This is a genomic window from Diaphorobacter sp. LI3, assembly GCF_022807955.1.
GTDB lineage: Bacteria > Pseudomonadota > Gammaproteobacteria > Burkholderiales > Burkholderiaceae_C > Diaphorobacter > Diaphorobacter nitroreducens.
This window is the reverse complement of sequence record NZ_CP094346.1, coordinates 3,825,156-3,877,500: the sequence shown is the minus strand read 5'-3', so window position 1 is coordinate 3,877,500 and position 52,345 is coordinate 3,825,156. Positions and strand designations below refer to the sequence as shown.

Sequence of the window (52,345 nt, the reverse complement as noted above, 5' to 3'; positions counted from 1 at the left end):
TGGCGAGCGAAATCGGAGGAGCCTTCTAGTGATAGCACGACTGTTAGCAAAGCGGCATGGAAAGGCCGGCCATAGTGGGTGATAGCCCCGTATGCGAAAACAGACGTGTGGTACTGAGCTAGAGAAAAGTAGGGCGGGGCACGAGAAACCCTGTCTGAACATGGGGGGACCATCCTCCAAGGCTAAATACTCATCATCGACCGATAGTGAACCAGTACCGTGAGGGAAAGGCGAAAAGAACCCCGGGAGGGGAGTGAAATAGATCCTGAAACCGCATGCTTACAAAAAGTCGGAGCCCTTAGGGGTGACGGCGTACCTTTTGTATAATGGGTCAGCGACTTACATTCAGTGGCGAGCTTAACCGAATAGGGGAGGCGTAGAGAAATCGAGTCCGAATAGGGCGTTCAGTCGCTGGGTGTAGACCCGAAACCAAGTGATCTATCCATGGCCAGGATGAAGGTGCCGTAACAGGTACTGGAGGTCCGAACCGACTAGTGTTGCAAAACTAGCGGATGAGCTGTGGATAGGGGTGAAAGGCTAAACAAACTTGGAAATAGCTGGTTCTCTCCGAAAACTATTTAGGTAGTGCCTCAAGTATTACCTGCGGGGGTAGAGCACTGTTTTGGCTAGGGGGTCATGGCGACTTACCAAACCAAGGCAAACTCCGAATACTGCAGAGTACAGCTTGGGAGACAGAGCACCGGGTGCTAACGTCCGGACTCAAGAGGGAAACAACCCAGACCGCCAGCTAAGGTCCCTAAAATTGGCTAAGTGGGAAACGAAGTGGGAAGGCTAAAACAGTCAGGATGTTGGCTTAGAAGCAGCCATCATTTAAAGAAAGCGTAATAGCTCACTGATCGAGTCGTCCTGCGCGGAAGATGTAACGGGGCTAAGCCAGTTACCGAAGCTGCGGATGTGCAATTTATTGCACGTGGTAGGAGAGCGTTCTGTAAGCCTGTGAAGGTGTCTGGTAACGGATGCTGGAGGTATCAGAAGTGCGAATGCTGACATGAGTAGCGTTAAAGCGGGTGAAAAGCCCGCTCGCCGTAAGCGCAAGGTTTCCTACGCAACGTTCATCGGCGTAGGGTGAGTCGGCCCCTAAGGCGAGGCAGAGATGCGTAGCTGATGGGAAACAGGTCAATATTCCTGTACCGATCAATAGTGCGATGTGGGGACGGAGAAGGTTAGCTCAGCCAACTGTTGGATATGTTGGTTCAAGCCTGTAGTCGTGCCTGGTAGGCAAATCCGCCGGGCTTAGATGAGGGGTGATAACGAGTCTGCTTGCAGACGAAGTGAGTGATACCCTGCTTCCAGGAAAAGCCACTAAGCTTCAGCTATTGACGACCGTACCGCAAACCGACACTGGTGCGCGAGATGAGTATTCTAAGGCGCTTGAGAGAACTCAGGAGAAGGAACTCGGCAAATTGATACCGTAACTTCGGGAGAAGGTATGCCGCAAGTAGGTGAACTTGTACAAAGGGAGCCCAAAGCGGTTGCAAAAAATCGGTGGCTGCGACTGTTTAATAAAAACACAGCACTCTGCAAACACGAAAGTGGACGTATAGGGTGTGACGCCTGCCCGGTGCTGGAAGATTAAATGATGGGGTGCAAGCTCTTGATTGAAGTCCCAGTAAACGGCGGCCGTAACTATAACGGTCCTAAGGTAGCGAAATTCCTTGTCGGGTAAGTTCCGACCTGCACGAATGGCGTAACGATGGCCACACTGTCTCCTCCTGAGACTCAGCGAAGTTGAAATGTTTGTGATGATGCAATCTCCCCGCGGAAAGACGGAAAGACCCCATGAACCTTTACTGTAGCTTTGTATTGGACTTTGAACGGATCTGTGTAGGATAGGTGGGAGGCTTTGAAGTGAGGTCGCTAGATCTCATGGAGCCAACGTTGAAATACCACCCTGGTGCGTTTGAGGTTCTAACCTAGGTCCATTAGCTGGATCGGGGACAGTGCATGGTAGGCAGTTTGACTGGGGCGGTCTCCTCCCAAAGCGTAACGGAGGAGTTCGAAGGTACGCTAGTTACGGTCGGACATCGTGACGATAGTGCAATGGCATAAGCGTGCTTAACTGCGAGACTGACAAGTCGAGCAGATGCGAAAGCAGGACATAGTGATCCGGTGGTTCTGTATGGAAGGGCCATCGCTCAACGGATAAAAGGTACTCTGGGGATAACAGGCTGATACCGCCCAAGAGTTCATATCGACGGCGGTGTTTGGCACCTCGATGTCGGCTCATCTCATCCTGGGGCTGTAGTCGGTCCCAAGGGTATGGCTGTTCGCCATTTAAAGAGGTACGTGAGCTGGGTTTAAAACGTCGTGAGACAGTTTGGTCCCTATCTTCCGTGGGCGCTGCAGATTTGAGGAAGCCTGCTCCTAGTACGAGAGGACCGGAGTGGACACACCTCTGGTGTATCGGTTGTCACGCCAGTGGCATTGCCGAGTAGCTAAGTGTGGAAGAGATAACCGCTGAAAGCATCTAAGCGGGAAACTCGTTTCAAGATGAGATCTGCCGGGGTCTTGAGCCCCCTGAAGGGTCGTTGTAGACCACGACGTTGATAGGCTGGGTGTGGAAGTGCAGCAATGCATTAAGCTAACCAGTACTAATTGCCCGTGCGGCTTGACCCTATAACTTTGACTGCCAATCGCAGCTCAAGACTGTTATGCCAAGTACGCAATCAAATCCACGCTGATTCACAGACTCTATGAATTCGCTGTGCAGTCCTCACTGCTCAGCAACCCTTTATGCCTGATGACCATAGCAAGTTGGTCCCACTCCTTCCCATCCCGAACAGGACAGTGAAACGACTTCGCGCCGATGATAGTGCGGGTTCCCGTGTGAAAGTAGGTCATCGTCAGGCTCTTACAGCCCAAACCGCCCTCCCACTAACACAGTGGGAGGGCGTTTTGCTTTAGGCTTGAGCGGTCAACATCGGCTGGCGCACAGCATTCACAACTCCCAGTTGCCCTGTAGATCTGCAGCCAATTCGACCTGCCCGTTTAGACGTGCTAGTTGAAGAGTTGACGGTTTGGGCTGCTGCCGGTTTCAAAGACACCTTGTTAAGGTAGAAGTGAAACCGGAGGTGGTTCATGGAGAGAAGAAGGACATTCAGCCGAGAGTTCAAGCTCAAGCGGTCAAGCTGGTCACCGAGCGTGGTGTGGTTGTGGCCCAGGTGACCTGCCCCCCATCAGCCGTACCAAGCTGAAGTTAGTGAAGTCCGTTAACCACCAAGAGAATGACGGACATGAAGAAGAACAGATTCACCGACGAGCAGATCATCGGATTCCTCAAGCAGGCTGAAGCCGGCATGCCGGTCAAGGAACTGTGCCGACTGGGCGGCTTCAGCGATGCGACCTTCTACAAGTGGCGCGCCAAGTTCGGCGGCATGCAGGCCAGGCGCGAAGCGGTCGCCAGGATGGTCGAGTAACTGGCCATCAGCGAACGCCGCGCCTGTCGCTATGTGGGGTTGTCACGAACGAGCTACCGGGAGCCTCCCAGGATGAATGCCGCCACGGCCAAGCTGAGTACGTGCATCGTCGAGCTGGCCCATGAGCGCCGACGCTTCGACTACAGGCGTATTCACGATCTGCTGACCTTGGAGGGATGGCACGTGAACAACAAACGCGTGTGGCGCCTGTACAAGCTGGCCAACCTGTCGGTGCGCAAGTGCCGCAAGATCAAACACCCCATCGGCGGGCGCCAACCCTTGGCAGCCAGCCAATATGTCAACGACACCTGGAGCATGGACTTCGTGATGGATGCGCTGGCCAATGGGCGGCGGATAAAGTGCCTGACGGTGGTGGATGACTTCAGCCGCGAGTGTGTGGACATCGCCGTGGATCACGGCATGGGCGGGCAATACGTGGTGCGGCTGCTGGATCAGGCTGCGCAGTTCTGGGGCTATCCGCGAGCGATCCGCACGGACTAAGGGCCGGAGTTCACCAGTCGGGCGTTCCTGGCCTGGACGGCCGCAAGAGGCGTTCGGCGTTTGCGCAAGTTTAGGGACGAGTGTATGAACGGGCAGTGGATTGAGTCCCTGACGCAGGCCATACAGGAGATCACCCGATGGCGGTGGGACCACAACGAGGTTCGCCCGCACAGTTCGCTGGGGCGCATACCGCCAGCCAGCTTCGCCGCACGACATCGCCAGCGCGCTGGCGATGTCGTGCAATCACCGGAGATCAAATAATCTCCAAAAACTTGGACTCGCTACTTAACACTGGCACGTCTGAAGGGGGCAGGTCACAGGCTGCCAAAGACCTGGACAGTCACGAAAACGTGATGCGCAAGTGGGTTCGTGAGCTGCGAGACGAACCCCCCAGGAGGCCTGCCCTGGCAACGGCAAGCAAAAGGCCCAGGACGCGGAAATAGCGCAGCTACGCAAGGAGGTGGCTGAGCTCAAGATGGAGCGCGACATCCTAAAAAAACCGTGGCCTACTTCGCGAAGGAGTCGATGTGAAGTTCGGCTTCGTGGCGAAACACCGAGGGGCCTTGCCGGTCTATCTGATGTGCGAGGCGCTCGGTGTCTCGTGGGGTGGCTTCTACGCGTGGCTCACACGGCCCAGGGGTCGGCGCAGCCTCAGCAGCGGTGCTGGACCTGTACTCGCGGCGCATTATGGGTTGGTCTATGCGGGAAAGCATGACCTTGCAGCTCGTGGTGGACGCGCTGATGATGGCCGTGTGGCGTCGGGCAAGCCGGTGGCCTTGCTGCATCACTTGGACCAGGGTAGCCAGTACACCAGGGAGCACTTCCAGAGGCTGCTGGATGAACAGGGCATCACTTGCAGCATGAGCCGGGCCGGCGAGGTCTGGGACAACTCGGCCATGGAGAGCTTCTTCAGTTCTCTCAAGACCGAACGCATCGCCAGGAAGGTGTCCTGAACACGAAGGCGGGTCCGTTCAGATGTATTCGATTTCATCGAGTGCTTCTACAACCCAACGCGCCGGCATTCGACGCTCGGCTATCTCAGTCCGTACAGTACGAGCAAACTCAAAAGGCTTAGGTTGGTGTCAACGGAACAGGCAGCAGCCCACTCAACCAACAGCCGCCCATGAACAACCTCTTGGAACTCAACGGCTAGCTCGCCAAACTGACGCCACCGACTACAAAGATCCGCCTCACCTAAAACAAAAAATAGTGATATCGGCGCAAGGATCAAAAAGGCTGTATACTTCTAAGTTCTTCGGAGGGGTGCCCGAGTGGCTAAAGGGGGCAGACTGTAAATCTGTTGGCTTACGCCTACACTGGTTCGAATCCAGTCCCCTCCACCAGATTGTGGTTTGAAGGCGTTGGACCGTACTTGCGCGAAATTCGGTCTTGCGGGAGTAGTTCAATGGTAGAACCCTAGCCTTCCAAGCTAATGACGCGGGTTCGATTCCCGTCTCCCGCTCCACGGTTTGGATAGGTTGGTTGAGAGGAGTTTGACTCCTTGTTGCCCATGTGGCTCAGTGGTAGAGCACTCCCTTGGTAAGGGAGAGGTCGCGGGTCCGATTCCCGCCATGGGCACCACAGTTTCAGGTGCGTCTCCGTTTGGGGTGCATCAATATTTGTCGTGTTGGTGTAGATTTTTTCGGAGTCGAAAAGATGGCAAAAGGTAAGTTTGAACGTACCAAGCCCCACGTGAACGTGGGCACGATCGGCCACGTGGACCATGGCAAGACGACGCTGACGGCGGCCATCGCCACGGTGCTGTCCAAGAAGTTCGGCGGCGAAGCCAAGGGCTACGACCAGATCGACAACGCCCCTGAAGAAAAGGCGCGCGGCATCACGATCAACACCTCGCACGTGGAATACGAAACGGCCACCCGCCACTACGCCCACGTCGACTGCCCCGGCCACGCCGACTACGTCAAGAACATGATCACCGGCGCCGCTCAGATGGACGGCGCCATCCTGGTGTGCTCGGCCGCTGACGGCCCGATGCCCCAGACGCGCGAGCACATCCTGCTGGCCCGTCAGGTGGGCGTGCCCTACATCATCGTGTTCCTGAACAAGTGCGACATGGTCGACGACGAGGAACTGCTCGAGCTGGTCGAGATGGAAGTTCGCGAGCTGCTGGACAAGTACGACTTCCCCGGCGACGACACCCCCATCATCCGCGGCTCCGCCAAGCTGGCCCTGGAAGGCGACCAGTCCGACAAGGGCGAGCCCGCCATCTTGCGCCTGGCCGAAGCTCTGGACACCTACATCCCCACGCCTGAGCGCGCTGTGGACGGTGCCTTCCTGATGCCCGTGGAAGACGTGTTCTCCATCTCCGGCCGCGGCACCGTGGTGACCGGCCGTGTCGAGCGCGGCATCATCAAGGTCGGCGAAGAAATCGAAATCGTGGGTATCCGCGACACGCAGAAGACCACCGTCACCGGCGTGGAAATGTTCCGCAAGCTGCTGGACCAGGGCCAGGCTGGCGACAACGTGGGCCTGCTGCTGCGCGGCACCAAGCGCGAAGACGTCGAGCGCGGCCAAGTGCTGTGCAAGCCCGGCTCCATCAAGCCCCACACCCACTTCACGGCTGAGGTGTACGTGCTGAGCAAGGACGAAGGCGGCCGTCATACGCCCTTCTTCAACAACTACCGTCCCCAGTTCTACTTCCGCACCACCGACGTGACCGGCTCCATCGAGCTGCCGGCCGACAAGGAAATGGTGATGCCCGGCGACAACGTGTCGATCACTGTGAAGCTGATCAACCCCATCGCCATGGAAGAAGGCCTGCGCTTCGCTATCCGCGAAGGCGGCCGTACCGTGGGCGCCGGCGTCGTTGCCAAGATCATTGCGTAATCTAGTGGGGATCGAAGGGGTATAGCTCAATTGGCAGAGCGTCGGTCTCCAAAACCGAAGGTTGTAGGTTCGATTCCTACTGCCCCTGCCACTTCAAGGTGGTAACAAAACAAGCCCGCCAGCCCCTGGCGGGCTTCGGCGTCTTGTAAGGCGCGATCAAATAGGCGAATTTATCTATGGCCACATCCCAGGTTGAGACGGTCACGACTGGTGCGGACAAGGCAAAGTTGTTCGCGGCAGTGGCGATTGTTCTTGCGTCCATTGCCGGTTTCTATGTGCTGGGTAAGCAAGGGCCCCTGATTCAATGGGGTGTGTTGCTGTTGGGTCTAGTGCTGGCTGTGGCGGTTTTTCTCGTTTCCGAGCATGGACGCCAGTTCGTCGGGTTTGCAAGCGATGCGTGGCGTGAGGTTAAGAAGGTTGTCTGGCCCACGCGCAAGGAAACGCTGCAAATGACGGGCTATGTGTTCGCTTTTGTGGTGGTGATGGCGCTGTTCCTTTGGTTCACGGACAAGACCTTGGAATGGGTTCTGTACGACTTGATCTTGGGCTGGAGGAAGTGATGGTGGATGCCGTGGACACGAATGGTGTGCAGCCTCCGGTGGATGTTCCGGTGAATCCAGATCTGCGCTGGTACATCGTTCATGCCTATTCTGGTATGGAGAAGGCGGTGGAGCGCAACATCCAGGAACGCATTGCGCGCGCCGGTATGCAGCAAAAGTTCGGCCGCATTCTGGTGCCCACTGAAGAAGTGGTGGAAATGAAGAATGGCCAGCGCAAGACTACCGAGCGTCGCCTTTTCCCTGGTTATGTGTTCGTCGAAATGGTGATGGACGATGACACCTGGCACTTGGTGAAGCACACCAGCAAAGTGACAGGATTCGTGGGCGGGGTGAAGAACCGCCCTGCGCCTATTTCCGAAGAAGAGGTGCAGAAGATTGTCAGCCAGATGCAGCAGGGAACGGACAAGCCGCGCCACAAGATCGAATTCATGGTGGGCGAGTTGGTGCGGGTCAAGGAAGGTCCGTTCACCGATTTCAACGGCTCCGTAGAAGAAGTGAATTACGAGAAGAACCGCTTGCGCGTTTCTGTGATGATCTTTGGCCGCTCCACCCCGGTGGAACTGGAATTTGCCCAGGTCGAAAAGACCTGAGCGTCAGTGAAGTATTCGCGCTTTTCGACTCGGTGCGATGAGAGAAGAGAGTCGGTAACCCCGGGGAGCCTGGTGAACGATCAGGCGTTAATACCCGCAAGGAGCAAACATGGCGAAAAAAATCGTCGGCTTCATCAAGCTGCAAGTGCCAGCTGGTAAGGCCAATCCCTCCCCTCCGATTGGTCCCGCGCTGGGCCAACGCGGTCTCAACATCATGGAGTTCTGCAAGGCGTTCAACGCGCAGACCCAAGGTGTCGAGCCTGGTCTGCCGCTGCCCGTGGTGATCACGGCTTTTGCAGACAAGAGCTTTACTTTCGTCATCAAGACGCCGCCCGCAACGGTGCTGATCAAGAAGGCGATCAAGCTGGACAAGGGCTCCTCCAATGCCTTGAGCACCAAGGTGGGCAAGATCACCCGTGCACAGCTCGAAGAGATCGCTAAGACCAAGCTCAAGGACATGAATGCTGCTAGCGTTGACGCGGCAGTGCGCACGCTGGCTGGTTCTGCTCGCTCGATGGGCGTGACGGTGGAGGGTCTGTAAATGGCAAAGCTGACCAAGAAGCAAAAGGCCCTGCAGGGCAAGGTGGACTCTACCAAGCTGTACGCTTTCGCTGAGGCGGTGGCTCTGGTGAAGGAAGCCGCTACTGCTAAGTTCGACGAATCCATCGATGTTGCTGTGCAACTCGGCGTGGATGCCAAGAAGTCGGACCAAGTGGTGCGTGGTGCCGTGGTGCTGCCGAATGGCACGGGCAAAACGACGCGCGTTGCCGTGTTCGCCCAAGGCGCCAAGGCAGAAGAAGCCAAGGCCGCAGGTGCCGACATCGTGGGCATGGACGACCTGGCCGCTCAGGTCAAGGCTGGAGATATGCCGTTCGACGTGGTGATCGCTGCTCCCGATGCCATGCGCGTCGTGGGTACGCTGGGCCAGATCCTGGGCCCCCGCGGTCTGATGCCGAACCCCAAGGTAGGCACGGTGACGCCGGATGTGGCGACGGCCGTGAAGAACGCCAAGGCGGGTCAGGTGCAGTTCCGTGTCGACAAGGCCGGTATCGTGCACAGCACCATTGGCCGTCGGTCGTTCGACAACGACAAGTTGCAGGGCAACCTGGCAGCTCTGATCGAAGCGCTGAACAAGGCCAAGCCTGCGACCAGCAAGGGCGTGTACCTGCGCAAGGTAGCCGTGTCGTCCACGATGGGCGTCGGCGTCCGCGTGGATACGCAGACCATCGCAGCGTAATTGCGAAATCTTCAGGCGTGGTGCCCATGAGGGCGGCAGGTCTGATGTGGTGGGCTGACAGCTCCTTTGAGGGCTGGCAGGCCATCCAAGACCGTTGGTGTGCAAGGTGCACTTAAACCTTTCGAGGCCAACGCAGATGGCGATCCCGCTGCAGATGGAATGCATGTTCCAAAACAGTTGGTCGCTGCAACAAGAGCGCGCACGGAGGCTTGTCCGAAGTGCGCATATGAAGGAGTAGACCTTGAGTCTTAATCGCAGTGAGAAAGAAGCGGTCATCAATGAAGTGACCAGCCTCGCCGCTAAAGCTCAAACGCTCGTGATCGCGGAATACCGTGGCATCACGGTGGCCGACATGACCAAACTGCGCGTGGAAGCTCGCAGCAAGGGTGTGAGCCTGAGTGTTCTGAAGAACACCCTGGCCCGCCGTGCTGTGGCTGGCAGCCAGTTTGACGTGGTGGCCGACCAGATGACCGGTCCTCTGATCTATGGCTTCTCCGAAGACGCTGTGGCCGCCGCCAAGGTGGTGGCCGATTTCGCGAAAACCAACGACAAGCTGGTGATTCGCGGCGGCGCTTTCGCGGGCAAGGCCCTGGACGTGAACGGCGTGAAGCAACTGGCCAACATTCCTACCAAGGAAGTGCTGCTGGCCCAGCTGTGTGGCTTGCTGATGTCGCCGATCTCCCGCACCGCCGTGGTGCTGGGTGCCCTGGCGGCCAAAAAAGGCGAAGGCGAGCCTGCTGCTGCCTGAGGCAGCGTGGCAATCGTCCCCCCTCTCAACCAATTGTTAGGAAATCAAAATGGCATTCGATAAAGACGCATTCTTGACCGCGCTGGACAGCATGACGGTCCTGGAACTCAATGACCTGGTGAAGGCCATTGAAGAGAAGTTCGGCGTGAGCGCTGCCGCTATGGCTGCTCCCGCTGCTGGCGGCGCTGCCGGCGGCGGTGCTGCAGCTGCTGAAGAAAAGACCGAGTTCAACGTGGTGCTGGCTGACGCCGGCGCCAACAAGGTGGCGGTCATCAAGGCAGTGCGCGAAATCACCGGTCTGGGCCTCAAGGAAGCCAAGGACCTGGTGGACGGCGCTCCCAAGAACGTCAAGGAAGGCATTGCCAAGGCTGACGCCGAAGCTGCCGTCAAGAAGCTGGTGGAAGCCGGCGCCAAGGCCGAACTCAAGTAATCGACCTTGTCTCCTGGGCTGGGGGTCTTGCGAAAGGCCTCCAGCCTTTGGTGCTTATGGGACGCACTTTAGAGCGCACCAGAAAGCGGCCCCCGTGGACTGTTTTCTAGTGTCTTCTGAACCATCCGACAGCAGAAGACGCCTTGGTTCGGGCGATGTGCAACGCATCGCCGTCCGCCATGGTTGGTAGTGGCCAACCGCCAAGCCTGCAAGGTGGCCGCCTTGCAGGGCAGTCGTCGAAGATCCCATTCCATGTCCTTGCCCGGAGATCTCATGGCCCAAACATCCACGTACAGTTATACCGAACGCAAGCGCATTCGCAAGAGCTTCGGTAGCCGCGACAGTGTGCTCAAGGTCCCGTACCTGCTGCAGATGCAGCGGGATGCCTACACCGCGTTTCTGCAGGCCGACACGGCCCCGCAAAAACGCAGCATCGAAGGCCTGCAGGCCGCTTTCAACTCCGCGTTTCCCATCGTTTCCCACAACGGCTTCGTGGAGATGAAGTTCGTTGAATACAACCTGGCCAAGCCGGCGTTCGACGTGCGCGAATGCCAGACCCGCGGCTTGACTTTTGCATCGGCCGTGCGTGCCAAGGTGCAGTTGATCATCTACGACCGCGAGTCCTCGACCTCGCAGTCCAAGGTGGTCAAGGAAGTGAAGGAGCAGGAGGTCTACATGGGCGAAGTGCCCCTGATGACTGACAAGGGCTCCTTCATCATCAACGGCACCGAGCGCGTGATCGTCTCCCAGCTGCACCGCTCGCCCGGCGTGTTCTTCGAGCACGACAAGGGCAAGACCCACAGCTCGGGCAAGTTGCTGTTCTCTGCGCGCATCATCCCCTACCGCGGCTCCTGGCTGGACTTCGAATTTGATCCGAAGGACATCCTGTACTTCCGCGTGGACCGTCGCCGCAAGATGCCGGTCACGATCCTGCTCAAGGCCATCGGCCTGAACCCCGAGTCCATCCTGGCGAACTTCTTCGTCAACGACAACTTCCGCCTGATGGACAGCGGTGCTCAGCTGGAGTTCGTGCCCGAGCGTCTGCGGGGCGAGGTGGCGCGCTTCGACATCACCGACAAGGCCGGCAAGGTGATTGTGGCCAAGGACAAGCGCGTGACGGCGCGCCACACGCGTGAGCTTGAGCAGTCCGGCACCACCCACATCAGCGTGCCTGAGGATTTCCTCATCGGCCGCGTGGTGGCGCGCAACATCGTGGACGGCGACACCGGCGAGATCCTGGCCAAGGCCAACGAAGAGCTGACCGAGGCGTTGCTCAAGAAGCTGCGCGCTGCTGGCGTGCAGGACCTGCAGGTCATCTACACCAACGAACTCGACCAGGGCGCCTACATTTCGCAGACGCTGCGCATCGACGAAACCGTGGATGAATTCGCCGCGCGCGTGGCCATCTACCGCATGATGCGCCCCGGCGAGCCGCCGACCGAGGATGCCGTGCAGGCCCTGTTCCAGCGCCTGTTCTACAACCCCGACACGTACGACCTGTCGCGCGTGGGCCGCATGAAGTTCAACGCCAAGATCGGCCGCGACGAAGCCACCGGCCCGATGGTGCTGTCCAACGACGACATCCTGGCCGTGGTCAAGATCCTGGTGGACCTGCGCAACGGCAAGGGCGAGGTGGACGACATTGACCACCTGGGCAACCGCCGCGTGCGCTGCGTGGGCGAGCTGGCCGAAAACCAGTACCGCACGGGCCTGGCACGTATCGAGAAGGCCGTGAAGGAACGCCTGGGCCAGGCCGAGCAAGAGCCGCTGATGCCCCACGACCTGATCAACTCCAAGCCGATTTCCGCGGCGCTCAAGGAGTTCTTCGGTGCGTCCCAGCTGTCGCAGTTCATGGACCAGACCAACCCGCTGGCCGAGATCACGCACAAGCGCCGTGTTTCGGCCCTGGGCCCGGGCGGTCTGACCCGCGAGCGCGCCGGCTTCGAGGTGCGCGACGTGCACGTGACCCACTACGGCCGCGTGTGCCCGATCGAGACGCCTGAAGGTCCGAACATCGGTCTGATCAACTCGCTGGCCCTGTACGCGCGCCTGAACGAGTACGGCTTCATCGAGACTCCGTACCGTCGCGTGGTGGACGGCAAGGTCACGATGGAAATCGACTACCTGTCGGCCATCGAAGAAGGCAAGTACATCATCGCCCAGGCCAACGCCACGCTGGATGCCGAAGGGCGTCTGACGGGCGACCTGGTGTCGGCGCGCGAGAAGGGTGAATCGACCCTGGTGTCCGCCGACCGCGTGCAGTACATGGACGTGTCGCCTGCGCAGATCGTGTCGGTGGCGGCTTCGCTCGTTCCGTTCCTGGAGCACGACGACGCGAACCGCGCGCTGATGGGCGCCAACATGTCGCGCCAGGCCGTGCCCGTGCTGCGTCCCGAAAAGCCCATGGTGGGCACGGGTATCGAGCGCGTGGCGGCCGTGGACTCCGGCACCGTGGTGACGGCCAACCGTGGCGGTGTGGTGGACTATGTGGACGCCACCCGTATCGTGGTGCGTGTGAACGACGACGAAGCCGTGGCCGGTGAAGTCGGCGTGGACATCTACAACCTCATCAAGTACCAGCGCTCCAACCAGAACACGAACATCCACCAGCGCCCCATCGTCAAGAAGGGCGACAAGCTGGCCAAGGGTGACGTGATTGCCGACGGCGCTTCGACCGACCTGGGCGAGATCGCCATCGGCCAGAACATGCTGATCGCGTTCATGCCCTGGAACGGCTACAACTTCGAGGACTCGATCCTGATCAGTGAGCGCGTGGTGGCCGAAGACCGCTACACCTCGATCCACATCGAGGAGTTGGTGGTGATGGCCCGCGACACGAAGCTGGGCGCGGAAGAAATCACCCGCGACATCCCGAACCTGTCGGAGCAGCAGCTGAACCGTCTGGACGAGTCCGGCATCATCTACGTGGGCGCCGAAGTGCAGCCCGGCGACACGCTGGTCGGCAAGGTCACGCCCAAGGGCGAAACCACCCTCACGCCTGAAGAGAAACTGCTGCGCGCCATCTTCGGCGAGAAGGCGTCCGATGTGAAGGACACCTCGCTGCGCGTGGACCGGGGCTCGCAGGGCACGGTGATCGACGTGCAGGTGTTCACCCGTGAAGGCATCCAGCGCGACAAGCGTGCCCAGCAGATCATCGACGATGAACTCAAGCGCTTCCGCCTGGACCTGAACGACCAGTTGCGCATCGTGGAGGCCGACGCGTTCGACCGTATCGAGAAGCTGCTGACCGGCCGCGTGGCCAACGGCGGCCCGCAAAAACTCGCCAAGGGTACGAAGATCGACAAGGCCTACCTGGCCTCGGTGGAGAAGTTCCACTGGTTCGACATCCGCCCCGCCGAGGAAGAGGTCGCCACGCAGCTGGAGTCCATCAAGAACGCGCTGGAGCAGACCCGCCACAGCTTCGACCTGGCCTTTGAAGAAAAGCGCAAGAAGCTCACCCAAGGCGACGAACTGCCCGCGGGCGTGCTGAAGATGGTCAAGGTGTACCTGGCCGTCAAGCGCCGCCTGCAGCCTGGCGATAAGATGGCCGGCCGCCACGGCAACAAGGGTGTGGTGTCCAAGATCGTTCCGGTCGAGGACATGCCCTACATGGCCGACGGCACGCCCGCCGACATCGTGCTCAACCCGCTGGGCGTGCCTTCGCGCATGAACATCGGCCAGGTGCTGGAAGTTCACCTGGGCTGGGCCGGCAAGGGCATGGGCCAGCGCATCGGCGACATGCTGCAGCGCGAGGCCAAGACGGCTGAGCTGCGCAAGTTCCTGGAAGAGATCTACAACTCGCGCGGCCGCAAGGAAGACCTGTCGCAGCTGAGCGACGACGAAATCCTGGCCATGGCGCGCGAGCTGACCTCGGGCGTTCCCTTCGCATCGCCCGTGTTCGACGGCGCGTCCGAAGAGGAAATCAAGGACATGCTCAAGTTGGCCTACCCGGACGACCTCGCCCAGGCCAAGGGCCTGACCGAGACGCGCACGCAGGCGTACCTGTACGACGGCCGCACGGGCGAGCGTTTCGAGCGCCCGACGACCGTGGGCTACATGCACTACCTGAAGCTGCACCACTTGGTGGACGACAAGATGCACGCCCGCTCGACCGGTCCGTACTCGCTCGTCACGCAGCAACCGCTGGGCGGCAAGGCGCAGTTCGGTGGCCAGCGCTTCGGGGAGATGGAAGTGTGGGCGCTGGAAGCCTACGGCGCCGCCTACGTGCTGCAGGAAATGCTGACGGTGAAGTCCGACGACGTGCAGGGCCGTACCAAGGTGTACGAGAACATCGTCAAGGGCGAACACGCGATCGAAGCCGGCATGCCGGAGTCGTTCAACGTGCTGGTCAAGGAAATCCGTTCGCTGGGCCTGGACATCGAGTTGGAACGTTCCTGAGCAGGATCGAGTTTTTAAAAAAGTGAGCGGCTGGCGCTCACTCCTTCTGGGTTTGCAGGTGTTTTGTCTTGTAAATCCTTATGCAGCAAGCGCCAGCAGCTATGTTTTTAGGTGAAAAGGAAAGAGTCACATGAAATCGCTACTCGACCTGTTCAAGCAATTCACGCCCGATGAGCATTTCGATGCCATCAAGATCGGCATGGCTTCGCCCGAGAAGATCCGTTCGTGGTCTTTCGGCGAAGTGAAGAAGCCCGAAACCATCAACTACCGCACGTTCAAGCCCGAGCGCGACGGCCTGTTCTGCGCCAAGATTTTCGGGCCCATCAAGGACTACGAATGCCTGTGCGGCAAGTACAAGCGCCTGAAGCACCGCGGCGTGATCTGCGAAAAGTGCGGCGTTGAAGTCACGCAGACCAAGGTGCGCCGCGAGCGCATGGGCCACATCGACCTGGCCGCGCCCTGCGCCCACATCTGGTTCCTGAAGTCGCTGCCTTCGCGCCTGGGCCTGGTGCTGGACATGACGCTGCGCGACATCGAGCGCGTGCTGTACTTCGAAGCCTACGTGGTCACCGACCCCGGCATGACCCCGCTGAAGAAGTTCGGCATCATGTCCGAGGACGACTACGACGCCAAGCGCAAGGAATACGGCGACGAGTTCGTCGCCAAGATGGGCGCCGAGGGCATCAAGGAGCTGCTGGAAGGCATCGACATCGAGATCGAGATCGAGAAGCTGCGCGGCGACCTGACGGGCTCCGAAGTCAAGGTCAAGAAGAACGCCAAGCGCCTGAAGGTGCTGGAGGCCTTCAAGAAGTCCGGCATCAAGCCCGAGTGGATGATCCTGGAAGTGCTGCCCGTGCTGCCGCCGGACCTGCGTCCGCTGGTGCCGCTGGACGGTGGCCGCTTCGCCACGTCGGACCTGAACGACCTGTACCGCCGCGTCATCAACCGCAACTCGCGCCTGCGCCGCCTGCTGGAGCTGAAGGCGCCCGAGATCATTGCGCGCAACGAAAAGCGCATGCTGCAGGAAGCCGTGGACAGCCTGCTGGACAACGGCCGCCGCGGCAAGGCGATGACGGGCGCCAACAAGCGCGCGCTGAAGTCCCTGGCCGACATGATCAAGGGCAAGTCGGGCCGCTTCCGCCAGAACCTGCTGGGCAAGCGCGTGGACTACTCGGGCCGTTCCGTGATCACCGTGGGTCCGACCCTCAAGCTGCACCAGTGCGGCCTGCCCAAGCTGATGGCCCTGGAGCTGTTCAAGCCCTTCATCTTCTCGCGCCTGGAGGCCATGGGCATTGCCACGACCATCAAGGCTGCCAAGAAGGAAGTGGAAGCCGGCACGCCCGTGGTGTGGGACATCCTGGAAGAGGTCATCAAGGAACACCCGGTGATGCTCAACCGTGCGCCCACGCTGCACCGCCTGGGCATCCAGGCGTTCGAGCCCATCCTGATCGAAGGCAAGGCCATCCAGCTGCACCCGCTGGTCTGCGCCGCGTTCAACGCCGACTTCGACGGTGACCAGATGGCCGTGCACGTGCCGCTGTCGGTGGAAGCGCAGCTGGAAGCCCGCACGCTGATGCTGGCCTCCAACAACGTGCTGTTCCCCGCGTCCGGCGAGCCCTCCATCGTGCCCTCGCAGGACGTGGTGCTGGGCCTGTACCACGCCACCCGCGAGAAGATCAACGGCAAGGGCGAAGGCCTGGTGTTCGCCGACACCGGCGAAGTCCAGCGCGCGCTGGATGCCGGCGAGGCCGAGCTGCACGCCAAGATCAGCGTGCGCCTGACCGAGTGGACCAAGGACAAGGCGACGGGTGAGTTCGTGCCCGAGACCAAGCTCGTGGACACCACCGTGGGCCGTGCGCTGCTGTCGGAAATCCTGCCCAAGGGCCTGCCCTTCAGCAACCTGAACAAGGCGCTGAAGAAGAAGGAAATCTCCAAGCTCATCAACGCGTCGTTCCGCAAGTGCGGCCTGAAGGACACCGTGGTGTTCGCCGACAAGCTGCTGCAAAACGGCTTCCGCCTGGCCACGCACGCGGGCTTCTCCGTGGCGATCGACGACATGCTGGTGCCGCCGCAGAAGGCCGAGATCCTGGCCCGCGCCGAAGCCGAGGTGAAGGAGATCGAGCAGCAGTACGTCTCCGGTCTGGTGACGGCCGGCGAGCGCTACAACAAGGTGGTGGACATCTGGGGCAAGGCCGGCGACGACGTGTCCAAGGTGATGATGGATCAGCTCAAGGTCCAGAAGACCATCGACCGCAACGGCAAGGAAGTGAACGAGGAATCGTTCAACGCCATCTACATGATGGCCGACTCCGGCGCCCGCGGCTCGGCGGCCCAGATCCGTCAGCTGGCCGGTATGCGCGGCCTGATGGCCAAGCCCGACGGCTCGATCATCGAGACGCCTATCACCGCGAACTTCCGCGAAGGCCTGAACGTGTTGCAGTACTTCATCTCCACCCACGGTGCCCGTAAGGGCCTGGCGGATACGGCGCTGAAGACCGCGAACTCGGGCTACCTGACCCGTCGCCTGGTGGACGTGACGCAGGACCTGGTGGTGACCGAGGACGACTGCGGCACCTCGAATGGTTCGCTGATGCGCGCCATCGTCGAGGGCGGTGAAGTCATCGAGTCCCTGCGCGACCGTATCCTGGGCCGTACCGCGGCCGAGGAAGTGCTGCACCCCGAAACGCGTGCCGTGCTGGCGCAGCCGGGCCGGATGCTCGATGAAGACCTGATCGAAGAGCTCGAAGCCGCAGGCGTGGACGAAGTGAAGGTGCGTACCGCGCTGACCTGCGAAACCCGCTACGGCCTGTGCGCCAAGTGCTACGGCCGCGACCTGGGCCGCGGCGGCCTGATCAACCTCGGCGAAGCCGTGGGCGTGATCGCCGCGCAGTCCATCGGCGAGCCCGGCACGCAGCTGACCATGCGTACGTTCCACATCGGTGGTGCGGCATCGCGTGCGGCGGTGGCGTCCAGTGTGGAAGCCAAGTCCAACGGCATCATCGGCTTCAACGCCACGATGCGCTACGTGACCAACACCAAGGGCGAGCTGGTGGTGATTGCGCGCTCGGGTGAAATCATCATCCAAGACGAGCACGGCCGCGAGCGCGAGCGCCACAAGGTGCCGTACGGCGCGACGCTGACGGTGAAGGCCGACCAGACCATCAAGGCCGGCACCATCCTCGCCAACTGGGACCCGCTGACGCGCCCGATCATCACCGAGTACGCAGGTACGGTGAAGTTCGAGAACGTCGAGGAAGGCCTCACTGTGGCCAAGCAGGTGGACGAGGTCACGGGCCTGTCCACGCTGGTGGTGATCGACCCCAAGCGCCGCGGCTCTGCCAAGGTGGTGCGTCCGCAGGTGAAGCTGGTGGATGCCGATGGCAAGGAGGTGAAGATCCCCGGTACCGACCACTCGGTGACGATCGGCTTCCAGGTCGGTGCGCTGATCCAGGTGCGCGACGGCCAGGAAGTGGGCCCCGGCGAAGTGCTGGCCCGCATCCCGATGGAAGGCCAGAAGACCCGCGACATTACCGGCGGTCTGCCCCGCGTGGCCGAGCTCTTTGAAGCCCGCAGCCCCAAGGACAAGGGCATGCTGGCCGAGATGACCGGCACGATCTCCTTCGGCAAGGAAACCAAGGGCAAGGTGCGCCTGCAGATCACCGATCCGGACGGCAAGGTCTGGGACGAGCTGGTGCCCAAGGAAAAGAACGTGCTGGTCCACGAAGGCCAGGTGGTCAACAAGGGCGAGCTGATCGTCGACGGCCCGGCCGATCCGCAGGACATCCTGCGCCTGCTGGGCATCGAGGAGCTGTCGCGCTACATCGTTGACGAAGTGCAGGACGTGTACCGCTTGCAGGGTGTGAAGATCAACGACAAGCACATCGAGGTGATCGTGCGCCAGATGCTGCGCCGCGTCGTGGTCGAGAACCCGGGCGAGTCCACCTACATCGCCGGCGAGCAGGTGGAGCGTTCCGAGATCCTCAACACCAACGAGGCGCTGCAGGCCGAAGGCAAGCTCCCTGCCACGTACTCCAACGTGCTGCTGGGCATCACCAAGGCGTCGCTGTCCACCGACTCGTTCATCTCCGCCGCGTCGTTCCAGGAAACGACCCGCGTGCTCACCGAGGCTGCCATCATGGGCAAGCGCGACGAGCTGCGCGGCCTGAAGGAGAACGTGATCGTGGGCCGTCTGATCCCCGCTGGCACGGGCTTGGCTTACCACCAGGCGCGCAAGGCCAAGGACGCCATGGACGAGGCCGAGTGCCGCGCCATCGCGGATGCCGAAGCCGCCGAGCTGGCCTCTGCCGGCACCGACGACGCAGCCGCCGAGATCGACGGCAGCGCCGACACGGCTGATTAAGCCGTTGCCAGTCCCGCCTCTCGCATGCGGGTACTGAACGCTCCCGGCTTGCCCATCCGGCAGGCCGGGAGTTTCTTTTTTGTCGTGTTACCAATCCCTCGGTTGGCAGGGGCCGTGCCCGCTGGCGCGAAGCCCCGGCTGTGAACATGTTGACCACCTGGATACTTCTCGCCCTGTTCCTGTTCTGGGCCGTGGGCGCCTACAACCGGCTCATCCGCCTGCGATCCGCGGCGCTGCAGGCCTTTGGCGGGCTGGACACCCACATGGTGCGCTGGATTGCCCTGCTGGGTGAGTACGAGGCTGCGCACGGTGCGCCTGGCGCGGTCCAGGCCATCGTGGGCGACGAACCGGCGCCGGCGGCGGGCGCGCACGACGCCCATGCCGCCCTTTGGGCCGCGGCCACGCAACTCGGCGCCTCGCTGGCAGTAGCGCGCGCGCGCCCGCTGGACAGCGGCGCCGCCGCCGCCCTGGCGGCCGCATCGCAGGTGCTGGAGAACGCCTGGCAGACCGTTGTGCGCGAAGCCGCGCAGGTGAGCGAAGGTGTGGCACCCCCTGCACTCGCCCCATGGGTGGTGCGGCGCGAACAGGTGGCGCTGCACAGCGACGAGGCGCGCCGCCTGTTCAACGATGCCGTGGCTCAGTACAACCATGCCATCGCCCAGTTTCCCGCCAGCCTGCTGGCGTGGCTGTTCGGCTTCAAGAAGGCGCAGACGCTGTGAACAAGCCTACTTCCATCCCGACGCAGGGGGCTCCCGCGGTTGCGTTGAGCCAGTTGCTGGACGCCACCGCCTTGGCGCTGCAGGCGGTGCGCGCAGGACAGTCGGGCACCGTGGCGCTGGAGACCACGGCTGCCGCGCTGCGCCCCGGCGTGCAGGCGCTGCTGTTCCAGGTGCTGCGCCACCTGGGGCGCGCGCAGGCCTTGCGCCGCCAGCTGGCACCCCGCAACCCACCGCCGCGGGTGGATGCGCTGCTGTGCACCGCCCTGGCACTGGCCTGGGACCCGCAGACTGCTCCCTACGCGCCGTTCACCCTGGTCAACCAGGCGGTCGAGGCCGCCAAGCGCCACCCCGCGACGCGGGCGCAGGCGTCTTTCGTCAACGCCTGCCTGCGGCGCTTCCTGCGTGAGCGCGACACGCTGGTGGCCGCCACGCAGGGCGACGAGGTCGCCGTGTGGAACCACCCCGCATGGTGGATCCAGCGCCTGCGCCGAGACCACCCCGATCAGTGGCAGCAGATCCTGCAGGCGAACAATGCGCCCGCGCCCATGGTGCTGCGGATTTCTAAGTCAAAAAGCACTCCAGCGCTTTACCAGCAAGCGTTAGAAGCTATCAATATTGAAGCGGTGGCGGTAGGCCCCGAAGGGCTGGCGCTGGCACGCCCCGTGCCGGTGCAGCAACTGCCTGGCTTTGCAGAGGGTGTTGTCTCGGTGCAGGATGCCGCCGCGCAGATGGCAGCGCCGCTGCTGCTCAACGGGCTGGACGCCGCGCAGCCGCTGCGCGTGCTGGATGCCTGCGCCGCCCCTGGCGGCAAGACCGCCCATTTGCTGGAATGGGCCGCCGCACTGCGGGCCCCTTGGCGGGTCACCGCGTTGGAGGTGGATGCGGCACGCGCCGAGCGCATCCATGACAACCTGCATCGCCTGGGACTGAGTGCCCAGGTGCTGGTGGCCGATGCCGCCGTGCCCGCCGACTGGTGGCAGCAGGCCAGCGGTGGTGAGCCGTTCGACGCGATCTTGCTCGACGCGCCCTGTACCGCCTCGGGCATCGTGCGCCGCCATCCCGACGTGCGCTGGCTGCGGCGCGAGAGCGACGTGGCCCAGCTGGCCGCGCAGCAGTCGCGTCTGCTGGCGGCGCTGTGGCCGCTGCTGCGCCCTGGCGGGCGGCTGCTGTATTGCACCTGTTCGGTGTTCCGGGCCGAGGGCGACGTGCAGATCTCAGCGTTTCTTGCGCACAACACTGACGCACGCCTGCTGCCGTCGCCGGGCCATTTATTCCCCGGCAGCCCAGACAAGCGCGACGGGCTCCGTGACAATGGGCCGGGTGAACACGACGGTTTCTTTTACGCCCTGTTGCACAAGGCCCCCGCCTGAACGTGCCGGTCTGCGCAGGCCGGGCTGGCTGTGGGCCGCGCTGGTTTGTCTGCTGGCGCTGTGGATCGCGGCCATTCCCGCCGCCCACGCCCAACAGCACGGCGAGATTGTTGAACTGCAACTCGACCCGCTGCCCGAGGGACTGTATCTGTCGGCCACGCTGCAGCTGGAACTCCCCGAACTCGTCAAGGATGCGCTCTACAAGGGCATTTCCGTGTTCTTCATCACCGAGGCCGAGGTGGTGCGCCAGCGCTGGTACTGGTCCGACAAAGTGGTGGCGCAGGCCAGCCGTTTTCTGCGGTTGAGCTACCAGCCCCTTACGCGGCGCTGGCGTGTGGTGCAGTCGTCCACGCCCTTTGCACCGTCGGGCCTGGGCGTGTCGCTGGGCCAGAATTTCGACACGCTGCAGGATGCGCTGGCATCGATGCAGCGCATCGCGCGCTGGAAGATCGCCGACGAGGGGCAGGTCGATGAAGGCGTGACCTACGTCATGAACTTCCAGTTCCGGCTGGATACCTCGCAGTTGCCCCGGCCCTTGCAGATCGGTGCGGTGGGCCGCTCGGGCTGGAACATGGTGCTTGCGCGCAGCGTGCCGCTGAGCGTGGTGGAGGCTGCGCGGTGAAAGCGGGCGATCCGCGCCCCGCGGGTTCGGCCCGCCGCGCAGAGACACGCGCACGCGCCGTGCGATGGGCGCTGGGCCTCGGCACGGGGCTGATGTGCGCCATCGCATTGGTACTGCTGTTCCTGCTGACGCTGGCCACCAACAACCGTGACCTGTACGAACGCAACTTCGCCTGGCTGCTGGGCGTGAACGTACTGGTGGCGCTGGTGCTGCTGGCCGTGTTGGTCTGGGGCGCCCTGCGCCTGGTGGTGCGCCTGAGGCGGGGGCGCTTCGGCAGCCGGCTGCTGCTCAAGCTCGCGGGCATCTTCGGGCTGGTGGGCGTGATCCCCGGGCTGCTGATCTACGTGGTGTCCTACCAGTTCGTCTCGCGCTCCATCGAGAGCTGGTTCGACGTCAAGGTCGAGGGCGCGTTGACCGCCGGTGTGAGCCTGGCGCGCGTCACGCTCGACACCATTGCCAGCGACCTGGCCTCCAAGACGCGCACCGCCAGCAGCCAGTTGGCCCAGGTGCCCGATGCGGCCGCGGGCCTGGTGCTGGAGCGCATGCGGGACCAGTTGGGGGCCACCGACCTCGTGCTGTGGAACGCCGCGGGCCAGCCCGTCGCCGGCACCGGGCAGTCGCGCTACATGCTCAACCCCGAGCGCCCGAGCGCGCAGCAGTTCCGCATGGCGCGGCAAGACCGCGTCACCTTCCAGATCGAGGGCCTGGACGACATCACCGACCCGCTGGCCGGGGAGAACGCGCGCGTGCGCGCGCTGGTGCTGGTGGCCAACCCCGGCGTGGGTCTGCTGGCCGAGCCGCGCTTCGTGCAGGCCACCGTGCCCTTGCCCCAGGCGCTGGTCGCCAACGCCATTGCGGTGCAGGAAGCGAACCGCGAATACCAGGAACGCGCGCTGGCGCGCGGCGGGCTGCGGCGCATGTACATCGGCACGCTGACGCTGAGCCTGTTCCTTGCCGTCTTTGGCGCGGTGCTGCTCGCCGTGGTGCTGGGCAACCAGCTTGCGCGGCCCCTGCTGGTGCTGGCCGACGGCGTGCGCGAGGTGGCGGCAGGCAACCTGTCGCCCAAGGCCGCGCTGCAGACCAAGGACGAGTTGGGCGGGCTGACGCGCTCTTTTGCCCTGATGACGCAGCAGCTTGCGGACGCCCGCGGCACGGTCGAGCAAAGCCTGAACGCGCTGGACGCCGCGCGCGGGCACCTGCAGACCATCCTGGACAACCTCACGTCGGGAGTCATCGTGCTGGATGAAAAAGGCATCGTCCAGTCGTCCAACCCCGGTGCCACCCGCGTCCTGCGCGCGCCACTGGCGGCCTATGAAGGACGGCCGCTGGCTGAGGTGCCGGGGCTGGCGGATTTCGCGGCGGCCGTGCAGCGGCACTTCGATACCTTTTTGCTGGATCGTGACCACCACGGTCTGGACCACTGGCAGCAGACCTTTGAGCTGCACGCGGCGGGCGGTGGCGTCACCACGCAAGGCACCAGCCTGGTGGCGCGCGGCGCGCAACTACCCAACGAGGCGCGGCTGCTGGTGTTCGACGACATCTCCGAAATCGTCTCCGCGCAGCGCGCCCAGGCGTGGGGCGAGGTCGCCAGGCGTTTGGCGCACGAGATCAAGAACCCGCTGACGCCGATCCAGCTCTCGGCCGAGCGTCTGGAGATCAAGCTCTCGGGCAAGCTGCCTGCGGCAGAGCAGGCCGTTCTGACCAAGTCGGTGAAGACCATCGTGGACCAGGTGGATGCGATGAAACGGCTGGTCAATGAATTCCGCGACTACGCGCGCCTGCCGTCCGCGGAACTGCACACGCTGGACCTGAACGCACTGGTTGCCGATGTGCTGCATTTGTATGGCGCCGAGACCGCGCAGGTGCCGGTCGAGGCCGAGTTGGACCCGCGCTGCCCCGCGATCTCCGGCGATGCCCAGCAATTGCGCCAAGTGGTGCACAACCTGCTGCAGAACGCCCAGGACGCGACACAGCAGGCGGCCGAGCAGGGGGGCGTTCCACCGCCGCCCGTGCGCATCAGCACACGCTGGAGTGCATCCGCGCAACGCGTGCGGCTGACGGTGTCGGACTGCGGGCCGGGCTTTCCTCCACACATCCTGCAGCGCGCCTTCGAGCCCTACGTCACGACCAAGCCGCGGGGCACCGGGCTGGGACTGGCCGTCGTCAAAAAAATCGCGGATGAACATCGCGCGCGGATCGATCTGGTCAACCGCGTGGAAGACGGCGTGGTGAAGGGCGCACAAGTGTCGCTATCATTCGCCCCTGAATCGGCGGTGGCGCTCTAACAACACCGCACGTGCAGCAAGGGTGCATTTACACACATGGCAAATATTCTGGTGGTCGACGACGAACTGGGGATCCGGGACCTGTTGTCAGAAATTCTGAACGACGAGGGGCATAGCGTCGACCTTGCCGAGAACGCCACGCAGGCCCGCAACGCGCGCTTGAATGGCAGCTATGACCTGGTGCTGCTGGATATCTGGATGCCCGATACCGACGGGGTATCGCTGCTCAAGGAATGGGCCATGGCCGGCACGCTGACCATGCCAGTGATCATGATGAGCGGCCACGCCACCATCGACACGGCCGTGGAAGCCACGCGCATCGGTGCCTTCTCCTTTCTCGAGAAGCCCATCACCATGCAGAAGCTGCTCAAGGCAGTGGAGCAGGGCCTGGCACGCAGTACGGCGCAGCCACCAGCAAGCGCTGCCGCGCCGGCCCAGACCAACACCGCACCTGCACCCGCAACAACCGGTGCCATTGCCAATGGCGCGCCGGCTCCTGCGCCTGTTGCTGCGGTGATGGAGCAGGCGCCCATGTCCCACCAGGGCTTCAATCTCGACCGACCCTTGCGTGAGGCGCGCGACGGTTTTGAGAAAGCCTACTTTGAATTCCATCTCGCCCGCGAAGGCGGCTCGATGACACGCGTCGCCGAAAAAACAGGATTGGAGCGCACACATCTTTACCGCAAGCTGCGCCAATTGGGGGTGGACCTCGGGCGCAACAAACGCAACGCGTGAATTGGCAAAAATTTTGCAGCTTGGCGTCATGCCCCGATTTCTCGGGCTATAATTCAAGGCTCAGGCCCGGTAGCTCAGTTGGTAGAGCAGAGGATTGAAAATCCTTGTGTCGGCGGTTCGATTCCGTCCCAGGCCACCAAAATTTCCCAATGAAATCAACGCCTTACAAGTTAATTGCTTGTAAGGCGTTTTTCTTTGCCTGAGTCGATGTAAGGGCGGATGTAAGCCCGTTTGAGCTACAGCCATCAACCTGAATCAACGCGGCAAGAGGCTTTCGGCCTCACCAGCTATCGGAGCCGGATGGGAATGGGGGATTGCAGGGCGGATAAGTCGGCTGCGGCTGCCAAGTCGGCGGGTGGATGTCCTGACCGTACGGGTTACCGCCAACGTCGATGTACGTATCGTCAATGAGCGGCAGACCGGTCGCCGGGTTGATGTCTGGTGCTTGTGTGTTGGGTTCGTTGTTCATGTTGTTTGCTCCTTTTGTAGGTGGTGCTTGCTCCCCCACCCGGGGGCAGGCGCTTAGATCAGTCTTCGTTCGGGGTCAGGAGTGTGATGACTGGGTTCCCTGCGTCATCAGGTCCGATATGGATATGCAAAGTGGTCAATCGCGGACGCACGCCACGGCCCCCGCGAGGCACGCGCAGCAGCTGGAAAGCCTTACTCGATTCCGTGCCACCACGCCGCGCTGCGAGGTAGGCCATCCACACCACATCCCGTAGTCTGCCGCTTTGGTCCTGCCCGGTCTGGCGTTTGCTGTCGGCTTCCGTCCATTCCACTGTATCGGCCCACGCCGCAGCGGTCATTGCCACTGGTATGCGAAATCCAGCCTCTCTTGCAGTCTCGGTAACGTCCACCAAGACCCCATCCTGCGCATTCCACTGATGGCGGACAGTGATTCCATTCCCATCGCGGACAGCGTTCCAGGCGATGGCGGACACGTTGCGCGGGTGTCCTGAGTGACGCTCAAATCGTAGCCGAAGTGTCCGCCATCAGCGTGGAATGGCGGTCGGCGCGGCCGGCTCAGACGGCCTTGGTGAGCTTGCGCATCGACTCGCCCTTGAGGGCTATCTTGTGCGAGCCGTGCACGATGCGGTCCAGGATGGCGTCGGCCAGCGTGGGCTCGTCCAGCCAGGCGTGCCAGGCCGTCACCGGCAACTGGCTGGTGATGAGCGTCGAGCGCGTGCCCACCCGGTCGTCCAGCAATTCCAGCAGGTCGTTTCGCTCGTGCGCGGCAATCGGCGCGATGCCGAAGTCGTCCAGGATGAGCAGGTCCAGCCGCGCCAGTTGCGCCAGCCGTTTGCCCAGGCTGCCATCGCCGTGGGCCACGTGCAGCTCCTGCAGCAGCCGTGGCGCGCGGGTGTAGAGCACCGAGAAGCCCAGGCGCGCGGCCTGCTGCCCCAGTGCGCAGGCGAGCCACGTCTTGCCGCACCCGGTGGCGCCGGTGAGCAGCACGTTGTGGCCATGGCGCAGCCAGTCCCCGCCGGCCAGGCTGGTGATGACCTCTCGGCTCAGGCCCCGGCTGGCGCGCCAGTCGATGTCCTCCAGGCAGGCACTGGAGACCTTCAGGCGGGCCGCCTTCAACAGGCGCTCCAGGCGCTTGCTGTCACGCCAGTCCACCTCGCGCTGCACCAGCAGCGCCAGGCGTTGTTCAAAGGGCAGCTCGCTGGCCGTGATGTGGGTGGCCGCGTCGCTGAGGGCGGCCACCATGCCGTCCAGGCGCAGGGCGCGCAGTTGGTTCAAGGTCTGTTCGTTGAGCATGGTTCTTCCTTGTTAGGTTTGCTTGCACGTTGGAGTTCAGTGGTAGTAGCCCGGCCCGCGCACGTTCTCGTGCAGCGGCAGGCTCGCCTGTGCGGCCATCGGCGCATCCAGCGGCCGCTGGTCCAGGCCGCAGCCCAGGATGGAGGCGATGCTCTTGTAGGACGGTGAGCGAATCGACTGCGCCCGCGCACAGGCGGCCTCCAGCCGGTCAGCCCCGTACTCACGGCCCAGGCGCATGAGGCCCAGACAGGAGCGGTAACCCTGCTCGGGATGCTGGCGGTGCTCCATCTGCCAGCGCACCACGGCGGCGGTGGCCGCGCCCACGCGCTCACCCCAGGCGATGAGCTTGGCCGGCGTCCACTGCAGGTGCGCCCGGTGCGAGGCCGGCATGTGCTCGGGCGTGGTGGTGTGTGCACCCCGTCGGGGATTGAGGGCGTGGGCGGCCACGCGTTTGCTGCCGTGCAGGACTTCGAGCGTGCCGGCCGTGATGCGCAACTCCACCGGCTCACCCACCAGGGCGTGGGGCACCGAGTAGTAGTGGCCATCGAGCTCAACGTGGTAATCGATGTTGACGCGGGCGGGTTTGAAGCGCGCGATGGGCATGCGCACCGGCGGCAGGGGGCGCAGGGCTGGCCGGTCGAGTTCGGCGAAGGCGCTAGTGCGGTTGCCCGGCAGCTTCTTGAACGCGCGCTGGTTCAAGTCCACCAGCAAGGCGGCAATCGCCCGGTTGAGCTCGGCCAGGCTGAAGAAGGTCTGGTGGCGCAGCCTGGCCAGAATCCAGCGCTCGACCACCTGCACAGCGACCTCCACCTTGGGTTTGTCGCGTGGCTTGGCCGGGCGCGCGGGCATCACGGCCAGGCTGTAGTGCGCACAGAGCTCTTCGAGCAGGCGGTGCGCGGTGGGCTCGTAACGGTCGGGTCGGGCCATGAGGGCGCGCGGCTGGTCAGGCACCAGCAGGCGGGGCACGCCGCCGATGAACTCCAGCGCGCTAATGATGCTGGCCACCCAGTCGGTGGTCTTCTGGCTGGCGGTGGCGCAGGCGTAGGTGTAGTTCGATGCGCCCAGCACGGCCACGAAGACCTGGGCCTGGCGTATCTCGCCAGTGTCGGCATCCACCACGGGAACGGTCTGGCCGGCGTAGTCCACAAAGAGCTTGTCACCGCCCGTGTGGGTCTGGCGCATGGAGCGCTGCAGGCGCCGGGCCCAGGCCTTGTACTTCTCGCAGAAGGCGCTGTACTTGTACGCCTGCCCGCTGTGCTGTTGCTGGTATTCCTCCCAAAGCAACTGCAGCGTCACGCCAGGTCGGCGCAGTTCGCGGTGGATGTGGGCGTGGTCGGGTTCAAGGTGCCGGGACTCGCGCGCCACGGGTGGCTTGTAGAGCCGGGCCTGGAGTTCGTCGTCGTTCAGGCTCTGGGCCAGTGCCCAGTCCACGCCGGCCACGCGCGCGTAGCTGGCTATCTCGCTGACAGTGGATTTGGAGATGCCGAGGGCGGCACCGATTTGACGGGTGCTCAAGGCCCCGCGGTGCAGCAGTTGCAGTGTGTGTCGTAGTTTGCTCATGGTGACCCTGGGTGTGGGCATCGCTGGTTCCGGTCAAAAAACCGGGCAGCGTATGCCGCGTTCGGGTCACTCAGAACACCCCGCAGGTGTCCGCCATCAGTTTGGAATGCTGTCCGCCTTCAGCGTGGAACACTGTCCGCCATCACGCTGGAACACTGTCCGCCATCAGCATGGAATCGTGTCCGCCATCGCGTGGAATACGCAGGCTGGGTACGTTTCTGAGCTGCCTACGCGGCAGTGAACCCTGCACCCCGGAATATGTCGGCCTCGGCGCATTTCTGAGCTGCCTACGCGGCAGTGAACACGGCATTCACGACCTGGACCTCATGCGCAAGTTTCTGAGCTGCCTACGCGGCAGTGAACAGCAGCAGGCCACGGCAGGCGGGTCATGCCCTTTCTGAGCTGCCTACGCGGCAGTGAACCAAGGGCGGCTCCCTCGTTAGCGGCCCCAATTTCTGAGCTGCCTACGCGGCAGTGAACGCCCAAGTTCTTCCGCTCTTTATGTCCCGCACTTTCTGAGCTGCCTACGCGGCAGTGAACTTGGCGGTGCGCTTTTTCAGGTACGCCTTGATTTTCTGAGCTGCCTACGCGGCAGTGAACATCACAACGCCGCAGCAGTCGCACGTCTTGATTTTCTGAGCTGCCTACGCGGCAGTGAACGAAGGCCGAGAACAGGCGGAAGTGCCGGCGCATTTCTGAGCTGCCTACGCGGCAGTGAACTCTTTGCCTCAGGTGGCTTCGTGGTGCTCATGTTTCTGAGCTGCCTACGCGGCAGTGAACCGAGCGCATGCGCTGCTGGCGGTGCGCCCGGTTTTCTGAGCTGCCTACGCGGCAGTGAACCTTGACGGGCACGATTCGGCAATTGGGGGGTATTTCTGAGCTGCCTACGCGGCAGTGAACTGTCGTTTGGCGCAGTAGCTGGTGCAGTTGTTTTTCTGAGCTGCCTACGCGGCAGTGAACTTCTTGGCCGGCGCCGCCGTTGGCGCCGGCTCTTTCTGAGCTGCCTACGCGGCAGTGAACCCGCTGGTGCGGGCTGGGCGTGGTGTGGTGCATTTCTGAGCTGCCTACGCGGCAGTGAACTGAGCAGTCGCATCTGCCAGACCCGTTTCTCATTTCTGAGCTGCCTACGCGGCAGTGAACCCATCCAGCCTGCAAACTCTTCTCGCCGTTCTTTTCTGAGCTGCCTACGCGGCAGTGAACACCGATGCGCGGCATGGCTTACAGGCCCTTGATTTCTGAGCTGCCTACGCGGCAGTGAACGCGGCCAGCGCCGCCGCCGAGGGGTGGCCGAGTTTCTGAGCTGCCTACGCGGCAGTGAACTGCCACTCGGGCGCGGCCAGTGCTGGGCTACTTTTCTGAGCTGCCTACGCGGCAGTGAACCCATCACGGGCGGGCTTGGTGCAGTCTCGCGGTTTCTGAGCTGCCTACGCGGCAGTGAACAAGCGCCTGATGATCCACGTCGATGCGCTGGTTTTCTGAGCTGCCTACGCGGCAGTGAACGCCATGGGGAACGGGACGTTGGCTCTGGGATGTTTCTGAGCTGCCTACGCGGCAGTGAACGGCCACACCGCCGGAGCCACCGTGTACGTGCATTTCTGAGCTGCCTACGCGGCAGTGAACGTGCTGTGGATTTCGTTCGGCGTGCCGGCCGTTTTCTGAGCTGCCTACGCGGCAGTGAACCAGGCGCAGTGCGCCCGACTTCCTGCGGGCAATTTCTGAGCTGCCTACGCGGCAGTGAACCTGGTGCAAGAGCATGTGGGCGGCCGGTCACCTTTCTGAGCTGCCTACGCGGCAGTGAACCACGATGGCGCCGGGCTGCAGGTCGGCCTGGTTTTCTGAGCTGCCTACGCGGCAGTGAACAGGCAGGCGATCTGGCCCGGCAGGAACTGGGATTTCTGAGCTGCCTACGCGGCAGTGAACCCGACCATTCCTCCCTTTTTCGCGCTGTAAGATTTCTGAGCTGCCTACGCGGCAGTGAACTTGAGACGCGAAAGCGCCCACGCACGCCATAGTTTCTGAGCTGCCTACGCGGCAGTGAACGAGTCGGTCCCACCCTGGCTCGTCGCTCCACGTTTCTGAGCTGCCTACGCGGCAGTGAACTGAACTACAAAGCCAACGATCAAGGCACAGTATTTCTGAGCTGCCTACGCGGCAGTGAACAACTCCGCCCGCGCCTGCATCTGAGCAAGTGCTTTCTGAGCTGCCTACGCGGCAGTGAACGTGTAAGCGTTGGCGAATCTACTTGCCTGCATTTTCTGAGCTGCCTACGCGGCAGTGAACAAGTGATGAACAACATCCAGATTCAGGTGGTTTTTCTGAGCTGCCTACGCGGCAGTGAACGCTGAATGTCGATGGTGGTCGATGATCCACATTTTCTGAGCTGCCTACGCGGCAGTGAACAGACGGTAACTCCCAGCAATGGGGATGCCCTATTTCTGAGCTGCCTACGCGGCAGTGAACTGACAGAAGAAGGAACGACGATTCTTGAGGCTGTTTCTGAGCTGCCTACGCGGCAGTGAACATCGCCATGGCTGTGGATGGCGGCTACGACGCTTTCTGAGCTGCCTACGCGGCAGTGAACCCTGTGCTGGCCGAATTCCCCGCAGAGATTGTTTTCTGAGCTGCCTACGCGGCAGTGAACACAGGGAAATTCGTTGAACTAGGCCAGGCCTGTTTCTGAGCTGCCTACGCGGCAGTGAACGCCCTCATACTGAATCACCAGCGGGACTGCAATTTCTGAGCTGCCTACGCGGCAGTGAACAGGGCCACCGCCCTCACTCACCTGTCCAAGAATTTCTGAGCTGCCTACGCGGCAGTGAACAATCGGCGAGAAGTTCATTCGATCCAGAGATGTTTCTGAGCTGCCTACGCGGCAGTGAACGCTGTGGCTTGACCAGTCGTGCTCAGGCCCCATTTCTGAGCTGCCTACGCGGCAGTGAACTCAAATGGCCATCACTTCAACGTCATGAGGAATTTCTGAGCTGCCTACGCGGCAGTGAACACCACAGTTGCAGAGAACCCGCTTTCTCTGCTTTTCTGAGCTGCCTACGCGGCAGTGAACCGGAACTCCTCCAGCTGCACGCGCTTGGCCTTTTTCTGAGCTGCCTACGCGGCAGTGAACTCGATGCTGGGGTTGTGTTCGATGTGCCTGCGTTTCTGAGCTGCCTACGCGGCAGTGAACTGGCTCCCGCATGACGGCGACACACAGGACAATTTCTGAGCTGCCTACGCGGCAGTGAACTGGAACACAGCATCCACCGAAGTGCGCGAAATTTTCTGAGCTGCCTACGCGGCAGTGAACCACGGCCAGCACGTCGAAGTGCTGCCGGCGCTTTTCTGAGCTGCCTACGCGGCAGTGAACGAGCCGGTCATCACGCGGTTGGGCACGACCTTTTTCTGAGCTGCCTACGCGGCAGTGAACGCGTGTTGACTTTCCGCAACGGGCGGCCAGTGTTTCTGAGCTGCCTACGCGGCAGTGAACCCGCATCCATCGCGCAGTACCTGCTGCCTGGTTTTCTGAGCTGCCTACGCGGCAGTGAACAACACATGTGAAGGCCTACCCAGGATGGGCTATTTCTGAGCTGCCTACGCGGCAGTGAACTACAGCAGTTCGTCATAAACGGAACGGTGGCCTTTCTGAGCTGCCTACGCGGCAGTGAACCACTTCTTCATCTCCTTGAGCTTTGCCCTGTATTTCTGAGCTGCCTACGCGGCAGTGAACGAGGCGCTTACTGGGCGCGCAGAGCGTTTCCATTTCTGAGCTGCCTACGCGGCAGTGAACGCGCTCCACTGCCTCTGCCAGGCTGATGTTCAGTTTCTGAGCTGCCTACGCGGCAGTGAACCATCTTGACGTGCTCGCCCGCGATCTCCGCGGTTTCTGAGCTGCCTACGCGGCAGTGAACCCAGCAGATTGGCGGGGCGCCCGTGGGCGTGTTTTCTGAGCTGCCTACGCGGCAGTGAACTTTTCATCACCGATGAACAGCCGCACCTTGTTTTTCTGAGCTGCCTACGCGGCAGTGAACTCGATGGGGCCATCAACATCAAGGCCGATTGGTTTCTGAGCTGCCTACGCGGCAGTGAACTTCAGCTCTTCGGTGCAGAACTGGGCCTTTCGTTTCTGAGCTGCCTACGCGGCAGTGAACTCGGTGATGTTCCCGAGCGGCAACCCGTTTCTTTTCTGAGCTGCCTACGCGGCAGTGAACCAGGAGTCTCCCTACTGCGCGGGGACGACGATTTTCTGAGCTGCCTACGCGGCAGTGAACCATCAGCGCGCAGTCGAGCGCTCCTGCAGTCCTTTCTGAGCTGCCTACGCGGCAGTGAACCGGTGGCCGGCGTCGAGCATGTCCAGCTGGAATTTCTGAGCTGCCTACGCGGCAGTGAACTGGGCAACCTGCTGGAGCTGCGCCACGCGCTGTTTCTGAGCTGCCTACGCGGCAGTGAACGCTGCGGAAGTGGTCCACCAACACGTCGCGCATTTCTGAGCTGCCTACGCGGCAGTGAACATTGCTGCCATGTGCGACGTGCCGGTCGCGGCTTTCTGAGCTGCCTACGCGGCAGTGAACTTGGGGTAGGCGGCGCCCTCAAGCCGGCCCTTTTTCTGAGCTGCCTACGCGGCAGTGAACGAAGTAGTGAATGATGCTGGAAGCTGGTACCATTTCTGAGCTGCCTACGCGGCAGTGAACGACGAAGACATGGCCACAGCTTCCGGGTTTGATTTCTGAGCTGCCTACGCGGCAGTGAACACGTGGTGAATCGGGCCTTCAATTTTGGCAATTTTCTGAGCTGCCTACGCGGCAGTGAACAGCCGCACCTTGTTGTCGAACGGGTTTTCATTTTTCTGAGCTGCCTACGCGGCAGTGAACCGCTTCGCCGCAGGTCTCGGCCATGTTCATCATTTCTGAGCTGCCTACGCGGCAGTGAACGGGACATGATCGCGGTGAACACCGAAGTTCGCTTTCTGAGCTGCCTACGCGGCAGTGAACAGCGCGAATTGCCCCGCCGCGCCCACCACATAGTTTCTGAGCTGCCTACGCGGCAGTGAACGGGCAGCGCCCGAGGGGCAAGGTGCTTCATGTTTTCTGAGCTGCCTACGCGGCAGTGAACTCGGTGAAGGCGTGTTGCCGCTGCACCGCAATTTTCTGAGCTGCCTACGCGGCAGTGAACCGCCGTTTCCGGCACGTTGTCCGGGTCCATGCTTTCTGAGCTGCCTACGCGGCAGTGAACCTGGAAGTCGGCTCCGGCCTGGCCACGGTGCATTTCTGAGCTGCCTACGCGGCAGTGAACCGCGGAAGGTCTCTGCGCTGAGCCACTGCGACTTTCTGAGCTGCCTACGCGGCAGTGAACGACAAGCCGGTGGAGGTGTTCGCCATCGACGTTTTCTGAGCTGCCTACGCGGCAGTGAACTGGACATGGCCAGACGCCGAGCGGTATCAGGTTTTCTGAGCTGCCTACGCGGCAGTGAACTTGGGTCACTTCAAGGACCGAAGCCACGTCAATTTCTGAGCTGCCTACGCGGCAGTGAACCCGGTCAAGTGGCACCTGCGCGAGGCCTGGGCTTTCTGAGCTGCCTACGCGGCAGTGAACACGATCAGCTTGATCCATAGATAGTCGGTAAATTTCTGAGCTGCCTACGCGGCAGTGAACCGGCCATCAAACTCAGCAACCAATTGATTTTTAAAGCTATTTCTTCTTAAACGCAGACTACCCCAATTCTTCAGGTGTTCCGTAAGTGCTTGATTGGCAAAGCTTTACTGTGAAATTCAAAAAAAGGGTCAGAACCAAGGAACCGTTGCTTCATGCCCCAGACCGTAGGCGTTGAAAACGCCTGTCACCGATTGAGGCTGCAGCGGGCCATGCTCCACGCACAAGCAAAACGACTGACCAGTGCTGCTGCTGCGCAGTTGCACAAACGGCAGGTCAGGGCGGCGCTCTACCGTGTCGGGGATAGCAGCTGCGGCCTGCTCGGCGGTTTCGCCCTTGCGCTGCATGCGGCGGCGGCGTAGGCGGTCTGCGTTGGTTTTGAACTGGCGGCGGCGCACGGTGCGGTGCTGTGCGTTGGCGGGCACTGGGAGCAACTCGCCCACCTGCGTGTGGTCACGCATGCCTTTGAGCCAGTCTTGCTCCATCAGGCGCTGCAGTGCATCGGGCGTGCCGTGCAGGCGCAGCACTGCGCCCAAGGTGCGTTTTGTCAGCGGTTGGCTGATGTGCTGCGGGTAGCTCACGCCAATGTCGGTGCTCTGCGCCAGCGCTAGCGCCCGGTGCAGCTTGGACACCAACGCGCCCAGCAGGTGCGCGTGGCTGAACTCCGGGTCGGGCAGCAGGGTGATGTTGATGTAGTGTGAGGTCATGGAGAGCGCCTCGCGCATCAGCTGGCGTCGCCAAACACGCCGCCACGGATCAGCACCGCCATCACAAAGTGCTGTTGCTCTGCGGGTGGCGCCTGGTCTTTTAGCAGCCAGTTGTCCAGCAGGGTGTAGAAGTCCAGCTTTTGCTTGGGCTGGCGGTAGGCCTTGCCTTGGGTAGTGACGGAGCCGTAGGGCTCCACCGCGATGGGGCCCAGTTCTTCAGCGCCTTCATACCAGGTGTCGATGGTGCGGATGGCGTTGCCGATCTTTTGCGAGTGGATGGCCGCCACGCCGTCCACGTGGTACAGCGTCTTGCTCTTGCCTGCACTGTCCTTGTCCAGAATCAGCTCTTGCGATGGGAACACCTCCTGCCCCGCACCCTGGCGCACAAAGGCCGTGATACGCAGCAGCACATGCTGCGAACCGGCCAACCCGTCGGCAATGGCCTGGCCCAGCTCGTCGAGGTCTTTTGCGCCTGTATTGATAGCGTCTACCGCCCGTGTATTAAGCGCCAGGGCGTCAAAAGACCATGTGTGCGCAGCCTGCCCGTTCTGCATCTGCTCCACCGTCACTTCTACCTGCTCAGCCCCGGCGCGGTTGCGCCACAAGAAGCGGCCGTTGGCCAGGTTGGCCGCGTAGCGCCGGGCCAGCTCGCCAAAGCCGTGCTGTTGCACATAGCCCTGCACCGTGGCCAGCAGCTTGGCTTGGTAGGCCGCGCTGTTGCACGCCGATGGCGTGCCCGCGCCGCCCAGCACGCGCAGCGTGAACTGCACTTTGAGCGTGTCGGCATCGGCGGGCAGGGCAGCCACGTCCACGGTTTGCAGGTTGGGGTTCTCGATGGCGGCGTCCAGCTTGGCGGGGTCTTGGTCTTTGGCCTTGAGGCGATTGCTGATGGTGCCGCGAACCGACTTTGGCTTGATGGTGACGCGCTGCCAAGCATGCGACTGCGAACGGTCGTCCCAGCGGCCTGCGTGGAACACGGCGTCAGACGGGTCCAGCTTGCGTTCAAAGGCCAGGACGGATGCGGTAGTGAGTTTGTCGGTCATGGTGTCAATCTTTCAAAAATAGGGGTGTTGAATGCGAAGGGGTAGATGCGCGGGGCTCAGGTGTATGCATAGGCCTCGTCGTCGTCCCATTCGTCTAGCGTGTCGGTGTTTGAGTTGCTGCTAGCGTCTTCCGACTGGGCGGGTTGGTAGCCATTGCGGCAGCGGTACAGGCCCTGCGCTTCGTCGGCTTCGGCACGCCACAGCAACTGGGCCAGATGCGTCAAACGGTGCGGGCTGATCCACTCGCCCAGGGAGTAGACCGATTCCACAAACCGCATGGGTACGCTGGCATCGCGTACATTGCGCACGGTGCCGGGGGCGTGGCTGGGCGTGAGCGCGGCATAGCCCACGGGGATGGGCACTACCCAGCCGCTGCCTTTGCGGCGCTGTGGGTCTGCCCACTTCATCTGTCCATCAGGTGCGGGCACCCCGCCGTCAGGCACTACGGGCGCGTAGTTGAAGCGGGCCGCATGCAGCCAGGCGTCCAGCAGCGTGGCGTCGGGCTGGGCGGTGCGCAGCGCTTGCAGGTACTGGGCCAATAGGTCATCCCGCCCCACCAGGGCAAAGCCCGGCAGCCACTGCCGCCGCCATTGGCGGAACTCCTTCTCTGCCGCCACAGGGTCTTCAGGCACGACGGCCATCCAGGGCCGCACGCGCTTGCCTGGCACCGGGCGCGATGGCAGCACGCTGCCCCCCGCCACGCGCATGCCCGCAAGGATGTGGCCCGCTTGTGCGGCCCATTCGTCCAGCTGTGCCTGGTTGCTTTGCACCAGCGCTGCCGGGGTGCCAGGCGCGCGCTTTTCTGACACGGCCAGCACCAGCGTGATCTGCAGGTGCATGCGGCCTTCTTCCACGATGGCGGCGGTGCTGCCGTCTTTGTCCACCGGGTTGCGCGTGAGGTTGAAGTTGCGCACGTAGCCCTGCGTGACCTGCTCCTGATGGTGGTGGCACACCACGCCCACGCCCTGCAGTTGCACGGGCACACCGGCCTGGGCCAGCTTGCGCTCCAGCGCCCACATCACGCCTGTGAAGGCGGTGATGGACGGGAAGCCGTGCGTGAGCGGGCTGCCAATGGCATTGGCGTTTTGAATGCGCAGGTGGGGCAGGACGAGGATGGCTTGGGGTTGCTTCATGGCGTAGCCTCCGTCGCCGTGCGGTCCAGCCGCTGGCGCAGTGTGCGCAGTTGCTGCTGAAAACCGTCCTCGTCGGTCAGCAACTCCTTCTGCCATGCACGCGCTTCCGCATCGCCCACAGGCAGCTTGCCGCGCAGTTGCGCGTTGAGCCAGTTGGCAAAGCGCTGGCCCACGGCGGCAGGCCAGTCCATCTGCAGCCACTCGCGGGCAAAGGCAGCTTCATCGGGTTGTTCTGCACGCAACGGGTCCAGCCACAGTTGCTCGCTGCGGTGCAGATCCGCAAAGCGCTCGTCATCCCGGCTCCAGCCCGGTGGCAGGATTTGCTGCAACTCGGCAGCCAGCGACACCAGCTCGTCCACCAGCGCGTCGAGCAATTCCTCGCGCCGCTCACGGGTGGCCAGGTTGGCGGCGGGCTCGGACTCCAAAAACACCCGCAGCGCCCGCACCGTGCGGCGCACCTCGGGCCGGGCGATGAACAGCCGGTCAAACACCGAAGTGGCATGCACGGGCATCCGCACCGCACTGGCTTGCCACTGCGGCGGCAGCGACGACAGCAGGTAGTTCATGCCCCGCCGTTCGCTGTTGAGCTGGCTGATGTTTTGTGGCTTGGTGCCGCCCATGTTCTGCACGGCCAGGCCGGGGTAGTCGTGGAACACGCCGACATGCATCTTGCGCTCGCGCCGGGCCTGGCGGGCGGCCTTGTTGGCTTCGCCAAAGCGGTGTTCCTGTACCTGGGCATGCACCGCATGCGCCAGCGATGTGGCGTACAGCGGGGCCAGCAGGGTGTAGTGGGAGGCGTCGCAGGCGTCAGTGCTGGTGAGCCAGTAGAGCTGCTTGGCCAGCGTGTGGCTGCTGGGGCCTTCGGCGCGGGGCTGGGTGAGCGATACAAAAGCATCGCGCAACTTCTCCGCCTGGGCCGGGTCGGCATGCAGCGCTGCCAATGCGTCTGCATCGTGCGCTAACAGAGCGGTGAGCAGGCTGCGTCCATTCACCTCCAGCTTGAGCAGCTTGTACACATCCAGCGCAGCCGCGTTGCCCACCACATCGCCCACAAAGCGCTCACCCAGCGCGTGGCTGCCCAGCTCGGCCAGCGGGGGCAGTGTGCGGGGCTCTACATACAGATTGGTGCCCCGCGCGTCGGGGTGGATGGGTTTGAGGGAGTGGGTGACGGCCTGGATTTGTTCCACGCGCTTGGCAGCGCTGGCCAGCCACACATCATGGGCGAATGAGGCAATTACCTCATCGCGTTGGGGATCGTCAGGCTTGAGCTTGTCGAGCTTGGCTTGCAGTCGTTCTTGCAAGAAGGCGCTAATGGGCGCTCGGTAGCCTGCCTTGCCACCTGTTGCAGGGGCTTCAGACATGGGAATACCTTTCCAAATGGGTTGGAAGTTAAAATTCCCCGGTCAGCACAGAACCAACCGGGGATGTGGAAACGGCTAGGTAGCCGACAAAACCCTCCTGAGGGCGTGAAAGCTATCCACTGTGACCTCACTTTCTTGTTGGTGCCGCGAAGCACGTTGTTGATAAAGCCCGAATGCAGGTTCCAGCTGCATTCGGGTTTTTATTATGCTCAAAAAATCATACCAGTCAATGACCAGCTGAAATATTTAAGATGTAGCCTGAAATTTTTGCAGTCGATGAAGATGTACCATCCCCTCACTGTCGACTAGACAGCTCAGAAAAGTCACTGACCTGCTGACATTCACTGCCGCATAGGCAGCTCAGGCTTTCTTGTTAAAGCCCAAACGCTCATCCCACCGCCAGCCTGCCTGCGATTCAGGCAGGCTGGCGGTGGCATAGCGTTCTGCACATTGCTCCAGCGACAAGCCCCGCGCCTGTGCCAGTGCAGCCAGTTCCTCCATCAAGCCCAACTGCGGCCAGGGCGATACGCTGGGTGATACCAGTTGCGCTGCGGGCACCGGGTGGCACAGGCTTTGGTGGATGGGTACGTACAGCTTGTCGTAGCGCCGCTCCCCGTCTTGCACGCGGTGTAGTTGTAGCGTTTCTTCCTCTTCGTCTGGCAGCAGGGCTACGTCATCGCGGGGCTGTGGGTCGTAGCGAAAGCGTTGGAACTGCGGCAGCAGGCCGGTGAGCCACAGATGACCGGGATGCGACCAATGCAGGAAGGTAGCGCGCTCTGGGGCGGTGGTGTATTTGCTGGTGGCAGAGCGTTGCAACATGGCGTCTCGCATGCGCTCGTGCTCCAGGTCGGCCCAATGACGGCGGGGGTGGTATTGGGCGGTGGCTACTTCAATGCGCGGCTGGGCATCCACTGCCCACGGTCCATCGTTTTTGACCAACCGTGTCATCAATTGGCGAAGGCTATGACTGTGCAGATAGAAGTTCTGTGCAGCGTTGCTCGACCCCGGTGGCTGCGGATTCATTTCAAAGCCTGGTTTGCAAAACGCCGCTTTCCCCTTGTGCTCGTAATGCCGCAAGTTGCTGTCCAGCACCACCATGTTCACCCCGCCTATGGCCCCAGGCCGGTGCCGCCGCACGCGCCCGGCCAGCTGGATGAGCGAGCGCATGGACGAGGGCTCGACCACGGCCCAGTCGTAGTCGTGGTCGCGGCCCACTTCGGTCACGGGGCTGCCCAGCACGATGAACAGGTGGTGGGGCTCGGGGTGGGTGTCAATGAGGGCGCGCAGGGCGGGGCGGTGCAGCGCGGGGTCGTGGTCGGCTTTGGCACCGCGGCGGTTGAGCAGGGTGTCCAGCTGCTGCTCAATGGCCGAGCGCAGCAGCAGGGGGAACTGCGAGTGGTACACGCACAGGTGGATGCGTACCTGGCCTTGCAGCGCGGGCGGCAGTGCGTCTGGCGCGTACATGGCGAGGGCCACGTCGTACAGCGGGGCAATGTTGGCCATGCGGATGAGGCCCAAACTCACGCTCTTTCCGCTGCCATCGATGCTGCGGTTGTGGGGCCGTTGGTGCAGCTTCCACGCTTGCTCAAGCACCAAGCGGGCAAAGTCTTTGCGGCGTTCGGCTTCTTGCATGCCGTGCCAGTTTTCAGGCAGGGGCGCGATCTGCGCCAGTCGCCGTACCTCGGCCTGCTGGAGCTTGGCCACACGCTTGTGCACGTACTGGGTGTGCGCTTCGCGGAAGGCTGGCCCGTCCGCGCAGTCTTTTGTGGTCTGGTGGAACTCGTCGATCCACAGGCAGCAAATGCTCACAGGCTCGCTGGGCCGCTCGCTGCGGTGGCGCTGGTACACGGCCCGCCCGGCGCGGTAGGCCAGGAACAGCCCTTCCACTAGCGCGGGCGGCAGCGTGGCCGATGACAGCAGCACGCGGCTGCCCAGCAGGCCCGCCCAGTGCACCAGACGGGTGAGAGCGGGCAGGTCGGCCATGTCAAAGTCGTCGGGCTCGTCCAGCACCAGGTCGCTGGTCAGCAGGCGCAGCATGGGCGCAATCTGGCGGCCACCGCGCAGGCTTTCGGTGGCGGGGGTAAGGTGGTCTACGGTGCACACCAGCAGGGGCGCGGCAATCAGCGCACGGGCTTGGGCGTCGTCGGTCAGGCGCTGCAGCAGCGGGTGCTGGTCGTTGCCCTCGTAGAGCACGGTGCCCGCTTCGTCCAGCAGCGCCTGGCTGGATGCCGAGCCGGTGGCCTCGGCCTGCTGCTCCCAGTATTCAAACAGCGCCCGGCTGGCCGCACCGCCGACCTGGATGGCCAGTTGCTCGTCGCTCAGTTGCAGGTCGTTCTGGAACACGCGCCCGGTTTGCAGCGTGAGCGTGCGCAGCCCCATGGCAAAGGCGCAACGCAGGCCGGTGGCGGGGTCGGCCAGCGCGTTCATGATGCGGGCATTGCCCAGTGTTTTGCCGCAACCGGTGGAGGCCATGTTGACGATGAACGCCCCTTGATGCGCTGCGCGGGCGCGCACGCTGGCGGCCAGGTCGGCGGCCTTGTCTTGCCAGGCAAAGCGCGGGTCGGCGCTGCGTTTTTTGAGGGGCTTGTGGTTCTTGAGCGCCGGCAGGCTGCGCGTGAGGCTGGGCAGGGAGCGTGCCACCAGCGTGGCATGGGCCTGCACGCCCAGCAGATGTTCGTCCAACGTTTGATTGAAAATTGGGCTCTGGCGCTTATCCATCAAGCGTGAGCAGCTATTGTTTTGATAGTGATTGCTGCGGGTGTTGGCGTAGAGCGGGTAGCCGGGGCTGAGGTACGGGGCGCGTGGGGCTGCGTCGGTGAGGCTGGAGTAATGGTGGTCTGCCAGCATGAGACACAGGCGCGCAACGTGCATTGCAAAGGGGTCGTGCAGCACCGCGCCTTGTCCGGCGATTTGCGACAGCTCCAGCAGTTTGCGGGCGTAGCGGGCGGCCTGTTTGCGCCAGGCAGGTTGGGTGACGGGTAGCCCGTGCGGGAAGTGCCAGTGGGCTTGCACCGTGGAGGGCGCAGCGCTCTCACGTGGCTCGTTCCAGTCGGCGTTGATGCGCAGCAGCACGTCGTCCAAATCGCCGGTGTTGATGAAGCCGGGGCGCGCACCGAAACGGCGGTATGTGCGCCTGCCGTCTTCCATGTCCTCTGCGTCCACGCCTTGTGCCTGCTCCACAGGCAGGCAGGGCAGGCGGTGGTGGGTGAACACCAGCCAAGCCACCGCCTGGGCCAGCGGCGGCAGGTGGGCGAATGGCAAGTGCTGCTTGGCCTGGGGCTCGTCCAGCCCATCGCGCAGCAGCCGCCCACCTGCATGGTCCAGCCACGCTGCCTCCAACGCCTGCGCATCGGTGTCTGCGTCGGCATACGCCGCCAGCCGTTGCAGCCAGTCAGCGTCATCGTCCTGGCCCACGAAGGCCTGGAACAGCCGCACCGATACCCACTCATGCCGGTAGTGGTTGCGCTCGCGCAGGCCGGGGTTTTGGAGCCGATCTTGGAAGGCCTGCGTGGCCTTGCCCAGGTCGTGCAGCAGGGCCGCCAGTGCCGCCAGGGCGGTCATCAGCGGCAAATGGTGCCAGGCGTTTTCGTCGCCCGCGCGCAGCACGTTGCTGGCCGTGGTGTTGGTGGGCACCGCACCCTGGTCGTTGAATTGGCTGGCGTCGCCCACCACCCATAGCAACTCGCTGTGGTCACGCCCACGAATCCAATGGCAGGCCACTGCGGTGTTCTTGCGTGCGGTCTGGCGCAGCAGCTTGCGCACGGTGTCCAGCCCGGCTTGGGTGATGGGCGTTTGCCAGGTACGCTCGCCGCGCCGCTCCGCAAACTGATCGAGGATGCGGCGGGTTTCAGTCAATGCACGCTTGGTGCATTGCGCGACGAAGAGCACGTTCATGCATTTGGCTCCCGAACAGGAGGGGGCGCGTCGGCCAGCCGCGACGTCGTGCTGGCGATGTGTTTGAGTGTGTCGATGATGAAATCCAATGATTCGCTGCGCGTCAACGCCTCTATGCATTGGCGGCGGAACTGCTGTTCAGCATCGCCCCGCATCGCCGACAGAAAGGCTTGCGGCAAGATGGCTGCATCCTTGATCAAGTCTGCTGCGTCGAATACCAGACCACCCCGTCGCGTCTTGCCGTGCAATACCGCCAGCCCGTGCGGCAGGCCCAACACCCAGGTCGCCGTAGCGCCCAGGCCATAGGCCAGATAGTTGCCATGGTCAAGGAAGCGGTTCGCAGCGTCGGTACCCGTTCCGCGTTTGGCCCGCGTGAATTCCCCGTAGCCCACGGCTTCCACGGCCAGCCTGAAGAGGGCCTTGGTCAAGCGTGCCTCGTCAGTCAGCAGCGCTGTCACATCAGGGGCGTTGCTGATCAGTGGTGTGAACTGCTGCACCAGGCTCTGCAAACGACCCAGATCGATGGAAAAACCGGCTTCACGCAAAGAGCGGCTGTTCCATTCGGCCGCCAGCCGCTGCAGTCGCCAGGTCTGCAACTGCTTCGCGGCGTGCAGGCGCAGTTCCTCATCGAACCAGAACTTCACCCAGTACTGCAGGTATTCGGTGGGCCGGTACTCACTCTGCGGTGTGAGCCAAGCTACTTCTACGTCGACTTCATTGGCTGCGAAAAGCGGCGTACCGCCACCACCGCAGAAGCCCACCAGTACGCCTGCCTTCGCCAGTTCTCGCATGGCGGCCTGCGTGATCGAGGTGCCCGTCCCCAGCAAGATGCTCGTGGTGTTGGCAATGGGAATGTTCCAGTACAGGCTTCGCTTGCCCGCGTCGGTCACGTACTCGACGCGGCCGCCATTGACGAGCACCCGGCAGTGCTCCAGATAGTAGATGTTGGCCCTCTGGGAATGCAGTATGGCCTTGAGGTCACCGGCGGCAATGTCTTCCATCAGGAGAAAGTGTGCCCGCGCGCCTTGCTTGGCGCTTACGTCACCGCGCCCCGTGCATCCACGCGGATGACGCGCTCCACCACGCCGTGCGCCAGGCCGCCGCGCACGCCAATCAGGTAGTCGTGCAGGTTCACCGTGGGGTCGCAGTGGCCGGGTACCAGCCACAGCATGCGGCCCAGGGCCGGCAGGCGCGCCTTGGGGCCAGCTGCGTGCAGGACGCCGTGTTCGTCGCCGCCGTTGGCGTAGCGAAGGGCGCGCTCTGGCGGCAGGCCCCAGACCAGGGGCAGGCCGGAGTCGATGGCGTGGCTCTTGTGTCCCGCGTCGCACACCACATGCGTGGGTCGCGCAGAGATCACCTGCGTCTTCACGAACAGCGCATGCTCGAAGGCGGGCTGGGCGCCTTCGCGTTCATTGGCGGCGTAGTCCGCGTCCATGAAGAGGAACGAGCCGGCCTGCAGCTCGCCATACACGCCACTGGCGGCCTCGTGCACCAGCGTGCCGGTGCCGGAGCCCGTGACCAGCGGCACGGGCAGGCCCGCGGCCTCGATCAGCGCGCGGGTGTCGGCGGCGGCCTGCACTGCGTGGGCGATGGCCGCGCGCCGCTCGGCCGCGCCGCGCAGGTGCTGTGCGCTGCCGTGGTAAGCCTGCAGGCCCGCGAAATGCAGGCGCGGCTGGGCTGCCACGGCCTGGGCCAGGGCGAGCGCCGCCGGGCCGGGCGGCACGCCGCAGCGGCCCTGGCCGACGTCGATCTCCACGAACACGTCGATGCCGGCGTCGCTGCCTGCCACGCGCATGGCCTCGGCCAGGCGGGTGATGCCTTCCGCGCTGTCCACCGCGATGCCTAGCCGGCCGCCGCGGGCGGCCAATTGCGCGGCCAGGCGTGCTGCGCGCAATAGTTTGGCTCCCCCCAGTACCTCGTTGCTGATGTACAGGTCGGCCACGCCGCCGGCGGCGAGCGCCTCGGCCTCGGACACCTTCTGCACGCAGTGGCCGCGCGCGCCGGCCTTTTCCATTTGCAGGGCGATCTCTGCGCTCTTGTGCATCTTGGCGTGGGGTCGCCAGCGCACCTGGTGCTTGTGCGCGAATTCGGCCATGCGCTGGATGTTGCGCTCCATGGCATCTAGCAGGCCGTTGAAAAAGTGCTTTTCGAACGCATCAGGGACGCTGAGTGCGAAGACACGAGCTGCCCAGACGCGTCTGCGCAGCGATTGCAACGGCCCATCTGGCCGGTTTGCAGGCCCTCCCGCCCATTTCGGGCGCACGTATCCCTGGGCTCACGCATGATGCGCGTCCCACCAGCCGCCGATGCTGCCCATTCGCACAAGGTTGTAGGTGGCAAAGCACAGCAGCGCCTGGCCCGTGAGCTTGGCCTGACCGATCAGCTTGGTCTTTGCCAGACCACCGACGGTCTTGATCCAGCCAAAGGCCTCTTCGATGCGCTTGCGCACCTTCAGGCTGGTCTTGTAGCCCTCGTGCCGTGTCACTCGCGCATCCACCGCCGAGTGTTTGTCCTTGGCCGCCACGTGGGGCGTGACTTTGAGCTTTCTGCAGCCTTTGATGAAGGCCTTGCTGTCGTAGCCCTTGTCGGCACCGACCGTGGCCCGTTTGTTCCTGTTGCCCCGACGCTCCAACATGGCCAGCGCCGCCTCGCGCTCGGCCGTGCCGCTGGCGTGGGTGATCTCGACATCCACGATCAGCCCGTTGCGGTTCTCCATGAGGATGTGCCCCATGTGGCACAGGCGGGATTTGTCGCCCTGGCTCTTCTTGAACAGCCGGGCATCGGCGTCCGTGGTGCTCTCGTGGGTGTCGTTGCAGCGCTCCTGCCCCTTGAAGTCCACCTCGGGGTTGCGCCCAGGCGGCGTGCCGCTGTCGTCGTCTTTGCGCTTGAAGCTCTTGTGCGAGGCCCAGGCGTCAATGAGCGTGCCGTCCACGCTGAAGTGCTCGTCGCTGGCGAGCTTGCCCCACTGGGCACTGAGCTTGACGCGCTCGAAGAAGGCGCGGGCGAGGTCTTCGTTGAACAGACGTTCGCGGTTGGCGCTGAAAGTGGAGTGGTCCCAGACCTTGTCTTCGATGTTCAGGCCCACGAACCAGCGGTACAGCAGGTTGTAGTTGATCGCTTCGACCAACTGGCGCTCGCTGCGGATGGAGAACAGGATCTGCAGCAGCAAGGCCTTGAGCAGCATCTCCGGTGGCACCGATGGGCGGCCACGGCGGGCGTACACCGCTTCGAACTCGCGGTTCATGGTTGCCAGCAGCGCATCAACCACCGCGCGCAACTTGCGCAGCGGGTGTGCCTGCGGCACGCGCTCTTCAAGGCTGATGTAGCTGAACATCGCCCCCTGGAAATCTTGACTGCCTCTCATCGTCCTCGTCTGGGTCGTTCACCGATGGCTTCAGATCGTAGCGGCCAACGCGGGCGTCGGCGGGGGATTTTTCAACGGCCTGCTAGGTCGACGACGAGTGCGGGCGTGTCGATCAGGTCCACGCGCAGCCCGACGGTGGCGCGCAGATGTTCGGGCAGATGCTCAGGAGTGGATCTCATCGCGGCTCGCGTTCTCCAGGTGTTGCGTGTCGGCCCAGCCCACCAGGGTGAGGCCGTTGCCCTCGGTCCACAGCAGCCGGTTGATGGCGGCGTTGGTCAGCTGCCAGGTGCGTGGGGCCTGCAGGTCCAGCCGCGTGGCCAGGCGGTAGAGCACGTCCATCACCCCGCCATGGGCCACCAGCACGATCTGCTCGCCGGCATGGCGCGCGGCAATGCCGTCCACCGTGACAGCAATGCGCTCGCGCAGCATGTCCAGCGACTCGCCGCCGCCGTCGGGCACGAAGTGGGGATCGCGCTTGCGCCAGCGCAGGGCCTGCTCGGGGGACTCGGTCTCGATCTGCTGGAAGGTGCGGCCCTGGAAGCTGCCAAAGCTGCGCTCGCGCAGGCCGGGCACGGGCGTGAGGGGCGCGCCCGTGGTGCGGGCCACGGCTTCGGCCGTGGCATAGGCGCGCTGCAGGTCGCTGCTGTAGATGGCGGCCACCGCTTCGTCGGCCAGCGCCTGCCCCACCTGCCGGGCCTGCCACAGGCCGGTGTCGTTGAGCGGTATGTCCAGGTGGCCCTGGATGCGGGTGTCCACATTCCAGGCGGTTTCGCCGTGGCGGATGGCGATGATGCGGGTGGCGTGCATGGAAAAGAGCGCAGGCGTGGGGTCAGAGCAGGGAACTGGCGTTGTCGAGCACGAAGTCGCAGGCCTTTTCCTTCAGGTCGCCCTTGAGGCGGTTCAGGTTGAACTGCTTGCCGTTGGAACCGCTGACCATGCCCGACAGGCCGCTCAGGTAGCCCTCGTCGCGGGGCTCGGGCTGGGCCGCGCCCAGGCCCATCTTGCCCAGCAGCTGCTGTTTGACCAGCGCGGCCTTGTCGGCATTCAGATAGTTGTTCTTCATGCAGTAGGTGATCACCCCGGCAGCGTTGCTGGGGGTGGCCGATCCACTCAAACCCATGGCGGACAGGGCCGACGGCGCAGCGCCCCCACCCAACATGCCGCCGAGCGTGGAGGGGCTGGCACCCCCGCCGGTCGCGCCGCGCAGGGTGTCGCCCAGGCCGGATGCCTGGGCGGCCAGGCTCAGGGTGCCCAGGCAGGCGCACAGAACAAGGTGTCGGATGGAGCTTCGCATGGCGGGTCCTTTCAGGTCGTGGGGTGGTCAGCGTTGTGGCGTGATTTCTGTGCGGACCTTGCGCTGGCCCGTTGGGGGGCGCGGGAAGCCGGTGAGCGCCTGGTCGAACAGCACGCCGTAGATGGCGGGATCATCCGTCCACACGTCCTCGTACACGGCCGAGGTTTCGTACACCACCTGCTGCGAAGCGGCGTCGCGCAGCATCAGACGGACCTTGCGGTGGTAGAGGGTGGGCGGGCCGTCCATCATCCAGCCCATGCCGCCAAAGCCCCAGCCACCACCGTAGCCCAGGCCCCAGCCGAAGCGGCCGTAGAACGGATCGGGCGCATAGGGCCAGTAGCGCGGTGTGGCGTAGCCGCCCTCGGCGCCGATCTGTGCAACCAGCCGTGGCTGGGTGTCGTCGCGGCGCAGGCCCACGCGCGCAAGCGCCTGTTCGGCCTGGGCCTCGATGGGTGCAAACGCTGCGGCCTGTGCCTGCTGCGAGGGCAGCCGCTCGAAGCGGTAGGTGGGTGGGCTGGGCAGGGCGCTGAGGGTGGAGAAGCTGCTGACGTCGCTCTCCACCAGGCGCGGACCGGCGCAGCCGGCCAGCAGCGCGGCCGCGGCGCACAGCGCAAGGGCAGGAATGTGGCGCAGGAAGGCCATGGCGGTATCTCCCCGGGGCATCAGGCCCCGCGCCTGTGATGGTACGGCGTTGCGCGGCGCTGCGTTCAGCCCAGTTGCACCACCTGCAGGCCGGGCAGCGCGGGTGCGACCGGAAATTCCTCGTGATCGAACGCCATGTCGCCATTCGGGTCGGCAATGCCGGTGGCCTTGGCGTTCTTGAAGTCGTGCAGGTGGGGGTCCATCAGGTGCGTGGTCACCACGTGGCCCATGGCGCGCAACATGCTCTCGATGCGGCCCGGGAACTTCTTGTCCCATTCGCGCAGCATTTCGTTGACGGCCACGCGCTGCAGGCCGTCCTGGCTGCCGCACAGGTTGCAGGGAATGATGGGGAACTGCTGGTACTGCGCCCAGCGCGCCGTGTCCTTTTCGGGCACGTAGCACAGCGGTCGGATCACCACATGCTTGCCGTCGTCGCTGACCAGCTTCGGCGGCATGCCCTTCATGCGGCCGCCGTAGAACATGTTGAGCATCAGCGTGGCGACGATGTCGTCGCGGTGGTGGCCCAGCGCCAGCTTGGTGCAGCCCAGGTCGTCCGCCACCTTGTAGAGGATGGCGCGGCGCAGGCGCGAGCACAGGCTGCAGGTGGTCTTGCCCTCGGGCACCACGCGCTTGACGACGCTGTAGGTGTCCTGGTTCTCGATGTGGTACTGCACGCCGATGCTCTTGAAATAGTCCGGCAGCACATGCTCGGGGAAGCCGGGCTGCTTCTGGTCCAGGTTCACGGCCACGATGTCGAACTTCACCGGCGCGCGCTTTTGCAGCTTGCGCAGGATGTCCAGCAGCGTGTAGCTGTCCTTGCCGCCGGACATGCACACCATGATCTTGTCGCCTTCCTCGATCATGTTGAAGTCGGTGATGGCACGGCCCACCTCGCGGCACAGGCGCTTTTCCAGCTTGTGGGACTCGCGCTCGATCTTGCGTGTGTCGGCCGCATCGGGCGCGGCATCTTCGCCGGCCCAGTCGGCGGCGGTGGGAAGGGTGTTGTTGGCGGTGTTCATGGGTTTACCACTGTCCTGTCTCGACGCGAATCGCGACTTCGCAGTCATCAAAAATTTCCAGTTTGGCGATCTTCACGCGCACGCCCAGCACGCCGGGCAGCTGCATCAGCCGGTTGGCCAGCTTGCCGATCAGGCTCTCCAGCAGGTTCACATGCTCGGCCGTGCACTCGTCGATGATGATCTGGCGCACCTTGCGGTAGTCCAGCACGTGTTGGATGTCGTCGTCGCGCGGCGCCAGGGGCTGGGTGCCCAGGTTCAGCTCGGCGTCCACCTGGATGGGCTGGGGCGCGTTCTTTTCGTGCGCGAGGATGCCCAGGTTCGCGTCGAAGCGCAAACCGGTGAGCGTGAGGATCTGGGTGCCGGCGGCGGTGTGCATGGCGGGGCGTGCGGGGTTCACATCAGGGAGAAGTCGCGCTCGAAGCGCAGCAAGTGCTGGCCGCCGTCCACCAGCAGCGTGGTGCCGGTGAGCGAGCGATTGTCCAGCGCGAAACGCACGGCGGCGGCCACGTCTTCCGGCGTGGACGAGCGGCCCAGCGGGCTCAGTGCGTGCATGCGCTCAAAGCGCTCGCCCGTCAGCAGATGGCTGGTGAGGGTGAGCCCCGGCGCCACGCCCACCACGCGCACGCGCGGCGCGAGCGCCATGGCCAGCATGGTGCCGGCCGCTTCCAGCGCGGCCTTGGAGAGCGTGTAGCTCAGGAAGTCCGGGTTCTGGTTCCACAGCTTCTGGTCCAGCAGGTTCACCACCGCGCCTTGCACGTCGGCTTCGCCCGCGGCGGCGCGCTGCTCCAGATGGGCATGCAGCGCCTGCGCCAGCAGCACGGGTGCGCCGGTGTTGCTGCGCAGGTGCTGCTCCAGCAGCGCGTAGCTGAAGCTGGAGGCCGTGTCGTGTTCGAACAGCGAGGCGCTGTTGACCACCGCATCCACCGCACCGAAGTGCGCCACCACGCGCGGCAACAGGGCGCGTGCGGCCGCTTCATCGGCAAAATCAGCATCAAAATGCGCGCTAGCACCCGCCAGTTCTGCGCAAGCAGCTACGGTTTCAAGAGCGTCCTGTTGCGAAGACCGGTAATGCACGGCCACCTGCCAGCCCCCGGCCGCCAGCGCCAGCGCAATGCTGCGGCCCAGGCGCCGGGCGGCGCCTGTCACCAGCACGGTGCGGGGGCGGGGAGGAGAGGTCATTGGGGGGACAATTGGGCGCGTGACGAGCAAACCCACAATTTTACCGAGCGCCCTGCAGACCCATGTCGCCAAGGCCATTGCCGAGGCGGGAGGCTGGATCGGCTTCGACCGGTTCATGGCGCTGGCGTTGTACACGCCGGGCCTGGGCTATTACGCGGGCGACCTGCCAAAGTTCGGCGCCATGCCCGCCAGCGGCAGCGACTTCGTGACCGCGCCCGAGCTGTCCCCTGTCTTCGGCCGCGTGCTGGCCCGCCAGGTGCGCGAGGCACTGGACGCCACCGCCACGGACGAGGTCTGGGAGTTTGGCGCCGGCAGCGGCGCGCTGGCCGCGCAGTTGCTGGGCGCGTTGGGCGACCGTGTGCGGCGCTACACCATCGTGGACCTGTCGGGTAGCCTGCGCGCACGCCAGCAGGCCACGCTGGCGGCCTGGGGCGACCGCGTGCACTGGGTCGACCGTCTGCCCGATCAGATGCAGGGCGTGGTGGTCGGCAATGAGGTGCTGGACGCCATGCCCGTGCAACTGCTGCAGCGCCGCGCGGGCCTGTGGCACGAACGCGGCGTCGCCCTGGACGAGTCGGGCAACGGCTTTGTGTGGCAAGACCGTCCCACCCCGCTGCGCCCGCCGGTGGAGATCGACGGCCCGCACGACTACCTCACCGAGATCCACCCCCAGGGCGAGGCCTTCATGCGCACGCTGGCCCAGCACCTCGTGCGCGGCGCGGCCTTCCTGATCGATTACGGCTTTGGCGAGGACGAGTACTACCACCCCCAACGGCACATGGGCACGCTGGTGTGCCACCGCGGGCACCAGGTGGATTCCGACCCGCTGGCGGACGTAGGCCTCAAGGACATCACCGCGCACGTCAACTTCACCGCGATGGCCCTGGCCGCGCAGGACGCGGGGTTGCAGGTGCTGGGCTACACGACGCAGGCGCACTTTCTCATCAACTGCGGTCTGCTATCCGAACTGGAGCAGTTGACGCAGACCCAGCGCGCCCAAGCGGCCAAGTTGATGATGGAGCACGAAATGGGCGAGCTGTTCAAGGTGCTGGCCGTGGGCGCAGGCGCGCCGTGGCTGCCCATGGGCTTTGCGCAGGGCGACCGAAGCCACCGGCTCTGAGGTTTCTATAGATGTTTTGGTATTAAACAACCAAGAAAACAGTATTTTTAGAAATAAAAAGCGACACCTACAGTGACTGCACGTCTTCACCCACCGCTGCACAGGAGCTGTCACGATGTCCGCTTTACCCCACGATCCGGGCCTGCCCTCACAGGCATCGCAAGAGTTTGAGATCCGCCGCCTGCCGGCCCCGTTGGGCGCCGAGGTGCTCGGGCTGGACCTGGCCCAGCCGCTGAGCGATTCGGACTTCGACCGCATCCTGCGCGCGCACTGGGAGCATGTGGTGCTGGTCTTTCGCAACCAGCGCATCACGCCCGCGCAGCAGGTAGCCTTCAGCCGCCGCTTCGGGCCGCTGCAGATCCATGTGCAGCGCAAATTCGCGCTGCAGGGCCATCCCGAGGTGCTGGTGGTCTCCAACATCCGCGACGAGAACGGCGAACCCACCGGGCTGGGCGACGCGGGTTCGCTGTGGCATTCGGACCTGTCGTACAAGGGCAAGCCCAGCCTGGGCTCGCTGCTGCATGCGCAGGAGCTGCCCAATGTGGGCGGCGACACGCTGTTTGCCGACCAGTACGCCGCCTACGACGCGCTGCCCGAGGCCACCCAGCAGCGCATCGCCCACCTGCGGGCGGAGCACAGCTACCTGGCACGCTATGAGGAACTGCGCCAGCGCAACCCCTGGCGCCCGCGGCTCACACCCGCGCAGATCGCCGAGGTGGCGCCGGCTGTGCACCCCGTGGTGCGCACCCACCCGGCGACGGGGCGCAAGGCGCTGTTCGTGAGTGAGCACTTCACCACGCGCATCCTGGACCTGCCGGAGGAGGAGAGCCGCGCGCTGCTGCAGGAGCTGTTCGCTGCCAGCGTGCGGCCCGAATTCGTCTACCGCCACCAGTGGCAGCCGCACGACCTCGTGTTCTGGGACAACCGCGCGGTGCTGCATCTGGCCGCCGGCACCCCCGACACCGAGCGCCGCAAGCTCTACCGCACCACGGTGGAGGGCGACGCGCCCCGCTGATTTCGCCGCCCCCTCGCGTACTCACTAATTGATAGCTGTTGGCGCTTGCCGGGTAAGCGCCAGGGCCACTTTTTGCCTGAAAAAGGACAGAACCTATGACGACCCTCCCTTCCGCGACGCCCACACCGCAGTCGCACCGCCCGGTGCACGGGCCCCTGCGCCATTTTTTACGTCGTTTCCTGCGTCGCGCCACCCGCCGCGCCGCCGTGCTCTGCTCGGTCGCCGGCCTGCTGCTGGGCGCGCACGGTGTGGCCCAGGCGGCCGAGGGGCAATTGCGCATCGCCCAGCAGTTCGGCATCGTCTACCTGCTGCTGAACGTGGCGCAGGACCAGAAGCTCATCGAAAAGCACGGCAAGGCTGCGGGTGTGGACATCCGGGTCGAGTTCGTCAAGCTCTCGGGCGGCGCCGTGATCAACGATGCGCTGCTGGCCGGCACCATCGACATCGCCGGCGCGGGCGTAGGCCCGCTGTTCACGCTGTGGGACCGCACGCGCGGCCGCCAGAATGTGAAAGGCGTGGCGTCGCTGGGCAACTTCCCGTACTACCTGGTGAGCAACAACCCAGCGGTCAAGACCATTGCCGACTTCACCGACAAGGACCGCATTGCGCTGCCGGCCGTGGGTGTGTCGGTGCAGTCGCGCATCCTGCAACTGGCCTCCGCCCAGCGCTGGGGCGACCTGGGATTCAACCGCCTGGACAAGCTGCAGGTGGCCCTGCCGCACCCCGACGCGGCTGCGGCGATCATCAAGGGCGGCACCGAGATCACCGCGCACT

Annotated in this window: 34 protein-coding genes, 5 tRNA genes, 2 rRNA genes, 3 pseudogenes and 1 CRISPR repeat array (2 of these 45 only partly in view); of the genes and pseudogenes, 26 read left to right on the top strand and 18 right to left on the bottom strand. The window is 63.5% G+C overall.

Annotation, left to right across the window (positions count from 1 at the left end):
• The 23 genes and pseudogenes from MRB47_RS18095 to MRB47_RS17985 form a co-directional block, all read left to right on the top strand.
• A 23S ribosomal RNA gene (locus MRB47_RS18095) occupies window positions 1-2,637 on the top strand (it extends 239 nt beyond the left edge of the window).
• A gap of 120 nt (window positions 2,638-2,757) precedes the next feature.
• Window positions 2,758-2,870, top strand: a 5S ribosomal RNA gene (rrf, locus tag MRB47_RS18090).
• Window positions 2,871-3,254: 384 nt separating this feature from the next.
• Window positions 3,255-4,199: pseudogene (locus tag MRB47_RS18085) on the top strand (DDE-type integrase/transposase/recombinase).
• A 53-nt stretch (window positions 4,200-4,252) separates the two neighbouring features.
• Window positions 4,253-5,065, top strand: a pseudogene (locus tag MRB47_RS18080) (IS3 family transposase); the annotation flags it as partial.
• A gap of 130 nt (window positions 5,066-5,195) precedes the next feature.
• Window positions 5,196-5,281 (top strand) — tRNA-Tyr (locus tag MRB47_RS18075).
• A gap of 48 nt (window positions 5,282-5,329) precedes the next feature.
• Window positions 5,330-5,403 (top strand) — tRNA-Gly (locus MRB47_RS18070).
• 41 nt (window positions 5,404-5,444) lie between these two features.
• Window positions 5,445-5,519: transfer RNA gene (locus tag MRB47_RS18065), tRNA-Thr, on the top strand.
• A gap of 75 nt (window positions 5,520-5,594) precedes the next feature.
• Window positions 5,595-6,785 carry an elongation factor Tu gene (gene tuf / locus MRB47_RS18060; protein ID WP_011806991.1) on the top strand — a complete coding sequence of 397 codons (1,191 nt, stop codon included), beginning with the start codon at window positions 5,595-5,597 and terminating at the stop codon, window positions 6,783-6,785.
• A gap of 15 nt (window positions 6,786-6,800) precedes the next feature.
• Window positions 6,801-6,876 (top strand) — tRNA-Trp (locus MRB47_RS18055).
• An 85-nt stretch (window positions 6,877-6,961) separates the two neighbouring features.
• Window positions 6,962-7,345 (top strand): preprotein translocase subunit SecE, encoded by a 384-nt coding sequence (gene secE / locus MRB47_RS18050; protein ID WP_252101387.1) that lies wholly within the window; start codon window positions 6,962-6,964, stop codon window positions 7,343-7,345.
• Window positions 7,345-7,935 (top strand): transcription termination/antitermination protein NusG, encoded by a 591-nt coding sequence (gene nusG, locus MRB47_RS18045; RefSeq protein ID WP_011806989.1) that lies wholly within the window; start codon window positions 7,345-7,347, stop codon window positions 7,933-7,935. The genes secE and nusG overlap by 1 nt, the downstream gene beginning before the upstream one ends.
• Before the next feature lie 109 nt (window positions 7,936-8,044).
• Window positions 8,045-8,476, top strand: a complete 432-nt coding sequence (gene rplK, locus MRB47_RS18040; protein WP_011806988.1) for a 50S ribosomal protein L11 — start codon at window positions 8,045-8,047, stop codon at window positions 8,474-8,476.
• Window positions 8,477-9,172 carry a 50S ribosomal protein L1 gene (gene rplA / locus MRB47_RS18035; protein WP_011806987.1) on the top strand — a complete coding sequence of 232 codons (696 nt, stop codon included), beginning with the start codon at window positions 8,477-8,479 and terminating at the stop codon, window positions 9,170-9,172.
• A 241-nt stretch (window positions 9,173-9,413) separates the two neighbouring features.
• Window positions 9,414-9,920: a 50S ribosomal protein L10 gene (rplJ, locus tag MRB47_RS18030; RefSeq protein WP_011806986.1), complete on the top strand. Its 507-nt coding sequence runs from the start codon at window positions 9,414-9,416 to the stop codon at window positions 9,918-9,920.
• A 49-nt stretch (window positions 9,921-9,969) separates the two neighbouring features.
• Window positions 9,970-10,350 (top strand): 50S ribosomal protein L7/L12, encoded by a 381-nt coding sequence (rplL, locus tag MRB47_RS18025; RefSeq protein ID WP_015914493.1) that lies wholly within the window; start codon window positions 9,970-9,972, stop codon window positions 10,348-10,350.
• Window positions 10,351-10,623: 273 nt separating this feature from the next.
• Entirely contained in the window at window positions 10,624-14,748 is a 4,125-nt protein-coding gene (gene rpoB / locus MRB47_RS18020) for a DNA-directed RNA polymerase subunit beta (protein ID WP_252101386.1), read from the top strand.
• A gap of 130 nt (window positions 14,749-14,878) precedes the next feature.
• Window positions 14,879-19,108 (top strand): DNA-directed RNA polymerase subunit beta', encoded by a 4,230-nt coding sequence (rpoC, locus tag MRB47_RS18015; RefSeq protein WP_252101385.1) that lies wholly within the window; start codon window positions 14,879-14,881, stop codon window positions 19,106-19,108.
• A 146-nt stretch (window positions 19,109-19,254) separates the two neighbouring features.
• Entirely contained in the window at window positions 19,255-19,827 is a 573-nt protein-coding gene (locus MRB47_RS18010) for a LemA family protein (RefSeq protein ID WP_041838907.1), read from the top strand.
• Entirely contained in the window at window positions 19,824-21,197 is a 1,374-nt protein-coding gene (gene rsmB / locus MRB47_RS18005; RefSeq protein WP_252101384.1) for a 16S rRNA (cytosine(967)-C(5))-methyltransferase RsmB, read from the top strand. Before MRB47_RS18010 ends, rsmB begins: the two co-directional genes overlap by 4 nt.
• Entirely contained in the window at window positions 21,148-21,819 is a 672-nt protein-coding gene (locus tag MRB47_RS18000; protein WP_011806980.1) for a DUF4390 domain-containing protein, read from the top strand. The genes rsmB and MRB47_RS18000 overlap by 50 nt, the downstream gene beginning before the upstream one ends.
• A 92-nt stretch (window positions 21,820-21,911) precedes the next feature.
• Window positions 21,912-24,104, top strand: a complete 2,193-nt coding sequence (locus MRB47_RS17995; protein ID WP_411275757.1) for an ATP-binding protein — start codon at window positions 21,912-21,914, stop codon at window positions 24,102-24,104.
• 36 nt (window positions 24,105-24,140) lie between these two features.
• Entirely contained in the window at window positions 24,141-24,839 is a 699-nt protein-coding gene (locus MRB47_RS17990; RefSeq protein WP_252101382.1) for a response regulator, read from the top strand.
• A gap of 63 nt (window positions 24,840-24,902) precedes the next feature.
• Window positions 24,903-24,978, top strand: a tRNA-Phe gene (locus MRB47_RS17985).
• Window positions 24,979-25,119: 141 nt separating this feature from the next.
• Here MRB47_RS17985 and MRB47_RS17980 read toward each other — a convergent pair.
• From MRB47_RS17980 to MRB47_RS17900, 18 genes and pseudogenes are all read right to left on the bottom strand, one after another.
• Window positions 25,120-25,308: a hypothetical protein gene (locus MRB47_RS17980; protein ID WP_252101381.1), complete on the bottom strand. Its 189-nt coding sequence runs from the start codon at window positions 25,306-25,308 to the stop codon at window positions 25,120-25,122.
• A 58-nt stretch (window positions 25,309-25,366) separates the two neighbouring features.
• A complete protein-coding gene (locus MRB47_RS20030) occupies window positions 25,367-25,696 on the bottom strand; it encodes a DUF6573 family protein (protein WP_411275756.1) in 330 nt (109 codons plus the stop codon).
• A gap of 166 nt (window positions 25,697-25,862) precedes the next feature.
• Window positions 25,863-26,600, bottom strand: a complete 738-nt coding sequence (gene istB, locus MRB47_RS17975; protein WP_011805003.1) for an IS21-like element helper ATPase IstB — start codon at window positions 26,598-26,600, stop codon at window positions 25,863-25,865.
• Between the two features lie 36 nt (window positions 26,601-26,636).
• Window positions 26,637-28,181, bottom strand: coding sequence for an IS21 family transposase (gene istA, locus MRB47_RS17970; protein ID WP_252100662.1), 1,545 nt, complete (start codon window positions 28,179-28,181; stop codon window positions 26,637-26,639).
• A 194-nt stretch (window positions 28,182-28,375) separates the two neighbouring features.
• Window positions 28,376-33,803: a CRISPR direct-repeat array (repeat unit 28 nt; unit sequence TTTCTGAGCTGCCTACGCGGCAGTGAAC).
• 128 nt (window positions 33,804-33,931) lie between these two features.
• Window positions 33,932-34,507 carry a type I-F CRISPR-associated endoribonuclease Cas6/Csy4 gene (gene cas6f, locus MRB47_RS17965; RefSeq protein ID WP_252101380.1) on the bottom strand — a complete coding sequence of 192 codons (576 nt, stop codon included), beginning with the start codon at window positions 34,505-34,507 and terminating at the stop codon, window positions 33,932-33,934.
• 17 nt (window positions 34,508-34,524) lie between these two features.
• Window positions 34,525-35,550, bottom strand: a complete 1,026-nt coding sequence (csy3, locus tag MRB47_RS17960; RefSeq protein ID WP_252101379.1) for a type I-F CRISPR-associated protein Csy3 — start codon at window positions 35,548-35,550, stop codon at window positions 34,525-34,527.
• A 56-nt stretch (window positions 35,551-35,606) separates the two neighbouring features.
• Window positions 35,607-36,683, bottom strand: a complete 1,077-nt coding sequence (csy2, locus tag MRB47_RS17955; RefSeq protein WP_252101378.1) for a type I-F CRISPR-associated protein Csy2 — start codon at window positions 36,681-36,683, stop codon at window positions 35,607-35,609.
• Window positions 36,680-38,044, bottom strand: a complete 1,365-nt coding sequence (gene csy1 / locus MRB47_RS17950) for a type I-F CRISPR-associated protein Csy1 (protein ID WP_252101377.1) — start codon at window positions 38,042-38,044, stop codon at window positions 36,680-36,682. The genes csy2 and csy1 overlap by 4 nt, the downstream gene beginning before the upstream one ends.
• A 360-nt stretch (window positions 38,045-38,404) precedes the next feature.
• Window positions 38,405-41,938 carry a type I-F CRISPR-associated helicase Cas3f gene (gene cas3f, locus MRB47_RS17945; RefSeq protein WP_252101376.1) on the bottom strand — a complete coding sequence of 1,178 codons (3,534 nt, stop codon included), beginning with the start codon at window positions 41,936-41,938 and terminating at the stop codon, window positions 38,405-38,407.
• On the bottom strand, window positions 41,935-42,939 hold the full coding sequence (cas1f, locus tag MRB47_RS17940; RefSeq protein ID WP_252101375.1) for a type I-F CRISPR-associated endonuclease Cas1f: 1,005 nt from the start codon (window positions 42,937-42,939) through the stop codon (window positions 41,935-41,937). Before cas1f ends, cas3f begins: the two co-directional genes overlap by 4 nt.
• A 35-nt stretch (window positions 42,940-42,974) precedes the next feature.
• A pseudogene (locus MRB47_RS17935) lies at window positions 42,975-44,063 on the bottom strand (DSD1 family PLP-dependent enzyme); the annotation flags it as partial.
• A gap of 150 nt (window positions 44,064-44,213) precedes the next feature.
• Window positions 44,214-45,302 carry an IS5-like element ISDisp1 family transposase gene (locus MRB47_RS17930; protein ID WP_011803559.1) on the bottom strand — a complete coding sequence of 363 codons (1,089 nt, stop codon included), beginning with the start codon at window positions 45,300-45,302 and terminating at the stop codon, window positions 44,214-44,216.
• A 162-nt stretch (window positions 45,303-45,464) separates the two neighbouring features.
• On the bottom strand, window positions 45,465-46,109 hold the full coding sequence (locus MRB47_RS17925; RefSeq protein WP_011803951.1) for a histidine phosphatase family protein: 645 nt from the start codon (window positions 46,107-46,109) through the stop codon (window positions 45,465-45,467).
• Window positions 46,110-46,131: 22 nt separating this feature from the next.
• Complete coding sequence (locus MRB47_RS17920; protein WP_252101374.1) at window positions 46,132-46,596, bottom strand: DUF2501 domain-containing protein; 465 nt, start codon at window positions 46,594-46,596, stop codon at window positions 46,132-46,134.
• A gap of 27 nt (window positions 46,597-46,623) precedes the next feature.
• Window positions 46,624-47,238 carry a DUF4136 domain-containing protein gene (locus MRB47_RS17915; RefSeq protein ID WP_252101373.1) on the bottom strand — a complete coding sequence of 205 codons (615 nt, stop codon included), beginning with the start codon at window positions 47,236-47,238 and terminating at the stop codon, window positions 46,624-46,626.
• A gap of 65 nt (window positions 47,239-47,303) precedes the next feature.
• On the bottom strand, window positions 47,304-48,257 hold the full coding sequence (ttcA, locus tag MRB47_RS17910) for a tRNA 2-thiocytidine(32) synthetase TtcA (RefSeq protein WP_011803954.1): 954 nt from the start codon (window positions 48,255-48,257) through the stop codon (window positions 47,304-47,306).
• Window positions 48,258-48,261: 4 nt separating this feature from the next.
• Window positions 48,262-48,633, bottom strand: a complete 372-nt coding sequence (locus MRB47_RS17905; RefSeq protein WP_011803955.1) for a dihydroneopterin aldolase — start codon at window positions 48,631-48,633, stop codon at window positions 48,262-48,264.
• Between the two features lie 17 nt (window positions 48,634-48,650).
• Window positions 48,651-49,436: an SDR family oxidoreductase gene (locus MRB47_RS17900; protein ID WP_252101372.1), complete on the bottom strand. Its 786-nt coding sequence runs from the start codon at window positions 49,434-49,436 to the stop codon at window positions 48,651-48,653.
• Window positions 49,437-49,455: 19 nt separating this feature from the next.
• On the opposite strand from MRB47_RS17900, the gene MRB47_RS17895 reads away from it, so the two are divergent.
• The 3 genes from MRB47_RS17895 to MRB47_RS17885 form a co-directional block, all read left to right on the top strand.
• The gene (locus tag MRB47_RS17895) at window positions 49,456-50,556 is read left to right on the top strand and encodes a class I SAM-dependent methyltransferase (RefSeq protein ID WP_411275713.1); all 1,101 of its coding nucleotides are present in this window, start codon (window positions 49,456-49,458) and stop codon (window positions 50,554-50,556) included.
• A gap of 115 nt (window positions 50,557-50,671) precedes the next feature.
• A complete protein-coding gene (locus tag MRB47_RS17890) occupies window positions 50,672-51,571 on the top strand; it encodes a TauD/TfdA dioxygenase family protein (protein WP_252101371.1) in 900 nt (299 codons plus the stop codon).
• A 95-nt stretch (window positions 51,572-51,666) separates the two neighbouring features.
• A protein-coding gene (locus MRB47_RS17885; RefSeq protein WP_252101370.1) for an ABC transporter substrate-binding protein crosses the window boundary here: on the top strand, window positions 51,667-52,345 show its 5' portion. 422 nt of this gene lie beyond the right edge of the window; 679 of the gene's 1,101 nt are visible here — the first part of the coding sequence; the start codon lies at window positions 51,667-51,669; its stop codon lies beyond the right edge, outside the window.

Bases quoted from the DNA above. Each gene is read 5' to 3' on its own strand.
- tuf (WP_011806991.1), top strand. From the start codon at position 5,595: ATGGCAAAAGGTAAGTTTGAACGTACCAAGCCCCACGTGAACGTGGGC.
- secE (WP_252101387.1), top strand. From the start codon at position 6,962: ATGGCCACATCCCAGGTTGAGACGGTCACGACTGGTGCGGACAAGGCA.
- nusG (WP_011806989.1), top strand. From the start codon at position 7,345: ATGGTGGATGCCGTGGACACGAATGGTGTGCAGCCTCCGGTGGATGTT.
- rplK (WP_011806988.1), top strand. From the start codon at position 8,045: ATGGCGAAAAAAATCGTCGGCTTCATCAAGCTGCAAGTGCCAGCTGGT.
- rplA (WP_011806987.1), top strand. From the start codon at position 8,477: ATGGCAAAGCTGACCAAGAAGCAAAAGGCCCTGCAGGGCAAGGTGGAC.
- rplL (WP_015914493.1), top strand. From the start codon at position 9,970: ATGGCATTCGATAAAGACGCATTCTTGACCGCGCTGGACAGCATGACG.
- rpoB (WP_252101386.1), top strand. From the start codon at position 10,624: ATGGCCCAAACATCCACGTACAGTTATACCGAACGCAAGCGCATTCGC.
- rpoC (WP_252101385.1), top strand. From the start codon at position 14,879: ATGAAATCGCTACTCGACCTGTTCAAGCAATTCACGCCCGATGAGCAT.
- MRB47_RS18010 (WP_041838907.1), top strand. From the start codon at position 19,255: ATGTTGACCACCTGGATACTTCTCGCCCTGTTCCTGTTCTGGGCCGTG.
- MRB47_RS17995 (WP_411275757.1), top strand. From the start codon at position 21,912: ATGTGCGCCATCGCATTGGTACTGCTGTTCCTGCTGACGCTGGCCACC.
- MRB47_RS17990 (WP_252101382.1), top strand. From the start codon at position 24,141: ATGGCAAATATTCTGGTGGTCGACGACGAACTGGGGATCCGGGACCTG.
- MRB47_RS17980 (WP_252101381.1), bottom strand. From the start codon at position 25,308: ATGAACAACGAACCCAACACACAAGCACCAGACATCAACCCGGCGACC.
- istB (WP_011805003.1), bottom strand. From the start codon at position 26,600: ATGCTCAACGAACAGACCTTGAACCAACTGCGCGCCCTGCGCCTGGAC.
- istA (WP_252100662.1), bottom strand. From the start codon at position 28,181: ATGCCCACACCCAGGGTCACCATGAGCAAACTACGACACACACTGCAA.
- cas6f (WP_252101380.1), bottom strand. From the start codon at position 34,507: ATGACCTCACACTACATCAACATCACCCTGCTGCCCGACCCGGAGTTC.
- csy3 (WP_252101379.1), bottom strand. From the start codon at position 35,550: ATGACCGACAAACTCACTACCGCATCCGTCCTGGCCTTTGAACGCAAG.
- csy2 (WP_252101378.1), bottom strand. From the start codon at position 36,683: ATGAAGCAACCCCAAGCCATCCTCGTCCTGCCCCACCTGCGCATTCAA.
- csy1 (WP_252101377.1), bottom strand. From the start codon at position 38,044: ATGTCTGAAGCCCCTGCAACAGGTGGCAAGGCAGGCTACCGAGCGCCC.
- cas3f (WP_252101376.1), bottom strand. From the start codon at position 41,938: ATGAACGTGCTCTTCGTCGCGCAATGCACCAAGCGTGCATTGACTGAA.
- cas1f (WP_252101375.1), bottom strand. From the start codon at position 42,939: ATGGAAGACATTGCCGCCGGTGACCTCAAGGCCATACTGCATTCCCAG.
- MRB47_RS17930 (WP_011803559.1), bottom strand. From the start codon at position 45,302: ATGAGAGGCAGTCAAGATTTCCAGGGGGCGATGTTCAGCTACATCAGC.
- MRB47_RS17925 (WP_011803951.1), bottom strand. From the start codon at position 46,109: ATGCACGCCACCCGCATCATCGCCATCCGCCACGGCGAAACCGCCTGG.
- MRB47_RS17920 (WP_252101374.1), bottom strand. From the start codon at position 46,596: ATGCGAAGCTCCATCCGACACCTTGTTCTGTGCGCCTGCCTGGGCACC.
- MRB47_RS17915 (WP_252101373.1), bottom strand. From the start codon at position 47,238: ATGGCCTTCCTGCGCCACATTCCTGCCCTTGCGCTGTGCGCCGCGGCC.
- ttcA (WP_011803954.1), bottom strand. From the start codon at position 48,257: ATGAACACCGCCAACAACACCCTTCCCACCGCCGCCGACTGGGCCGGC.
- MRB47_RS17905 (WP_011803955.1), bottom strand. From the start codon at position 48,633: ATGCACACCGCCGCCGGCACCCAGATCCTCACGCTCACCGGTTTGCGC.
- MRB47_RS17900 (WP_252101372.1), bottom strand. From the start codon at position 49,436: ATGACCTCTCCTCCCCGCCCCCGCACCGTGCTGGTGACAGGCGCCGCC.
- MRB47_RS17890 (WP_252101371.1), top strand. From the start codon at position 50,672: ATGTCCGCTTTACCCCACGATCCGGGCCTGCCCTCACAGGCATCGCAA.